Source organism: Nocardia sp. PE-7 (assembly GCF_030486425.1).
GTDB lineage: Bacteria > Actinomycetota > Actinomycetes > Mycobacteriales > Mycobacteriaceae > Nocardia > Nocardia salmonicida_A.
The window spans coordinates 1,607,410-1,665,080 of record NZ_CP129614.1 but is presented as its reverse complement, the minus strand read 5'-3'; the positions used below and the strand labels follow the sequence as shown (position 1 = coordinate 1,665,080).

Annotated in this window: 47 protein-coding genes and 2 rRNA genes (2 of these 49 only partly in view); 25 read left to right on the top strand and 24 right to left on the bottom strand. The window is 68.0% G+C overall.

What is annotated here, in order from left to right; all coding sequences use genetic code 11:
• From QX204_RS07775 to QX204_RS07755, 5 genes are all read right to left on the bottom strand, one after another.
• A 23S ribosomal RNA gene (locus QX204_RS07775) occupies nt 1-374 on the bottom strand; it reaches 2,764 nt to the left of the window's first position.
• A 333-nt stretch (nt 375-707) separates the two neighbouring features.
• Nucleotides 708-2,224 (bottom strand): 16S ribosomal RNA (locus tag QX204_RS07770).
• The 16S and 23S rRNA genes sit together here, the layout of an rRNA operon.
• A gap of 445 nt (nt 2,225-2,669) precedes the next feature.
• The gene (bioD, locus tag QX204_RS07765) at nt 2,670-3,350 is read right to left on the bottom strand and encodes a dethiobiotin synthase (protein ID WP_301905885.1); all 681 of its coding nucleotides are present in this window, start codon (nt 3,348-3,350) and stop codon (nt 2,670-2,672) included.
• Nucleotides 3,347-4,501: an 8-amino-7-oxononanoate synthase gene (locus QX204_RS07760; protein ID WP_301905884.1), complete on the bottom strand. Its 1,155-nt coding sequence runs from the start codon at nt 4,499-4,501 to the stop codon at nt 3,347-3,349. The genes bioD and QX204_RS07760 overlap by 4 nt, the downstream gene beginning before the upstream one ends.
• 142 nt (nt 4,502-4,643) lie before the next feature.
• Entirely contained in the window at nt 4,644-5,921 is a 1,278-nt protein-coding gene (locus QX204_RS07755; protein WP_301905882.1) for an adenosylmethionine--8-amino-7-oxononanoate transaminase, read from the bottom strand.
• Nucleotides 5,922-5,985: 64 nt separating this feature from the next.
• Here QX204_RS07755 and QX204_RS07750 point away from each other — a divergent pair, with 64 nt between their 5' ends.
• From QX204_RS07750 to treY, 3 genes are all read left to right on the top strand, one after another.
• Nucleotides 5,986-6,108 (top strand): hypothetical protein, encoded by a 123-nt coding sequence (locus QX204_RS07750; protein WP_301905881.1) that lies wholly within the window; start codon nt 5,986-5,988, stop codon nt 6,106-6,108.
• A gap of 67 nt (nt 6,109-6,175) precedes the next feature.
• Nucleotides 6,176-8,281 carry a glycogen debranching protein GlgX gene (glgX, locus tag QX204_RS07745; RefSeq protein ID WP_301905879.1) on the top strand — a complete coding sequence of 702 codons (2,106 nt, stop codon included), beginning with the start codon at nt 6,176-6,178 and terminating at the stop codon, nt 8,279-8,281.
• Between the two features lie 48 nt (nt 8,282-8,329).
• On the top strand, nt 8,330-10,717 hold the full coding sequence (treY, locus tag QX204_RS07740) for a malto-oligosyltrehalose synthase (protein ID WP_301907948.1): 2,388 nt from the start codon (nt 8,330-8,332) through the stop codon (nt 10,715-10,717).
• Nucleotides 10,718-10,786: 69 nt separating this feature from the next.
• Here the strand turns inward: treY and QX204_RS07735 are convergent, their stop codons facing one another.
• Together QX204_RS07735 and QX204_RS07730 are read right to left on the bottom strand one after the other, a co-directional pair.
• Entirely contained in the window at nt 10,787-11,206 is a 420-nt protein-coding gene (locus tag QX204_RS07735; RefSeq protein ID WP_301905878.1) for a hypothetical protein, read from the bottom strand.
• A 26-nt stretch (nt 11,207-11,232) separates the two neighbouring features.
• Nucleotides 11,233-11,589 (bottom strand): nuclear transport factor 2 family protein, encoded by a 357-nt coding sequence (locus QX204_RS07730; RefSeq protein ID WP_301905876.1) that lies wholly within the window; start codon nt 11,587-11,589, stop codon nt 11,233-11,235.
• A gap of 158 nt (nt 11,590-11,747) precedes the next feature.
• Here QX204_RS07730 and QX204_RS07725 point away from each other — a divergent pair, with 158 nt between their 5' ends.
• The gene (locus QX204_RS07725) at nt 11,748-14,516 is read left to right on the top strand and encodes a LuxR family transcriptional regulator (protein ID WP_301905875.1); all 2,769 of its coding nucleotides are present in this window, start codon (nt 11,748-11,750) and stop codon (nt 14,514-14,516) included.
• Between the two features lie 26 nt (nt 14,517-14,542).
• Here the strand turns inward: QX204_RS07725 and QX204_RS07720 are convergent, their stop codons facing one another.
• Nucleotides 14,543-14,758 carry a hypothetical protein gene (locus QX204_RS07720; protein WP_301905874.1) on the bottom strand — a complete coding sequence of 72 codons (216 nt, stop codon included), beginning with the start codon at nt 14,756-14,758 and terminating at the stop codon, nt 14,543-14,545.
• Between the two features lie 97 nt (nt 14,759-14,855).
• On the opposite strand from QX204_RS07720, the gene QX204_RS07715 reads away from it, so the two are divergent.
• Both QX204_RS07715 and ilvA read left to right on the top strand, forming a co-directional pair.
• Nucleotides 14,856-15,290 (top strand): nitroreductase family deazaflavin-dependent oxidoreductase, encoded by a 435-nt coding sequence (locus QX204_RS07715; RefSeq protein WP_301905873.1) that lies wholly within the window; start codon nt 14,856-14,858, stop codon nt 15,288-15,290.
• 87 nt (nt 15,291-15,377) lie between these two features.
• Nucleotides 15,378-16,730: a threonine ammonia-lyase IlvA gene (ilvA, locus tag QX204_RS07710; RefSeq protein ID WP_301905872.1), complete on the top strand. Its 1,353-nt coding sequence runs from the start codon at nt 15,378-15,380 to the stop codon at nt 16,728-16,730.
• 16 nt (nt 16,731-16,746) lie between these two features.
• Here the strand turns inward: ilvA and QX204_RS07705 are convergent, their stop codons facing one another.
• The 3 genes from QX204_RS07705 to QX204_RS07695 form a co-directional block, all read right to left on the bottom strand.
• Nucleotides 16,747-18,000: a serine hydrolase domain-containing protein gene (locus QX204_RS07705; RefSeq protein ID WP_301905871.1), complete on the bottom strand. Its 1,254-nt coding sequence runs from the start codon at nt 17,998-18,000 to the stop codon at nt 16,747-16,749.
• Between the two features lie 75 nt (nt 18,001-18,075).
• Entirely contained in the window at nt 18,076-19,827 is a 1,752-nt protein-coding gene (gene treZ, locus QX204_RS07700; protein WP_301905870.1) for a malto-oligosyltrehalose trehalohydrolase, read from the bottom strand.
• A 45-nt stretch (nt 19,828-19,872) separates the two neighbouring features.
• Nucleotides 19,873-21,786 (bottom strand): phosphatidylglycerol lysyltransferase domain-containing protein, encoded by a 1,914-nt coding sequence (locus QX204_RS07695; protein WP_301905869.1) that lies wholly within the window; start codon nt 21,784-21,786, stop codon nt 19,873-19,875.
• Between the two features lie 130 nt (nt 21,787-21,916).
• Between QX204_RS07695 and QX204_RS07690 the strand changes: the two genes are divergently transcribed.
• Both QX204_RS07690 and QX204_RS07685 read left to right on the top strand, forming a co-directional pair.
• The gene (locus QX204_RS07690) at nt 21,917-22,489 is read left to right on the top strand and encodes a TetR/AcrR family transcriptional regulator (RefSeq protein ID WP_301905868.1); all 573 of its coding nucleotides are present in this window, start codon (nt 21,917-21,919) and stop codon (nt 22,487-22,489) included.
• A gap of 85 nt (nt 22,490-22,574) precedes the next feature.
• Entirely contained in the window at nt 22,575-23,771 is a 1,197-nt protein-coding gene (locus tag QX204_RS07685) for a Cmx/CmrA family chloramphenicol efflux MFS transporter (RefSeq protein ID WP_301905867.1), read from the top strand.
• A 54-nt stretch (nt 23,772-23,825) separates the two neighbouring features.
• On the opposite strand, the gene dnaE is transcribed toward QX204_RS07685, so the two are convergent.
• Nucleotides 23,826-27,389 carry a DNA polymerase III subunit alpha gene (gene dnaE, locus QX204_RS07680; protein ID WP_301905866.1) on the bottom strand — a complete coding sequence of 1,188 codons (3,564 nt, stop codon included), beginning with the start codon at nt 27,387-27,389 and terminating at the stop codon, nt 23,826-23,828.
• Nucleotides 27,390-27,590: 201 nt separating this feature from the next.
• On the opposite strand from dnaE, the gene QX204_RS07675 reads away from it, so the two are divergent.
• The 8 genes from QX204_RS07675 (at nt 27,591) to QX204_RS07640 (ending at nt 36,573) form a co-directional block, all read left to right on the top strand.
• Nucleotides 27,591-28,724, top strand: coding sequence for a sensor histidine kinase (locus QX204_RS07675; RefSeq protein WP_301907947.1), 1,134 nt, complete (start codon nt 27,591-27,593; stop codon nt 28,722-28,724).
• 60 nt (nt 28,725-28,784) lie between these two features.
• A complete protein-coding gene (locus QX204_RS07670; RefSeq protein WP_301905865.1) occupies nt 28,785-29,582 on the top strand; it encodes a LytR/AlgR family response regulator transcription factor in 798 nt (265 codons plus the stop codon).
• Complete coding sequence (locus tag QX204_RS07665) at nt 29,579-29,944, top strand: hypothetical protein (protein ID WP_301905864.1); 366 nt, start codon at nt 29,579-29,581, stop codon at nt 29,942-29,944. Before QX204_RS07670 ends, QX204_RS07665 begins: the two co-directional genes overlap by 4 nt.
• Nucleotides 29,945-29,954: 10 nt before the next feature.
• The gene (locus tag QX204_RS07660) at nt 29,955-31,709 is read left to right on the top strand and encodes a sodium/solute symporter (protein WP_301905863.1); all 1,755 of its coding nucleotides are present in this window, start codon (nt 29,955-29,957) and stop codon (nt 31,707-31,709) included.
• 151 nt (nt 31,710-31,860) lie between these two features.
• On the top strand, nt 31,861-32,214 hold the full coding sequence (locus QX204_RS07655; protein WP_301905862.1) for a DUF485 domain-containing protein: 354 nt from the start codon (nt 31,861-31,863) through the stop codon (nt 32,212-32,214).
• Nucleotides 32,211-33,845 (top strand): monocarboxylic acid transporter, encoded by a 1,635-nt coding sequence (locus QX204_RS07650; RefSeq protein WP_301905861.1) that lies wholly within the window; start codon nt 32,211-32,213, stop codon nt 33,843-33,845. Before QX204_RS07655 ends, QX204_RS07650 begins: the two co-directional genes overlap by 4 nt.
• Before the next feature lie 76 nt (nt 33,846-33,921).
• The gene (gene acs, locus QX204_RS07645) at nt 33,922-35,826 is read left to right on the top strand and encodes an acetate--CoA ligase (protein ID WP_301905859.1); all 1,905 of its coding nucleotides are present in this window, start codon (nt 33,922-33,924) and stop codon (nt 35,824-35,826) included.
• A gap of 63 nt (nt 35,827-35,889) precedes the next feature.
• Nucleotides 35,890-36,573, top strand: coding sequence for an LON peptidase substrate-binding domain-containing protein (locus QX204_RS07640; RefSeq protein ID WP_367620165.1), 684 nt, complete (start codon nt 35,890-35,892; stop codon nt 36,571-36,573).
• A 2-nt stretch (nt 36,574-36,575) separates the two neighbouring features.
• Here QX204_RS07640 and QX204_RS07635 read toward each other — a convergent pair whose 3' ends face one another.
• Nucleotides 36,576-37,559 carry an NAD(P)-dependent alcohol dehydrogenase gene (locus QX204_RS07635; protein ID WP_301905858.1) on the bottom strand — a complete coding sequence of 328 codons (984 nt, stop codon included), beginning with the start codon at nt 37,557-37,559 and terminating at the stop codon, nt 36,576-36,578.
• 242 nt (nt 37,560-37,801) lie between these two features.
• Between QX204_RS07635 and QX204_RS07630 the strand changes: the two genes are divergently transcribed.
• Nucleotides 37,802-38,221: a QcrA and Rieske domain-containing protein gene (locus tag QX204_RS07630; RefSeq protein ID WP_301905857.1), complete on the top strand. Its 420-nt coding sequence runs from the start codon at nt 37,802-37,804 to the stop codon at nt 38,219-38,221.
• A gap of 8 nt (nt 38,222-38,229) precedes the next feature.
• Here QX204_RS07630 and QX204_RS07625 read toward each other — a convergent pair whose 3' ends face one another.
• Complete coding sequence (locus QX204_RS07625; protein ID WP_301905856.1) at nt 38,230-38,700, bottom strand: VOC family protein; 471 nt, start codon at nt 38,698-38,700, stop codon at nt 38,230-38,232.
• Between the two features lie 191 nt (nt 38,701-38,891).
• On the opposite strand from QX204_RS07625, the gene QX204_RS07620 reads away from it, so the two are divergent.
• Complete coding sequence (locus tag QX204_RS07620; protein WP_301905855.1) at nt 38,892-39,740, top strand: TIGR03619 family F420-dependent LLM class oxidoreductase; 849 nt, start codon at nt 38,892-38,894, stop codon at nt 39,738-39,740.
• A gap of 6 nt (nt 39,741-39,746) precedes the next feature.
• Here the strand turns inward: QX204_RS07620 and QX204_RS07615 are convergent, their stop codons facing one another.
• Together QX204_RS07615 and QX204_RS07610 are read right to left on the bottom strand one after the other, a co-directional pair.
• A complete protein-coding gene (locus QX204_RS07615; RefSeq protein WP_301905854.1) occupies nt 39,747-40,460 on the bottom strand; it encodes a hypothetical protein in 714 nt (237 codons plus the stop codon).
• Nucleotides 40,460-41,413: a hypothetical protein gene (locus QX204_RS07610; RefSeq protein ID WP_301905853.1), complete on the bottom strand. Its 954-nt coding sequence runs from the start codon at nt 41,411-41,413 to the stop codon at nt 40,460-40,462. The genes QX204_RS07615 and QX204_RS07610 overlap by 1 nt, the downstream gene beginning before the upstream one ends.
• 85 nt (nt 41,414-41,498) lie before the next feature.
• Between QX204_RS07610 and lspA the strand changes: the two genes are divergently transcribed.
• The 3 genes from lspA (at nt 41,499) to QX204_RS07595 (ending at nt 43,832) form a co-directional block, all read left to right on the top strand.
• Complete coding sequence (gene lspA, locus QX204_RS07605; protein ID WP_301905851.1) at nt 41,499-42,116, top strand: signal peptidase II; 618 nt, start codon at nt 41,499-41,501, stop codon at nt 42,114-42,116.
• Nucleotides 42,113-43,039 (top strand): RluA family pseudouridine synthase, encoded by a 927-nt coding sequence (locus QX204_RS07600; protein WP_056816398.1) that lies wholly within the window; start codon nt 42,113-42,115, stop codon nt 43,037-43,039. Before lspA ends, QX204_RS07600 begins: the two co-directional genes overlap by 4 nt.
• Nucleotides 43,040-43,124: 85 nt before the next feature.
• Nucleotides 43,125-43,832 carry a hypothetical protein gene (locus QX204_RS07595; RefSeq protein WP_301905850.1) on the top strand — a complete coding sequence of 236 codons (708 nt, stop codon included), beginning with the start codon at nt 43,125-43,127 and terminating at the stop codon, nt 43,830-43,832.
• Between the two features lie 16 nt (nt 43,833-43,848).
• Here the strand turns inward: QX204_RS07595 and QX204_RS07590 are convergent, their stop codons facing one another.
• On the bottom strand, nt 43,849-44,022 hold the full coding sequence (locus QX204_RS07590; protein WP_301905849.1) for a hypothetical protein: 174 nt from the start codon (nt 44,020-44,022) through the stop codon (nt 43,849-43,851).
• A 118-nt stretch (nt 44,023-44,140) separates the two neighbouring features.
• A complete protein-coding gene (locus QX204_RS07585) occupies nt 44,141-46,564 on the bottom strand; it encodes a cation-translocating P-type ATPase (protein ID WP_301905848.1) in 2,424 nt (807 codons plus the stop codon).
• A 34-nt stretch (nt 46,565-46,598) separates the two neighbouring features.
• On the opposite strand from QX204_RS07585, the gene rarD reads away from it, so the two are divergent.
• Together rarD and QX204_RS07575 are read left to right on the top strand one after the other, a co-directional pair.
• A complete protein-coding gene (gene rarD, locus QX204_RS07580) occupies nt 46,599-47,516 on the top strand; it encodes an EamA family transporter RarD (RefSeq protein WP_301905847.1) in 918 nt (305 codons plus the stop codon).
• Between the two features lie 123 nt (nt 47,517-47,639).
• Nucleotides 47,640-48,569, top strand: a complete 930-nt coding sequence (locus tag QX204_RS07575; protein ID WP_301905845.1) for an ADP-ribosylglycohydrolase family protein — start codon at nt 47,640-47,642, stop codon at nt 48,567-48,569.
• Nucleotides 48,570-48,652: 83 nt separating this feature from the next.
• On the opposite strand, the gene QX204_RS07570 is transcribed toward QX204_RS07575, so the two are convergent.
• The 3 genes from QX204_RS07570 to QX204_RS07560 form a co-directional block, all read right to left on the bottom strand.
• Nucleotides 48,653-51,892 (bottom strand): arabinosyltransferase domain-containing protein, encoded by a 3,240-nt coding sequence (locus QX204_RS07570; RefSeq protein WP_301905844.1) that lies wholly within the window; start codon nt 51,890-51,892, stop codon nt 48,653-48,655.
• A 104-nt stretch (nt 51,893-51,996) separates the two neighbouring features.
• On the bottom strand, nt 51,997-52,494 hold the full coding sequence (locus tag QX204_RS07565; protein ID WP_301905843.1) for a WKL family lipoprotein: 498 nt from the start codon (nt 52,492-52,494) through the stop codon (nt 51,997-51,999).
• A gap of 60 nt (nt 52,495-52,554) precedes the next feature.
• The gene (locus QX204_RS07560; RefSeq protein WP_301907945.1) at nt 52,555-53,856 is read right to left on the bottom strand and encodes a DNA polymerase IV; all 1,302 of its coding nucleotides are present in this window, start codon (nt 53,854-53,856) and stop codon (nt 52,555-52,557) included.
• Nucleotides 53,857-54,035: 179 nt separating this feature from the next.
• Here QX204_RS07560 and QX204_RS07555 point away from each other — a divergent pair, with 179 nt between their 5' ends.
• On the top strand, nt 54,036-54,917 hold the full coding sequence (locus QX204_RS07555) for a UTP--glucose-1-phosphate uridylyltransferase (protein WP_063005376.1): 882 nt from the start codon (nt 54,036-54,038) through the stop codon (nt 54,915-54,917).
• Here the strand turns inward: QX204_RS07555 and QX204_RS07550 are convergent.
• Both QX204_RS07550 and QX204_RS07545 read right to left on the bottom strand, forming a co-directional pair.
• Nucleotides 54,914-55,429, bottom strand: a complete 516-nt coding sequence (locus QX204_RS07550; protein ID WP_301905842.1) for an NlpC/P60 family protein — start codon at nt 55,427-55,429, stop codon at nt 54,914-54,916. The two genes, QX204_RS07555 and QX204_RS07550, sit on opposite strands and share 4 nt — an antisense overlap.
• 273 nt (nt 55,430-55,702) lie before the next feature.
• Nucleotides 55,703-56,236, bottom strand: a complete 534-nt coding sequence (locus QX204_RS07545) for a TetR/AcrR family transcriptional regulator (RefSeq protein WP_301905841.1) — start codon at nt 56,234-56,236, stop codon at nt 55,703-55,705.
• Nucleotides 56,237-56,347: 111 nt separating this feature from the next.
• Here QX204_RS07545 and QX204_RS07540 point away from each other — a divergent pair, with 111 nt between their 5' ends.
• A complete protein-coding gene (locus tag QX204_RS07540; protein ID WP_301905840.1) occupies nt 56,348-56,761 on the top strand; it encodes an organic hydroperoxide resistance protein in 414 nt (137 codons plus the stop codon).
• A 60-nt stretch (nt 56,762-56,821) separates the two neighbouring features.
• Here QX204_RS07540 and ileS read toward each other — a convergent pair whose 3' ends face one another.
• Nucleotides 56,822-57,671, bottom strand: partial view of an isoleucine--tRNA ligase gene (gene ileS / locus QX204_RS07535; protein WP_301905839.1) — the end only. 2,285 nt of this gene lie beyond the right edge of the window; 850 of the gene's 3,135 nt are visible here — the last part of the coding sequence; its start codon lies beyond the right edge, outside the window — the gene reads right to left on this strand; its stop codon occupies nt 56,822-56,824.

Genomic DNA, 57,671 nt, shown 5'->3' with positions numbered 1-57,671 from the left:
ACCACTTGGTTTCTTACTGTTGCCCTGATCGGCAGATCAGAGAAGAATGTTCCCACTACCCCAGCTAGACAACGACTGCCGTCTATCACATCTAACTGGTTTAGCCTCATCCGCTTTCGCTCGCCACTACTCACGGAATCACTGTTGTTTTCTCTTCCTGTGGGTACTGAGATGTTTCACTTCCCCACGTTCCCTCCACACACCCTATATATTCAGATGCGGGTAACACGACATCACTCGTGCTGGGTTTCCCCATTCGGAAATCCTCGGATCTCAGCTCGGTTGACAGCTCCCCGAGGCTTATCGCAGCCTCCTACGTCCTTCATCGGCTCCTGGTGCCAAGGCATCCACCGTACGCTCTTAAACACTTACTAACAAAGATGCTCGCGTCCACTGTGCAGTTCTCAAACAACACACCCCAGAAAGTTCCGTACCCAGACCTACCCAACCCTCGCGGGCCGGCGGTTTCGAGGAAAACTCTCTCGGATCGTTTGTTTTGCCATGAAAAAACACTTCGCGTGTTCTTTCAGGACCCAATAGTGTGTCGGTATACCCATCGCGGATGATCACTGAGGACCATCCGTATGCGATGAAAGTTGTCAGCGTTCCACCCATGAGCTCCAGCCGGACCACGAATGGGTCCGAAACTGTCTCTGCCAGCAGCGATCTCGACTCTTCGAGACACTCACTGGAGAATTGCTCCTTAGAAAGGAGGTGATCCAGCCGCACCTTCCGGTACGGCTACCTTGTTACGACTTCGTCCCAATCGCCGATCCCACCTTCGACGGCTCCCTCCACAAGGGTTAGGCCACCGGCTTCGGGTGTTACCGACTTTCATGACGTGACGGGCGGTGTGTACAAGGCCCGGGAACGTATTCACCGCAGCGTTGCTGATCTGCGATTACTAGCGACTCCAACTTCACGGGGTCGAGTTGCAGACCCCGATCCGAACTGAGACCGGCTTTAAGGGATTCGCTCCACCTCGCGGTATCGCAGCCCTCTGTACCGGCCATTGTAGCATGTGTGAAGCCCTGGACATAAGGGGCATGATGACTTGACGTCGTCCCCACCTTCCTCCGAGTTGACCCCGGCAGTCTCTCACGAGTCCCCGCCATTACGCGCTGGCAACATAAGATAAGGGTTGCGCTCGTTGCGGGACTTAACCCAACATCTCACGACACGAGCTGACGACAGCCATGCACCACCTGTACACCGACCACAAGGGGGCCTACATCTCTGCAGGTTTCCGGTGTATGTCAAACCCAGGTAAGGTTCTTCGCGTTGCATCGAATTAATCCACATGCTCCGCCGCTTGTGCGGGCCCCCGTCAATTTCTTTGAGTTTTAGCCTTGCGGCCGTACTCCCCAGGCGGGGTACTTAATGCGTTAGCTACGGCACGGAGTCCGTGGAAGGAGCCCCACACCTAGTACCCACCGTTTACGGCATGGACTACCAGGGTATCTAATCCTGTTTGCTACCCATGCTTTCGCTTCTCAGCGTCAGTTACTTCCCAGAGACCCGCCTTCGCCACCGGTGTTCCTCCTGATATCTGCGCATTTCACCGCTACACCAGGAATTCCAGTCTCCCCTGAAGTACTCTAGTCCGCCCGTATCGCCTGCAAGCTTAAGGTTGAGCCCCAAGTTTTCACAAACGACGCGACGAACCGCCTACAAGCTCTTTACGCCCAGTAATTCCGGACAACGCTCGGACCCTACGTATTACCGCGGCTGCTGGCACGTAGTTGGCCGGTCCTTATTCTACAGGTACAGTCACTTGCGCTTCGTCCCTGTCAAAAGCGGTTTACAACCCGAAGGCCGTCATCCCGCACGCGGCGTCGCTGCATCAGGCTTGCGCCCATTGTGCAATATTCCCCACTGCTGCCTCCCGTAGGAGTCTGGGCCGTGTCTCAGTCCCAGTGTGGCCGGTCACCCTCTCAGGTCGGCTACCCGTCGTCGCCTTGGTGAGCCGTTACCTCACCAACAAGCTGATAGGCCGCGGGCCCATCTCGCACCGATAAATCTTTCCACCCGAAGTCATGCAACCTCAGGTCATATCCGGTATTAGACCCAGTTTCCCAGGCTTATCCCGAAGTGCAAGGTAGATCACCCACGTGTTACTCACCCGTTCGCCGCTCGTGTACCCCGAAGGGCCTTACCGCTCGACTTGCATGTGTTAAGCACGCCGCTAGCGTTCGTCCTGAGCCAGAATCAAACTCTCCGTTGAAGACTCTCGAAACAACCCTCCCAAAGGGAGAGCGAATCAAAATTATCTAACTAGAGTCCGAAAACCTAGCAAATGCGAACACCAGCAAAAAAGATTTCGCTGTTGTTCAATGTCCAACCTCCCACGACCGGGGGGTACATGAAAGATTGGAACCAATAATAATTATTGGCACTGACATTCATCGACACACTATTGAGTTCTCAAAGAACACACGCACACACTTCTACCCACAACATGTCGTCGGGGTTTCGGTGAGGCAAGGGTTCAAACTTAGCTCAGACAACCAGCCGGAAGCAAATCCGATCCCAGTCGCACTGAACACGCAATCAGTCAGGCGCTCATCGTACTACCTCGTGTCCCGGCCGCTGGGCGGCTGAGTCGGTGTCCGTGTCGCTCTGACTCGAATAAAGTTACGTGCCGACAAACACGAAGTCAAATCGGGTGGTCAAGGGTGGTTTCCACGCAGCAGGTCGGCAGTGAACCAGCCGGGCGCGGCCGTGGTGAAGCGGTGGCGATCCCACTGCCCCGCGCCTGCGGGAATCGCGCCGACTATCGGAGTCTCGGTGACTCGCGGAAGGTCGTCCCGATTGCACTGAGCGGCAAGGTCGGGTTCGGTCGGCCACGAGCCGATGACCAAGCCGGCACAGGGAACACCGGCCGCGGCGAGCGTGCGGGTGGTGAGTTCGCTGTGGTTGAGGGTGCCGAGGCCGGCCGCGGCGACGACCATGACCGGAGCACCGATTTTCTGGGCGAGGTCGAGCAGGGTGAACTCCCCCATCCGCACCAGCAGTCCACCCGCGCCTTCGACCAGCACCACGTCGGCGTCGGCGAGCGAATCGACGGCGGCGACGGTCTCGCTCAGCGTCAGCAGGGGCATGGCCGCGCGGCGTGCGGCGGTGTCGGGGGCGAGCGGGTCCGGGTAGCGGGCGAGCTCGAGGGTCCGGGTCACCCCGGTCAGGCGGGTGACCTCGGCGAGGTCGCCGGGCTCGCCGGGCGCGATGCCGGTCTGCGCGGGCTTGCAGACCGCGACGGTGCGGCCCTCGGCCTGCGCGGCGGCGGCCAGTGCCGCGGTGACGACGGTCTTGCCGACGTCTGTCGAGGTGCCGCTGATCAGCAGGACGGTCATGCCGTCACCGTTTCCTTGCCGCGAGCCGACGCGAGGACATCGCCGAGGACCTCGGCGATCGTCTCGAGTTCGGCGGGTGTGAGGTCGGCACGAGCGGTGAGGCGCAGCCGCGAAGTGCCTTCGGGGACCGAGGGCGGGCGGAAGCAGCCGACGTCGAGACCGCGGGCACGACAGGCCTGGGCGGCGTCGAATGCGACTTGGGCTTCTCCGAGGACCACCGAGACCACTGCGGAATCCGGGTCGGACACTCCGGCGATCCGGGCGATGTCGGCGGCGCGGTCGAGCACGCGGGTGGCCATCGACGGGTCGCGGCGCAGCAGTGCCAGCGCGGCGCGGGCCGCGCCGACCGCGGCGGGAGCGAGACCGGTGTCGAAGATGAAGGTGCGGGCGGCGTCGATGAGGTGGGCGCGGATCCTGGCATCGGCCAGCACTGCCCCGCCCTGGGCGGCGAATGCCTTCGACAGGGTCGCGGTGACCACGAGGTCCGGTTCGCCTGCCAAGCCCAGTTCGTGCACGAGTCCACGGCCGCCCGCGCCGCGCACCCCGAGTCCGTGGGCCTCGTCGACGATCAGGATGGCGCCGTTCGCCCGGGTGACGCGATGGAGATCGGCCAGTGGCGCGAGGTCGCCGTCGGCGCTGAAGACCGAATCGGTGAGAACCAGCGCGCGCTCCTCGGCGCGGTCGGCGAGCAGTCGTTCGACCGCGTCGACATCGCGGTGCGGTGCGATCGCGACTCTGGCGCGGGAGAGCCTGCACGCGTCGACCAGTGAGGCGTGCGAGCCCGCGTCGGAGACCACGAGGGTGCCGCGTCCGGCGAGTGCGGTGACCACACCCAGGTTGGCGGCGTAGCCGGTGGCGAAAACCAATCCGGTTTCGGCGCCGACGAATTCGGCCAGTTCGGCTTCGAGGAGCGCGTGCTCGGTGGTGGTTCCGGTGACCAGGCGCGAACCCGTGGCTCCCGCTCCCCACCGGCGCACCGCCGCGATGGCACCCTCGACGACTTCGGGGTGCCGGTGCAGGCCGAGGTAGTCATTGGAGGCGAGGTCGATCGCGGGCGATTCCGCGGCACGCTCGCGCAAGTGCCTGCGTAGCCCGGCGTCGACCCGCTCGGCCGCGCGCTCGTCCAACCAGCTCAACGGATCCTTACTCACAGTTGAGCAGCATACTTGAACACCGTTCAGGACGGTTGCCCGCGCACTCATCGAAGCGCTGCCACAGCGGTCGGCGCGACGCTCGACCAGTCGGTCCTGCGAGCCGCACCGCGTCGGCCCCGGTGCCGATCCGCCGCGAGGTTCATGCGACCGAGGCCTTCACCGCCGCGCGCACGGCCTCGGTGATGGTGGCGATGTCGGCGGTGGTGCTGATGAACGGGGGCATCGTGTAGACGAGGTTGCGGAACGGGCGCAGCCAGGCGCCCGCGTCGACGGCGGCATCGGTCGCGGCGCGCATCTCGACGGGTTCGTCGAGTTCGACGACGCCGATCGCACCGAGCACGCGGACCTCGGCGACGCCGGGCAGCTCGGCGAGCGGCGCGAGGCCAGCCCGGAGTTCGGACTCGATCCTGGCCACCTCGCCGCGCCAGTCTCGCGAGCGCAGCAACTCGATCGAGGCGACCGCGACGGCACAGGCCAGGGGGTTGCCCATGAAGGTCGGCCCGTGCATCAGCCCGCCGTGCGCCGCACTGATCGTCTCCGCGATCCGCGCGGTGCACAGCGCCGCGGCGAGAGTGAGGTAGCCCCCGGTGAGCGCTTTACCGACGCACATCACGTCCGGCGCGACGCCCGCGTGGTCGGCGGCGAACAGCTCGCCGGTGCGGCCGAATCCGGTGGCGATCTCGTCGAAGACGAGCAGGACGTCGTTGTCGTCGCAGATCCGCCGAAGTTCGGTGAGGTAGCGAGGGTCGTGCCAGCGCATGCCGCCCGCGCCCTGCACGACCGGTTCGACGATCACCGCGGCGAGCTCGTCACGATGGGTGGCCACGGCGTGCTCGAGTTCGGCGACATAGTCGGGTTCGAAGTCGCGCGGGGGCGCGGGGACGAAGACCTGCTCGGTGAGGACGTCGGTCCACAGCGCGTGCATACCGCCGTCGGGGTCGCAGACGCTCATCGGGGTGAAGGTGTCGCCGTGGTATCCCCCACGCCAGGTGAGCAGGCGATTCTTCGCCGGGCGACCGACGCCGCGCCAGTACTGCAGGCACATCTTCATCGCGACCTCGACCGAGACCGAGCCCGAATCGCAGAGGAAGACCTTGTCCAGGCCCGCGGGCGTGAGTTCGACCAGCAATTGGGCCAGGCGGGTGGCCGGTTCGTGGGTGAGCCCGCCGAACATCACGTGACTCATCCGCTGCGATTGCGCGAGCAGCGCCGCGTCCAGGACCGGGTGGCAGTAGCCGTGGACGGCCGCCCACCACGAGCTCATCCCGTCGACGAGTTCGCGACCGTCGGCGAGGGTGAGCCGCGTGCCCGCCGCGCTCGCCACGACCAGCGGCTCGGTCGTGGCCGGAAATCCGCCGTAGGGATGCCAGACATGCTCGGCATCGAGGGCGGTGATCTGCTCGGGGCTCAGGTCCACAGGTTTCCTCGTCGTCGCCCGGGGCTGCCGAGACGACAGCCTTGAACGCCGTTCAAGTTATCACTTGTCGCCGGTCGCGGACCACGGTCAGCGATTCCGCGCCGAGCTCGGCAGCGATCACCCGCTCGATCGGCTGAATGTGCTGCCCGGCCGGTCCCGGCGGTTGCTCGCGTCCGACTCCACCTGAGCAGCGGTCGGAGAGCGGCCGGTCACATCGTGCGCGGTGGGACCAGAGGTTCCATTACTGTCGTAGCATGTCGAGCCCGAACGACCGATCCGATGAGGTGTGGCCGGGCACCGCGTATCCGCTCGGCGCCACCTATGACGGCGGGGGCACGAACTTCTCGGTGTTCTCCGAGGTCGCCACGAAGGTCGAGCTCTGCCTGATCGCCAAGGACGGCTCCGAGACGCGCGTCGATCTCGACGAAGTCGACGGTTATGTCTGGCACGCCTATCTCCCTTCCGTCATGCCGGGTCAGCGGTACGGCTTCCGCATCCACGGCCCGTACGAGCCGGAGCTCGGATTGCGCTGCGATCCCAGCAAACTGCTGCTCGACCCGTACGGGAAGGCGTTCGACGGCGAGTTCGTCAACGACCCCTCCCTCTACACCTACGGACTGGATTCGCTGGGCCACACGATGACCGGGGTGGTGATCAACCCGTTCTTCGATTGGGGTCCCGACCGGCCGCCGAACCGGCCCTACCACGAGACGGTGATCTACGAAGCGCACGTCAAGGGCCTGACGATGACGCACCCGGATATCCCGGAGGATCTGCGCGGCACCTATGCGGGCCTGGCGCATCCGGCGATCATCGGGCATCTGAAGTCGTTGGGCGTCACCGCGATCGAGCTCATGCCGGTGCACCAGTTCTTCCACGATCACGTGCTCACCGATCAGGGACTGCGGAACTACTGGGGCTACAACAGCATCGGGTATCTCGCACCGCACAACCAGTATTCGGCCCGGCCGCGCGGCGACGGTGCGGTCGCCGAGTTCAAGGCGATGGTGCGTGCGATGCACGCCGAGGGCATCGAGGTGATTCTCGACGTCGTCTACAACCACACCGGCGAGGGCAATCACAACGGCCCGACACTGAGCCTGCGCGGGATCGACAATGCCGCCTACTACCGGCTCGACGACACCACTCCCGAGCACTACAAGGACTACACCGGCACCGGCAACAGCCTCAATGTCCGCCACCCGCACACGCTGCAGCTGATCATGGACTCGCTGCGGTACTGGATTCTGGACATGCACGTCGACGGTTTCCGCTTCGACCTCGCCGCGACGCTGGCGCGCGAATTGCACGATGTCGACCGGCTTTCCGCGTTCTTCGACCTGGTGCACCAGGATCCGGTGGTGAGTCAGGTCAAGCTCATCGCCGAACCGTGGGACGTCGGCGAGGGCGGCTATCAGGTCGGCAACTTCCCCAGTCTGTGGACCGAGTGGAACGGCAAATACCGCGACACGGTGCGTGATTACTGGCGTGGGGAGCCCGCGACGTTGGGCGAGTTCGCCTCCCGGCTCACCGGGTCGTCGGATCTGTACGAGTCGACGGGCCGCCGGCCGGGCGCCAGCATCAACTTCGTCACCGCGCACGACGGCTTCACGCTGCGAGACCTGGTGTCCTACAACGAGAAACACAACGATGCCAACGGCGAGGGCAATCGCGACGGCGAAAGCCACAATCGATCGTGGAACTGTGGCGTCGAAGGCGAGACCGACGATCCGCGGATCCTGGCGTTGCGTGCTCGTCAGCAACGCAATCTGCTGGCCACACTGATCCTGAGTCAGGGCACGCCGATGCTCGCCCACGGTGACGAGATCGGACGCACGCAGCTCGGCAACAACAATGTGTACTGCCAGGATGCGCCGCTGGCGTGGATGGACTGGTCGCTGGCGCAGACCAATGCCGACCTGCTCGAGTTCACCCGCACGGTGATCGCCCTGCGCACCGAGCATCCGATCTTTCGGCGGCGCCGTTTCCTGGCCGCCGGTCCGAGTGACGACCAGGGACACCGGCGGGAGATCGCCTGGTTCACGCCCGCGGGCAGCGAGATGACCGACGACGACTGGGACAGCGGTTTCGGGAAGTCGCTGGCGGTGCTGCTCGACGGCGACGGCATCGCCGAACCGGGTCCGCGGGGTGAGCGCATCACCGACGACTCGTTCCTGCTGTGCTTCAATGCGCACGACGAAGCGATCGATTTCGTACTGCCAGGCCCGGACTTCGGTGCGCAATGGTCGCTCGCCCTGGATTGTTCGACCCCTACCGGCGCGGCCGACGCGGTGCACGCCGCGGCGGCGACGCTGCCGGTTGCCAGCCGCTGCCTGCTCGTATTGCGCCGAACCGCCTAGCCGCCGAGCGAGATCATGACCGAGACCTATGTGACCGACCCGCTGACCATGCTGCATCGCGCGCCCGTGCGGGCGGGCACGGTGCGCAGCACCTACCGGTTGCAGCTGCGCCCCGACGCGCTCACGTTCGCCGATGCCCGCGCGATCGCCGAATACCTCCAGCAGCTGGGCATCTCGCACCTGTACCTGTCGCCGATCCTGACCGCGGCGCACGGGTCGACGCACGGTTACGACGTCACCGATCCGACCACCGTCTCGGCCGCTCTCGGCGGGCCGACGGGACTCAAGGTCCTCTCCGACGAAGTACGCAGTCGCGGCATGGGATTGATCGTCGACATGGTGCCCAACCATGTGGGCGTCGGCGATCCGCGACAGAATCCGTGGTGGTGGGATGTGCTGCGCAACGGGCAGAAGTCGAAGTACGCCAAGTATTTCGACATCGACTGGAGCTCGGGCAACGGCGCGGGCGGGCGGCTGGCGCTGCCGGTCCTGCAGAACGAGAACGACCCGGCCGCGCTGACCGTGGACCGGTCGGGGGCCGAGCCGATGCTGGCACTGCACGATCTGCGGTTCCCGATCGCGGCGGGCACCGACGGCGACAACGCGCTGCGCATCCACGACCGCCAGCACTACCGGCTGGTGAGCTGGAAGGCGGGGGTGTGTACCTATCGGCGGTTCTTCGCGGTGAGCAGTCTGGCGGCGATCCGGCAGGAAGACCCGGAGGTGTTCGAGGCGACGCATCGCGAGCTGGCAGCGTGGTGCGAACACGATCTGATCGACGGCGTCCGGGTCGACCATCCGGACGGATTGTCGTATCCGAGTGCCTATCTGACCCGGTTGCGCAGGCTGATCGGACCGCAGCGGTTGCTGCTGGTCGAGAAGATCCTCGCTAATCGCGAACCCCTCGACGCGACGCTGCCGATCGACGGAACCACCGGCTATGACGCGCTGGCCGATCTCGGTGGGGTGCTCATCGATCCCGCGGGTGAGACGACGCTGACCGAACTGTCCCAGCACGTCGCGGGACACGGTAGCGATCGGTCGTGGTTCGGCGAGACCGAGCATCGGATCAAACGGGCCGTCGCCGAGACCATTCTGGCGCCCGAGATCCGGCGGTTGGTGGCCGCGATCAAGCGCGACGGCAACGCGGGCAGTTTCGACACCCTGGCGGTGAGCAACGCGACCATCGAGGTACTGGCCTTCATGCCGGTGTACCGGGTGGACTACGCGCCGCTGGCCGGGATGACGGCCGCGGTCGTGGCGGAGGTGGAGAAGCGCAATGCCGAACTGACGGTGCCGCTGTCGGTGCTGGTGACCGCACTGTCGGTGGGTGGCGAAGCGGCGAGGAGGTTCTCGCAGGTGTGTGGGGCGATCACCGCCAAGTCGGTCGAGGACACCATGTTCTATCAGGGCGCGCGGCTGGTCTCGTTGCAGGAGGTGGGCGGCAATCCGGCGCGATTCGGCCACACCGTCAACGACTTCCACCTGTCCAACAGTGAACGCGCGCAACGCTGGCCCGCGACCATGACGACGATCTCGACCCACGACACCAAACGTGGCGAGGATGTGCGCGCCCGGATCGGGGTGCTGTCGCAGGTGGCCGATGTCTGGTCGCAGCGGGTTCGCGGCTGGCTCGAGACCACCCCCGCGCCCGACGGCGCCACGGCGCTGTTCCTGTTGCAGAACATGTTCGGGGTGTGGCCTGCCGACGGACGGCCCGCCTCCTCGGTGCCGGGGCTGCGCGATCGGCTGCACATGTTCGCGGAGAAGTCGATTCGCGAGGCCGGGACCAAGACGTCGTGGGAGGAGCCCGACGCGGAGTTCGAATCGGCCGTACACGGTTGGCTCGACGCGGTGATCGACGGGCCGGTCGGTACCGGCATCGGCGACCTGGCGCACGAGCTCGCACCGCACGCGTGGTCGGACGCGGTGGCGCAGAAGCTCCTGCAGCTGGGCGCGCCGGGGATTCCCGATATCTACCAGGGCACCGAATTGTGGGAGGACTCCCTCGTCGACCCCGACAATCGGCGGCCGGTCAACTTCGCCACCCGCGTGGGAATGCTCCAATCACTCACCGACACACCGACTCTGGACACCACCGGGGCGGCGAAGATGTGGGTGGTGGCCTATGCGCTGTGGTTGCGCAGAGAGCGGCCGGAGTGCTTCGTCGGTGGGATGTACCGGCCGCTGTATGCCATCGGTGAGCACGCGCATCGGTTCATCGCCTACGGGCGAGGGCCCGCGGGCGAGGCGCCGGAGGTGATCGTGGCAGCGACCCGGCATTCGGTGGGGCTGACCACGACGGGTTGGCTCGACACCACGTTGCCGCTGCCGCAGGGCAATTGGACCGATCGACTCACCGGGAACACCTTCGCGGGGAGCGCGCGGGTGGACAAACTGTTCGCCCGCCTGCCTGTCGCGTTGCTGGTGCGCTGAAGCGCGAGGCGACACGCATCACGTACAGGCGAAGGACCGACGCGTGTGCGTCGGTCCTTCGGGTCCGGCTCAGTGGCCGCGGCGGAGGCCGAGGTACTGCAGGGCGGCGAAGCCACCGACGGTCACCGACTGCAGCACCGCCCACACCGCGCCCACCGTGGTGAGACCGAGCGCGCCGGTCGCCAGCGCGGCAAGGCCGGCCACGACCCAGGCGGTGTTGCCGATCGCCACCGCCGACGCCGCGGCCCGGTTGACGGGCGACGAGCGGCCGACGAACGCGACGGCGAGGCCGTAGGCGGTGAGGAACGCGCCGATCGCGAGGCCGACGTCGGCATCGAGTCCGAGTAGCCGTTCCAGCGGTCGCGCCAGCGCCAGGTAGGCGATGCCGTTGACGGTGGTGACGACCGCGTCGAGGCGCAGCGACACCCGCAGCAGGTTCTCACCGGAGGCGAACAGTGCGGACAGGCGGGACGGGGCGGTGGTGGTCATGGCGAATCTCCTTGGCTGAGAATGGGTTACGTGGTGGCGGGGACCTGGTCGAGGAAGCCGTAGACGCTGTCGATACGGCCGTCGGCGAGGACGGCGACGTCGAAACCGATCACGACAGCGGGAGCGTCGACGGGGCCGAGACCCCAGGTGAAGCGGACCTGGTCGTGATGAGCGTCGACGGGGCCGGCCAGGGTGAAGGTCCAGTCGGGGAACTGCGACTGCACTCCCGCGATGGCGGCTTCGAGTTCGGCGTGACCGGTGACCGCGACCAACGGGTCGACGTAGCGGGCGTCCGGGGTGAACAGCCGGGCGACCGCGGAGCGGCGGGCGGCGGGCTCTCGGGTGTTCCAGGCTTCCAGGTACTGTGCGACGACGGTGTTCATCTCGACCTCCGAAATAGGCGTTGAGCTGGTATTTCGCGGGTTGTTCCTGCGATGACACCAACGTTATGGCGCGAGGGGGGTCGGTCGAATCAGTCGCCTATAGGTACTTTTCCCGTCGCGCCTACTGGCGATACCGGTACGGCGATACGGTGGAGCCCATGCTGCACGGACGCGACACCGAACAGGCCATGATCGATGACCTGCTCGACGGGGCGCGCGCGGGCCGGAGCGGGGCCATGGTGCTGCGCGGCGAAGCCGGGATCGGGAAGACCGCGCTGCTGGATTACGCAGCGGCGCAAGGTATCCCGACGGTGCGCAGTGCGGGCATCGAGTCCGAGGCCGAATTGCCCTTCGCGGCTCTACATCTGCTGGTCCGCCCCGGCATGGAGCTGGTGGGGCAACTGCCGCCGCGGCAGCGCGAGGCACTCGAGGCGGCTTTCGGATTGGGCGAGGGCGCCCCCGCCGATCGGATGCTGATCGGGCTGGCGGTGCTGACCCTGCTCGCCGAGGAGGCGGCGCAGGGGCCGCTGCTGTGTGTGATCGACGATGCGCACTGGCTGGACCGGGCCACCGCGGAGGCGCTGCTGTTCGCGGCCCGCAGACTCGATGCCGAGGGGGTGGTGATGCTGTTCGCGACACGCTCGGGACCGCAGGACTTTCCCGCTCCCGGACTGACGGAACTCGTACTGGCGGGGTTGCGTCCCGATGCCGCGGCGGCACTGCTCGACGCCGGTACCACTGCGTTGAGTCCGGCCATGCGGTATCGGCTGCTCACCGAGTCGGGCGGTAATCCGCTCGCGCTGCTGGAACTTCCGGCGGTGGTCGGTGAGACCACGGTCGACGAGGGCAATCCGCTGCCGCTGACCCAGCGGTTGCAACTGGCCTTCCACGGGCGGGTCACCCGCCTGCCCGCGGCGACCAGAACCGTGCTCCTGATCGCCGCGGCGGCAGGCGCGGCGGACCTCGCCCCGGTGCTGCGTGCCGCGTCCACACTCGGCGCGTCACTACCGGATCTGCAACCCGCGCAGGACGCGGGCATGGTGGCCACCGACGGTCGGGTGCTCAGCTGGCGCCATCCACTGTTGCGCTCGGCGGTGTACCAGGGCTCGGCGCTCACCGACCGCCTCGCCGCCCATCGCGCCCTCGCCGACGCACTGGTCGACGACGACGCCGCCGACCTGCGCGCATGGCACCTCGCCTGCGCGGCAACAGGTCCCGACGAAAACACCGCGACCACGCTGGAGCGAACCGCCGATCGTGCCCGGCGTCGTCACGGCTTCCACGGCGCGGTGGCCGCCTACGATCGCGCGGCGGCGTTGAGTACCGACGCCGGTGCGCGGGTGCGCAGGCTCGTCCTCGCCGCCGAGACCGCGACCGAGGCCGGTCTCACCGACCGAGCGGAGCGACTGGCCGAGCGAGCCGAATCGCTGTCCCACCGGGCCGAATTCGATACCGGCGGGGTCGGACGTGTCGACCGAGCGGAGACGGACCCGACGGGCCGGTCGCCCGCCGCCGGTTCCGATGCGTCCACGTTCGCGCTGCGGCTGGACCTGGTGCGCGCGCAGGCCGATTTCGCCGGTGGCAAACCGGGTTCCGCGCATCGACGGCTGATGTCGGCGGCCGTCGCGGCGCGCGAAACCGATCCCCGTGGCGCTGCCCGGATTCTGACCAAGGCCGTACACACCGCGTGGTACCTCGGACCCGATGAGCTCGACGAAGTCGCCGCCGTCCTGGCGACGCTGCGGCTGGTGGAGGACGATCCCGCGACGCCGATCGTGCGATATCTGACCGGATCGGTGACCGGCCACCGGGTCGCCGACCTGCGCGACGCGGCGGCCGCCGCTCGGGTCGGCGGAGCGGACAGTCCAGCCGACCTCGTGCAGCTGTGTGGCAGCGGCTTGGTCGTCGGCCAGGACACACAGGTCGAAGAGCTCGCCGGTGAGTTGGTCAGGGAATGCCGGGAGCAGGGGCGGATCGGTTTGCTGGCACCGCTGTTGTTCTTCCGGTCCGAGGGGTTGTCGTTCGGCGGGCGGCCACGGGAGAGCCGGATCGCGGCCGAGGAAGGATTGCGAATCGCCCAGGACATCGGGCAGACGCAATGGGTCAGTCAGATCCACGCGTTCCTGGCGTATCTGGCTGCCCTACAAGGTGATTCGACAGCCTGTCGCGACCACGCCGATCGTGCGGTGGCCGAGGAATTCGGTGGGGCGAGCGCGGTGGGCGCGTCGTGGGCGCACGCGGCCGTGGCGCTGCTGGCGCTCGGCGAAGGCAGGCTGGAACAGGCGCGGACCGAGCTCGCGCATATGACGATCGAGCCGGCTCGCCACCACGTCATCGGGCTGCGCACGCTCCCGGATCAGATCGAAGTGGCGGTTCGCCTCGGCGCGACGGACCGGGCGACCGAAGCACTGGATCGACTCACCCACTGGGCACAGCGTGCCGGACAGGCGTGGATCGCGGCGCTGGCGGCCCGCGGACGCGCGCTGCTGGCCGACGGATCCGACGCCGAGCAGCACTTCGTGGCCGCGCTCGCCGCGAACCGCCCGTTCGACGAAGCCCGCACCCGGCTGCTCTACGGCGAGTGGCTGCGCCGCGACAAACGCAAGGTCGACGCGCGGACTCAGCTGGAACTGGCCATGGACCTGTTCGATCGGCTCGACGCGACGCCGTGGAGCGAACGCGCCCGCACCGAATTGGGCGCGCTCGGCGTCGGCACGGGCACCAGAGCGAGCGGCGGCCCGCTGAGCTCGCTCACCCCGCAGGAATCCCAGATCGTGCGCCTGGCGGCGCAGGGCTTGTCGAACCGGGAGATCGCCGCGCGGTTGTTCCTGAGCCACCGTACGGTCGGCCATCACCTGTACAAGGCGTATCCGAAGCTGGGTGTGCTGTCGCGCGGTGAGCTGAGCGCGCTCGACCTGACGGAATGAATCGCGTCAGGGCTGGACGGGTCGAATCAATCGCGCGAGGCGGTGCGGGTCGCGCCCACGGTCCAGCGGACGGCGGCGACCGCTGCCGCGGCGAGCACCGCGACCTGCGGCGACCCGACGACCAGCAGCAACAGCGCACCGACCACGAGCGCGGCGACCAGCGCCTCAAGCTTGTAGACCGGCCAAGCGCTACCCGCGATGTCGACGGTCGCGGATGCTGCCGATGAGGTGAGCACTGCCATGCAAACCAGGATAGGCGCACATCGAAGTTCGGGCCACCGAACTTATCCGCTTCACTCTGTCGGGAACATCACACAGCGATGATTCGTTGTGCAGGTCATGCCACTGACAGGAGAGTACGCACCGAGCACTTCGGACTGGGCACGCGAACAGGCCGAGACCTACGAGAACTCCGGCGGTGCCGAGGGCACTTCGCTGCAAGGCAAACCCGTCATCCTGCTCACCACCAAGGGCGCCAAGTCCGGCAAGCTGCGCAAGACGCCGCTGATGCGGGTCGAGCACGACGGCGAGTACGCCGTCGTCGCCTCGCTGGGCGGGGCGCCGAAGAACCCCGTCTGGTACTACAACATCAAGGCCGATCCACACGTCGAACTGCGCGACGGCACCACCACCAAGGACTACACCGCGCGCGAGGTCTTCGACGACGAGCGAGCGCAGTGGTGGGAGCGCGCGGTCGCCGTGTGGCCCGACTACGACGAGTACACCAAGAAGACCGATCGCGTGATCCCGGTCTTCGTCCTCACCCCGCGCTGAACCGCAGGTCGGAACCACCCGCCGTGTCGAGCACGGCGGGTGGTTCCGCCGACGGAGCGTGCGAGGAGCCTCGGTAGCATGGTCGGGGTGTCCCACATCGCTGACGTCGCCGAAGTGCCCGTAACCCGTCCGCCGCTCACCGCGGACGAGATCGACGCCGCCGCGAAGCGAATTTCCGGGATCATCGAGCCGACGCCGCTGCAGTACAGCGCGCGACTATCGGCAAGCACCGGTGCACAGGTGTATCTCAAGCGCGAAGACCTGACCGCGGTCCGCTCCTACAAGCTGCGCGGCGCCTACAACCTGATGGTGCAACTCACCGCCGCCGAGCGCGCGGCCGGTGTGGTGGCCGCCAGCGCCGGCAATCACGCGCAGGGTGTGGCCTTCGCCTGTCGAACGATGGGCGTGCGCGGGCGCATCTACGTGCCGACCACCACCCCCAAGCAGAAGCGTGACCGCATCCGCGTGCACGGCGGCGAGTTCGTCGAACTGATCGCCGTCGGCGAGACCTACGACGCCGCGGCCGCGGCCGCCGCCGACGATGTGGCCCGCACCGGCGCCACCATGGTTCCGCCGTTCGACGACTCACGCACCGCCGCGGGCCAGGGCACCATCGCCGCGGAATTCCTCGAGCAGCTCGGCACCGCGCCCGATCTGGTGGTCGTGCCGGTCGGCGGCGGCGGCTGCCTCGCCGGCATCGGCACCTACCTGCGCGAACGCGCACCGCACACCGGCCTGCTCGGCGTGGAACCCGCGGGCGCGGCCTCGCTCACCGCCGCACTGGTCGCCGGTGCTCCGGTGACGCTGCCCGAGATCGACCCGTTCGTCGACGGCGCCGCCGTGCGCCGCATCGGCGAACTGCCCTACCGGGCGGCCGCCTCGTTCGGCGGGCGGATGGTCTCGCACGCCTCGCTGCCCCTGCTCACGACGCCCGAAGACCACACCGGCACAGCACCTTTCCGGGTGATGCTGGTCGACGAGGGGGCCATCTGCACCGCGATGCTCGACCTCTACCAGAGCGAAGGCATCATCGCCGAACCCGCGGGCGCGCTGGCCACCGCGGCACTGGCCGAGATCGACATCGAGCCCGGCAGCACGGTCGTGGTACTGGTCTCGGGCGGCAACAACGATGTCTCGCGCTACGGCGAGATCATCGAACGCTCACTGGTGCACCGCGGTCTCAAGCACTACTTCCTGGTGGACTTCCCGCAGGAGCCCGGCGCGCTGCGCCGCTTCCTCGACGATGTCCTCGGCCCCGACGACGACATCACGATGTTCGAGTACGTCAAGCGCAACAACCGGGACACCGGGGCGGCGCTGGTCGGAATCGAACTCGGCGCCACCGACAACCTGGCCTCGCTGATGCACCGCATCGAGGAGTCCCCGATCCAGGCCGAACGCCTGGAACCGGGTTCCCCGGCCTACCGCTACCTCACCTAGGGTGCCCGCGCGGCGGTTATGCCGCCGCGCGGTCCTCGCGATGTCCGGCCTCGCGGCCCGCCGCGCGCACGCCCGACAGCACCAGCGGCAGCAGCCAGCCCATGGCGACCTGGTCGTAGGGCAGCAGGATCTGGTCGAGCCGGTTGTGGACGTAGGCCACCGAGAGCCCCGACTGCGGGTCGACCCAGCCGAAGGAACCACCGAGGCCGATGTGGCCGAACCCGTTGCGCGCACCGGGCGCGGGCATCGAGTGGTAGCCCAGGTGCCACATCATCGGCAGGTAGAACAAGGCGTGATCGAGCCGGTAGGTCTGGACCTTGCGGATCGCGGCGTGGGTGCTCGGCTGCAGGAAAGGCGAGCCGTCGACGGTGACGCCGTCGGCCAGCGCGGCGTACATCTTCGCGAGGCCGGTAGCGGTGGCGACCCCGTTGCCCGCGGGCATCTCGGTGCTCAGGATCGGCGGGTGGTCGCCGTCGAGAATGCCGTCGAGGCCGGGCACGAACAGGCAGCGGGCGGCCGCGCCGAGCGGGCCGGGTAGCCGGAAGCCGACCTTGCCGAGGAACGCGGCGGCGAGCGGATGCGCGGCGAAGCTCAGGTGCGCGCCCGCCAGCCGGGCGTACTCGGTCGAGGAGCCGGCGCCCGGATGGCCGAGGTGGATTCCGTCGATGCCGAGCGGGTCGGTGACCTCGGTGCGGATCAGCTCGCTCATGCTCTTGCCGGTGACGCCCCTGGCCAGGCCCGCGAGCAGCCAACCGTAGGTCAGGGCGTGATAGGTGGGCACGCCGAGCATCCGGTCGGGAGCGGCCATCGCCAGCCGGTCCTCCATCAGCTCGTGATCGAGGGATTCTTGGGCGCTGTTGGCGACCGCCGACAGCGACGAGAGTCCGGCGCGGTGGGTGAGCACGTCGGCGACGGTGATCGAACCCTTGCCGTGCGCGGCGAAACGCGGCCAGTATTCGGCGATCGGCGCCTGATAGTCGATGAGTCCACGGTCGGCGAGCCGGTGGATGACGGTGGCGGTGACGCCCTTGGTCGCGGAGAACACGATGGAGCCGGTGTTCGCGGTCCACGCGGTGTCACCGGCACTGCCGATCCAGAAATGGGCGAGTGGTTCACCGTGCCGATATACCGCGAGGGCGCCACCCGCGCCGCGGCGGTGGCCGATCAAGCCGGCGAAAGCCCGCACCAGCGGGCCGAACCCGGCAGGGGCGAAGCCCCCCACACCGGCCGGGAGGGCAGCGCTATCCTGCCCGTAAGCGTCGTTGCTCATCATCCAACTATACGGCGTTAGGCCTATTCGGCAATGGCGCGTTTCGGACTGTGGCCGACCCGTGCCCTGTCGTCATCACTCGGTGACCACCGTGCTCGCGTGGTCGCCTTCTTCGAGCACGGCGAAACTGTGACCCGAAATGAGTGTTCCCGCACCACTTTCGGTGGCAGGCGACCAGGCGAGCAGCACACGACCGTGCACCGGGATGACCACTTCGTCCTCGGCGAGGTTGCACACCACCGAGATTCGACCACGACGCAGGATGAACCAACGCTGTGCTTCGTCATAGTCGGCCCACACTCGTTGCAGCCATGGGTCGGTGAACTCCGGCCTCGACTTGCGCAGCGCGAGCAGGCCGCGATAGCAGGCGAGCAACCGCGCGTGCGGTTCGCGACCGACCTCGGTCCAGTCGAGCTTGGAGCGGGTGAATGTGGCCGGGTCCTGCGGGTCCGGCACCTCCTCGCTGGCCCACCCGTGCTGGGCGAATTCGGCGCGGCGCCCCGTGGCGGTGGCCGCGGCGACGACGGGGTCGGTGTGGGAGGTGAAGAACTGGAACGGGGTGCGCGCGCCCCACTCCTCCCCCATGAACAGCATCGGGGTGCTCGCCGAAAGCAGCACCAGCGCCGCCTTCACCGCGAGTTGGCCGGGGGTGAGGTAGTCGCTGGGGCGGTCGCCGAGCGCGCGATTGCCGATTTGATCGTGGTTGCAGGTGTAGCCGAGCAGGGCGCTGCCGGGGACGAGGTCGCGCGGGATGGGCGCCCCGTGGGTGCGACCGCGGAAGCTGGAATAGGTAGCGGCGTGGAAGAACCCGTGGGTGAGGGTGTGCATGAGACAGGCCAGTGAGCCGAAATCGGCGTAGTAGCCCTGTCTTTCGCCGGAGACAGCGGTGTGGACGGCGTGGTGCAGGTCGTCGTTCCACTGGCCGGTCAGTCCGTAGCCGCCCGCCGCGCGCGGGGTGATCAGGCGGGGGTCGTTGAGGTCGCTCTCGGCGATCAGGCTGAGCGGTCGGCCCAGATGCGCTGCAAGCGCGGTCGTTTCGACGGTGAGCTCGTCGAGCAGGTGGGTGGCGGTGCGGTCGACCAGCGCGTGGACGGCGTCGATGCGCAGCGCGTCGATATGGAACTCGCGCAGCCAGCGCAGGGCGTTGTCGATGATGTAGGCGCGGACGCCGTCCGAGCCGGGACCATCGAGGTTGAGGCTCTGCCCCCAGGTGTTGCGGCCGGAGGCGAGGTAGGGGCCGAAGCGCGGCAGATAGTTGCCGCAGGGGCCGAGGTGGTTGTAGACCACGTCGAGGCAGACGGCCAGGCCACGAGCATGGCAGGCGTCGACGAAGCGTTGCAGGCCGTCGGGACCGCCGTAGCTCTCCTGCACCGCGTACCAGAGGACGCCGTCGTAGCCCCAGTTGTGGGTGCCGTCGAAGGCGTTGACCGGCATGAGCTCGACGGTGGTGACGCCGAGGGTGACGAGGTGGTCGAGATGGGCGATCGCCGCGTCGAAGGTGCCGTCGGGGGTGAAGGTGCCGATGTGGAGTTCGTAGAACACCGAGCCGGCCAGGGGTCTGCCGGTCCAGTTCCGGTCGGTCCAGGCCGTCGGGTCGAGGTCGTGGACCGCGGAGGTTTCGTGCACCCCGTCGGGTTGACGGGCCGAGCGCGGGTCGGGCAGCACCGTCGGATCGTCATCGACCAGGAACCCGTATCGGGCACCCTGACCTGCGTCGACGCGCACCGACCAGTTGCCGCCGCCGTTTCGGCGCATCGGGTGCTCCACCCCGTCCAGTTGCAGCCGCACCGCTCCCGCCTCCGGCGCCCACACCCGAAACTGCCTCATCGGCCCAGCATCGCATGCCCCGCGCCGGTGTGCTCGATCAACGAATCACCGCGGGTACGCGGCGACCCCGACCGGTCCGGCGCCGACGCACAGCGACTGCCGCTCGTCGAGGGACCTGATGCGCAGGGTGTCGCCGCCCCCGAGCAACCGGACGTACACGGTGTTCAGGCCCGCGCGCACGTCGGCGATCGTTTCGGTCTCGCCTTCGAAGGACAGGGCGATCCGGCCGTCACGGTCGGCGTTGTAGTTCAACTGGGCGGTCCAGTCGCGGATCTGCATGGGTCCGTCGAGTGGGAGGTTGGCGCCCGCGGTGCCGCGCACGCGGTGGCCGCAGCGGGGTTCGGGGCCCTCGACGATGGCGCGGTTCCACCAGACCTGGGCGTCGACGATGTCGCCTTCGTCGGTGATCATGCGCAGGCGTGGGGTCGACAGGGCGAAGGTGGTGGGTGTCGCGATCGGGGCGAAGACGCGGTCGGTCATGTTCTCGGGGAAAGCCAACGGGTTCAAGACATTCCACGGAACCTCCTGCGGCAGCAGCGGCGCGTCGGCGGCTCCGGGAAGAGCAGCGCGCACTCCGGTGACATAGGTGCGAGCCGGGCTCGGTTCCCACGATCTGGTGAAGGTGATCGTCGAGTACACGCTGCTCGCGAGGAACAGCATGATCGCCACGACACCAAGTACTTGCCGCGCTCGACCGTCACTGCTCTCGATCGAAGCCGACCCGCCGACGATGCGACGACGGGCGCTCGACAGAACCCATTGTCGTGCAGGCTTGTTCGGTCCGGGCGCTGCACTCGACCGTGACCGACCGGGCGCCGCGGCGATCAGCGCGAGCGCGACAGTGGCGATGACGGCGAAGTCGGCGAAGTAGCGCAGGGACTGGAGCAGCAGGCCCGCGGTACTCGGGCCGTCGCGCAGGAGGACGACGGGCGCGATGGTCAGGACCGCGTACGCGACGATGCAGGCCCAGACCGCGACCACTCGGCGACGGGTGCGAATCGTCCACGCCGCGAACAGGATCAGCAGCAACCAGCTCAGCGCGACCAGCAGGCCAGGCGGATCGGCCCACGGCGTGGCGGGTTGCCAGCGTTCCCAGCGCCACGGACCGCCGAGCAGGGCGGGCACCAGCCCGTCCGACAGCGCCCGGCTCCACAGGGATCCAGGGTGTTCGGGAGCCGAGAGTCCGCGCGGGCGTTGGATCACGAGCAGGAAGCCCGCCGACCACACCAGCAAGACCGCACCGGCCGCCGTCCACAGTGCGGCGCTACGGCGGGCGGCGTCGCGCACCGACCCTCCCGAAACGTGAGCCGCGAGCACGGTCACCGCGAAAGCCACCGGTAGCACGACCACCGATTTCTCGAAGAACAGCAACGCCACCGCGAACACCACCGCCCCCGACACCGCGTACCGGCGCCGCCCGGTCCGCACCAGCCGCACAGCGTCCGCGCTCACCCAGGCCAGCGCGATCTGCAACGGCAGCGCGTTCACCGCCGCCGCCCACCAGGCGAACGCGGGCACCGTCAACGGCACGAACAGGGCGAACGCCAACGGTCCCAGCATCCGTGCCCGAACTCCGAGCAGCACGACGACCAGGCGCAACACCGCCAACGACGCGAGCAACTGCAACGCCACCACCACGAGGACCGCCGCCGTCCACTGCAGCGGCGCCACTTCGGTGACCAGCCAGGTCAGCACGAAGGCCAGCGGCATCACGTGCCCGTCGTGACTGGTGAACAGCAATTCCGTCGAGAACACCGGCTGGCTGCTCACCCGTCCGATCAGCAGGAAATCGTCCCAGTAGAAGAACCCGGAACCGGCCACCCACCCGCGCAGTAGCAACTGCGCCACGATCAGACAGGCCGCGGCGATGAGCACCGCCCGCCCCGACAACGCGAGCCGCCCCGGCCGAGACGACATCTCGGCGGGCGATGGCGAGTCGAGCAGCGGCACTGACGTCACGTCTCACGACGCTAGCTCGTAGTTCGCGGGGCGGCCATCACGACCCACCACAGGCATGCCACCGATGGCCTGTGCCCGCACACAGCCTAGTTTTGTACCGACCTGTTCAAAACATGCTACGGTCGTCGCCATGGCCAGACCCAAGGAATTCGACGAGGACCGTGCGGTGGATGCCGCGATGCGTGCGTTCTGGTCCGCGGGTTACGAGGCGACCTCCACCCAGGACCTGTGCGCCGCAACAGGTTTGGGTCGCAGCAGCATCTACAACACCTTCGCCAGCAAACGCGACCTGTTCGATCGCGCACTGCGGCACTACATCACCATGAAGAACACACCCCTGTTCGACCTCCTCGACAGCGACGCACCGGCCAGGGAGCGGATCAGCGCCGCCCTGCACCGGGCCGCCGACGCACCCGACACCGAACCGACGGGCTGCCTCGTCGTCAACTCGATCGTCGAACTCGCACCCCACGACGCCGACATCAGTGCCACGCTGCGCGCCGATCAGGAGCGCCGCCTCGACGCGCTCATCGCGACCATCGTCAGCGGCCAGCGTGCGGGCGAGTTCGCCGACGATCGCGATCCCCGCGCCATCGCCGAGTTCCTGACCGCCACGATCAGCGGCATCCGGGTCGCGGCGCGAGGCGGTGCGGACCACGCCACCCTCACCTCGATCGCCGACACCGCGATGCGCTGCCTCTGAGCTCACCGAACCCGAGCCGTCTTTCGCTATGCCCTCATTTTGGACTGATTGATTCAAAACTGTTCGACGTCAGAAAGGGTTTGTCATGCCGACCGCTGTCTACATCCTCGGCCTGTCCATCTTCGCGCAGGGGACCTCCGAGCTGATGCTCGCCGGTCTCCTCCCCGAAATGGCCGCCGACCTGGATGTCTCCATTCCCAGTGCCGGACTGTTCATCTCGGCCTTCGCGCTGGGCATGCTGGTCGGCGCGCCGCTGCTGGCCGTGGTGACGCTGCGCTGGCCGCGCCGCGACGCACTGCTCGCCTTCCTCGCGATCTTCGTCGCCGCCCATGTCGTCGGCGCGCTGAGCGAGAACTACTGGGTGATCTTCGGGACCAGGGTGGTGAGTGCCTTCGTCTACGCCGGGTTCTGGGCGCTGGCGGCGGCGACCGCGATGAGCCTGGTGGCACCGCGATTGCGTGGACGGGCGATGAGCATCGTCGCGGGCGGACTCACCATCGCCACGATCGTCGGCGTGCCCGCGGGCACCGTGATCGGCCAGCACTGGGGCTGGCGCGCGGCCTTCTGGGCCGTCGCCGGACTGTCCGCGCTGACCATGATCGGAGTGTTCGCGAAGATTCCCGGCGGTCGGCCGAGCACGGTCGCGGCGCTGCGCGGCGAATTGCGGGTGATGGCGAACCCGCGACTGTGGGTGTCCTACGGCGCCACCGCGCTGTCGACGGGTTCGGCGTTCGTCACCTTCGCCTATCTCGGTGCGTTGCTGGCCGACACCACCGGGATCGCGGCGGCGTGGATCCCGGCGGTGCTGGGTCTGTACGGGGTCGGCGGATTGATCGGCATCACGATCGGTGGGCGCTTCGCCGACGCGCACCCGTTCCGCACGCTGTACGTGGGAGCCACCGGGATGACAGTGGCCGCGGCCGCGATCGCCGTCACCGCGCACTCCCCCGCGGCGATGATCGTGCTCGTCGCGCTGCTCGGCGCTTTCGGATTCGCCACGAACCCGGCATTGAACACCCGCGTCTTCACGCTCGCCGACGGCGCGCCGACACTGGCCGCGGCGACCAACTATTCGGCGTTCAACATCGGGATCACGGTCGGCCCGTGGCTCGGTGGACTGGCCATCGGCGCCGGGCTCGGCTTCACCTCGGTGGGTTGGATCGGCGCCGGGCTCGGCCTGGCCATGCTCGCCACCGTGGCACTGTCCCACAGGCTCGAGCGTGAACCCGGTACCGCCACCGCATCTTCCACGACTCGCGTACCCGAGTTCATCCCGCAGTAGACCCTCGACGACGACACGATCCGCAGGGCAGCGGGTCGCGTCGTCGTTGCTCGCTCAGCCCAGGCAGCCTGGTCCGAGCAGTGCTTTCAGATCGCCCATCAAGGCCGAGGACGGGGAGACCCGCCAGGCGTCGTCGAGTTTGAGCATCGTGGTCTTCTCGCGGGCGCCGACGTGGCGGATGAAGACATCCGAGGTGCCCTGGTGGCGGGAGAGGACCTTCTTGAGTTCGCCGAGCTTGTCGGGCGTGCACATGCGAGTGGTCATCACGACCGCCACCGGCTTGGCCACGCCGATGGCCGAGAGATCGGGCACGACAAGGTCGTTGGCGATCAGCGAGATGCGGTCGTCACGCACGGAGACGCGGGCCTTCACCAGCACCACGGCGTCTTCGACCACATCCATGCCGTACACCGAGTACGACTGCGGGAAGAACAGCACCTCCACCCCACCGGTGAGGTCCTCGAGCTGGGCCGAAGCCCAGGCCAGGCCGTTCTTGTTGATGCGGCGGTTCACCGAGGCGAGAATGCCGCCGATGGTCACCTGCGCGCCGTCCTTGACGTCGCCTTCCAGAATCGCCGGAATGGGGGTGTCGACCTGGGCGGCCAGCACGTGCTCGACGCCGTTGAGCGGATGCCCGGACACGTACAGGCCGAGCATCTCTCGTTCGAGGGCGAGCTTGTGCTTGGTCTCCCATTCGTCTTCCGGCACTTTGACGTTGAACACCGACGCCATCGAATCGTCGCCGTCACCGAGGCCGCCGAACAGGTCGAACTGGCCGATCGCCTCGGCCTTCTTGGTCGACATCACCGCGTCGATCGCATCGGAATGGATCAGCAGCAGGCCCTTGCGCGGATGCCCGAGTGAGTCGAAACCGCCTGCCTTGATGAGGGATTCGGTGACCTTCTTGGAGCAGGCGATCGCGTCGATCTTGTTCAGGTAGTCGGAGAAGTCGGTGAACTTCGACTTCTCCTTGCGCGCGTTGATGATCGAGCCGACCACGTTGGTGCCGACGTTGCGGACCGCGCCGAGGCCGAACCGGATATCGGTGCCGACGGAGGCGAAGTTCAGCTCCGATTCGTTGACATCGGGCGGCAGCACCGTGATGCCCATCTTGCGGCAGTCCGAGAGGTAGATGGCGGCCTTGTCCTTGTCGTCACCGACGGAGGTGAGCAGACCTGCCATGTACTCGGCCGGGTAGTTGGCCTTGAGGTAGGCGGTCCAGAAGGAGACGAGGCCGTAGCCGGCGGCGTGCGATTTGTTGAACGCGTACCCGGCGAACGGGAGAATCGTGTCCCACAGCGCTTTGATGGCGGGCTCGGAGAAGTCGTTGGCCAGCATGCCGTCGCGGAAGCCCGCATAGGCCTCTTCCAGCACCGACAGCTTCTTCTTACCCATGGCGCGGCGCAGGATATCGGCTTGGCCGAGCGAGTACCCGGCCACCTTCTGCGCGATCTGCATGATCTGTTCCTGATAGACGATCAGGCCGAAGGTGTCGGCGAGGATCTCTTTCAGCGGCTCTTCGAGCTCGGGGTGGATCGGTTTGACTTCTTGCCGGTTGTTCTTGCGGTCGGCGTAGTCGTTGTGGGCGTTCATGCCCATCGGGCCGGGGCGGTACAGCGCGAGGACGGCGACGATATCGCCGAAGCCGGTGGGCTGCATGCGGCGCAGCAGGTCGCGCATGGCGCTGCCGTCGAGCTGGAACACGCCGAGAGTGTCGCCGCGAGCGAGCAGTTCGTAGGTGGCCGGGTCGTCGAGCGGCAGGTTGTCCATGTCCAGATCGATGCCACGGTTGGCCTTGATGTTCTCCAGGGCATCACCGATCACGGTGAGGTTGCGCAGACCCAGGAAGTCCATCTTCAACAGGCCGATGGCCTCACACGACGGGTAGTCCCAACCGGTGATGATCGCGCCGTCCTGAGCGCGCTTCCACACCGGGATCGCGTCGGTGAGCGGCTCCGAGGACATGATGACCGCGCAGGCGTGCACACCCGCGTTGCGGATCAGGCCTTCCAGGCCTTTCGCGGTCTCGTAGATCTTGGCGATATCAGGGTTGGAGCCGATGAGCTCCCGCACCTCGGCGGCTTCCTTGTACCGCTCGTGGTCGGGATCGGTGATCCCCGAGACCGAGATGTCCTTGGCCATGATCGGCGGCGGCAACGCCTTGGAGATCTGATCGGCGATAGCGAAACCGGGCTGGCCGAACAACACTCGCGCCGAGTCCTTGATCGCGGCCTTGGTCTTGATGGTGCCGAAGGTGATCACCTGCGCCACACGGTCGCTGCCCCACTTCTCAGTGGCGTAGCGGACCATCTCACCGCGGCGACGATCATCGAAGTCGATATCGATATCGGGCATCGACACGCGCTCGGGATTGAGGAATCGCTCGAAGAGCAGACCGTGCGGGATGGGGTCGATATTGGTGATGCCCATCGCGTAGGCGACCAGCGAACCCGCGGCCGAACCACGGCCCGGGCCGACCCGGATGCCGACCTCGAGCGCGTGCTTGATCAAGTCACCGACGACGAGAAAGTAGGCCGGGAAACCCATCTCGCAGATGACTTTGAGTTCGAAGTCGGCACGGTCGAGATATTCGCGGGAAGGACCGTCCGGGAAGCGACGATCGAGACCGTCGAGGACTTCCTTACGCAACCAGCTGGCCTGGTCGTGACCTTCTGGCACCGGGAAGATCGGCATCCGGTCGCGGTGTGCCCAGACATCGTCGTAGGGCTGAACACGCTCGCCGATGAGCTCGGTGTTGTCACAGGCGCCGGGGACTTCGGCATCCCAGATGGCGCGCATCTCCGCGGCCGACTTGAGGTAGTAGCCGTCACCATCGAACTTGAACCGGGTCGGGTCCGACAGCGTCTTACCGGTCTGAATGCACAGCAGCGCTTCGTGGTTGACCGACTGGTCCTTGGTGACGTAATGGCAGTCGTTGGTCGCGATCGGCGGGATACCGAGCTGCTTACTGATATCGATCAGGCCCTCACGGACCCGGCGCTCGATGGACAGACCGTGGTCCATCACCTCGAGAAAGAAGTTCTCGGCGCCGAAGATCTCCTGCCACTTCGCGGCGGCTTCGAGCGCTTCACGCTCGTGACCGAGGCGAAGACGCGTCTGCACCTCACCCGACGGGCAACCCGTCGTCGCGATGATGCCCTCGGCATGCTGGGCGATGATCTCCTCGTCCATGCGCGCCCACTTGCCCAGCTGACCCTCGATCGAGGCCAGACTCGACAACTTGAACAGGTTACGCAGACCGGTCGCGTTCTCGGCGACCATCGTCATGTGCGTGTAGGCGCCCGAGCCGGAGACATCGTCACCCTTCTGACCCGGGTCACCCCACTTCACGCGCTTGGTGTCGAACCGCGAGCCCGGTGCGATGTAGGCCTCGATGCCGATGATCGGCTTGATGCCCGCCTTCTTGGCCGAGTTGTAGAACTCCGAGGCGCCGTACATGTTGCCGTGGTCGGTCATGCCGACCGCGGTCATGCCCAACCGATCCGCCTCCGCGAACAGTGGCGAGATCTTCGCCGCTCCATCGAGCATCGAGTACTCGGTGTGGTTGTGCAGGTGAACGAACGATCCGGACGGAGCCAAGACGGTCCTTCCTCCCATTGAGTCGGCGGGGGTTGGCCCTGGCATTCTATGCACGGGGGTCCGACAGAATTCGCACTCGGCGCGCGCGCCTCGAACGGCACCTCGGCATGGACCGGCGTGTCGTGGTGAACGTCACCGGCATACTCGGTGGGTGCACTCCGATCGGCCCACTCGTTGACCACCGTCATCGTGGTCGTTGTGATCGCCGCCCTGCTGGTCATGGCATTGCTGGTCTGGCGGCGGACCCAGCGCGTCGTCACCACACCCGCCCAGCGCGCCGTCCATCAGGCGCTGCACACCGCGTCGCTGGCCGCGGTGCCGTTGCGGCGCGGATTGACCGAGGAGTCCGCGAGCGAGGCGGCGCCGCACCTGCGTGCTCTCGCCGGGGCGGAGGCGCTGGGCGTGGCCGACGCCGACGCGACGCTGCTCGCTTGGGACGGTCCGCGGACGGGGATGCTCGCGCTGTTCGCCGACGCGGCGCAGCGGGCCGTCGCCGATGAGCGGCCGGTGTTGGTGACCGGTGACGAGCACACGTTGATCGCGCAACCGTTGCTGATCGATACGGGAGCGGCGGTCGGTGTGCTCGCCATGGTGACAACCGGGAACCCGGGGCCGGGCATGCTCGGGGCGGCCGCCGAGGTCGCGCGCTACGCGTGCGGGCAGTTGGAACTCGCCGAGTTGGATGCCTCGAGGGCTCGGGTCGACAGGGCCGAATTACGTGCGCTGCGAGCCCAGATCAGCCCACACTTCATTTATAACGCGCTCAACACCATCGCCTCGTTCGTTCGCACCGACCCCGATCGGGCCCGCGAACTGATCCTCGAATTCGCCGACTTCACCCGCTATTCCTTCCGTGCCGCAGGCGAATTCACCGTGCTGGCCGACGAATTGCGCAATATCGAGCGATACCTGGCCTTGGAACAGGCCCGCTTCGGCGACGCCCTCGATGTGCGCCTGCGCATCGCGCCGGAAGTCCTCGGCGTCGTGCTGCCCTTCCTCGCCTTGCAGCCACTGGTCGAGAACGCGGTCCGACACGGCCTCGCCGGCGGCGGCCGCGGCGGCCAGCTGAGCATCGTCGCCACCGACGCGGGCACCGACTGCCTGATCAGCGTCGAAGACGACGGCATCGGCATGGACCCCGATCTCTTGCGCTCGGGTGCCCTCGACGCCGTCGACACCGAGTCCGGCCCGGCCCGTACCGGTGAGGCCGCACATGTCGGCTTGGCCAACGTCGACGACCGCCTGCGCGCCGCCTTCGGCAACGACTACGGCCTGGTCGTGGAAACCGCGCCCGGCGCCGGGACGAAGGTCAGCATGCGCGTCCCGAAATTCCGCGCCGGAATTCGCGCCTGATTCCCCTCGCGGGGCATTGTTCGACACCGCGCCAACAGGGCCGGTTACGATGGATGGGTTGTGACCTGGAACACCGATGAACCCTCGACCGCTCTGCGGGTGCTCGCCGTCGATGACGAGAAACCGGCGCTGGACGAGCTCGTGTACCTGCTGAGCACCCAGGCGGGAGTCGGTGAGATCTATCGGGCGAGCGAGGCGACCGGGGCGTTGCGATTGTTGCGGGCGCATCCGATCGACGCGGTGTTTCTCGATATCGATATGCCGGGGCTCACCGGAATGGAGTTGGCGGGAATTCTGTCGGAGTTCGCGGAGCCGCCCTCGGTGGTTTTCGTGACCGCCCACGATGACCACGCGGTGGCCGCCTTCGATTTGGGTGCGGTGGATTATCTGCTCAAACCGTTGCGGGGCGCGCGATTGGGCGAGGCGGTGCGCCGGATTCTGGCGGGGCGGGTTTCGGTGCCCGCGACGGTGGTCACGGAGTCAGCCCATCCCAGTGAGGTGATTCCGGTAGAGCTCGGTGGGGTCACCACGCTGGTGAATCGGGCCGATGTGGCATGGGTCGAGGCGGATGGGGACTACGCGCGACTGCATACCGGGAGTGGGTCGCACCTGGTACGGATTCCGTTGTCGGCCTTGGAATCACGATGGGAGGACGCCGGTTTCCTTCGGGTGCACCGGTCGTATCTGGTGGCTTTGCGATTGGTGACCGGATTGCGGAGTGCGGGCAATGCGACGGTGGTGTGTTTGCGGGCCGAGGGGGCGGCCGGGGCGGTGGAGTTGCCGGTGAGTCGACGGCAGGTGCGCGAGCTCAAACAGCGGCTGGTGCACGGACCTCGGCAGAACTGGTCGCAGCGGTGACGGGTCCGCAGCGACCGCCGCGCGAACGGGTGGTGTTGGCACGACGGCGCGGGGCGCGTCAGGTGCGCACCCGCACGGAAGTGGTCGAGCAGACCGATCTGGGCGCGGCGTTGATCGGGGGGTTGATCCGGGCGCAACTGGGCTTGGCCTTGCGCCTGGGACTGGTGGTGGCGGTCGGTTTCGGCGCGCTGCCGGTGCTGTTCCGCGTCGACGCGATCGCCGAGGCCACAGTGGTCGGCATCCGACTGCCCTGGCTGATTCTCGGCGTGCTCGCGTTCCCGACGCTGTACGCGGTGGGGTGGTCGTATGTTCGCCTCGCCCAACGCAACGAAGACGATTTCCTGGAACTGGCCGGGGACTGACGCCGAGCTCATGAGCCCCGACAATCCCGCGCTCACGGTCGCCGCGCTGCTGCTGGCGGCGCTTGCCACCGTCGGCATCGGGTTTTACGGCGTGCGCCTTTCCCGCACGACTTCGGACTTCCTCGTCGCGTCGCGCACGGTGGGTTCACGGTGGAACGCGGCGGCGATTTCCGGTGAATACCTTTCCGCGGCTTCGTTTCTCGGCGTCGCCGGACTGATCGCCAAATACGGCGCCGATGCCCTCTGGTATCCGGTGGGATTCACCGCGGGATATCTGGGCCTGTTGATGTTCGTGGCCGCGCCGCTGCGCCGCTCCGGTGCGTACACCGTGCCGGACTTCGCCGAATTCCGGTTGGGGTCGATTCGGTTGCGGCGCATGGCTGCCGGTCTCGTCGTCTTGGTGTGCGCGGTGTATCTGATCCCGCAATTCCAAGGGGCCGGACTCACGCTGCACATTCTGCTCGGAGTGCCCCCCTGGGTGGGCGCGGTCGCGGTGGGCGCGATCGTGCTGGCGAATGTGATCGGCGGCGGAATGCGGTCGGTGACCCTGGTGCAGGCATTCCAGTACTGGCTGAAATTGACCGCGGTGGCGGTGCCCGCGCTGGTGCTGGGAATGCATTTCCTCGCCGACGAACGACCGGTCGACACCCCTGTGCCGCCGACCGTCGACGAGCGCACCACCGTCGACATCTCCACCGATGTCGTCGTCCACCTCGACGTTTCGCAGCAGGTCATGATCACCGGAACGCTCGACGGTCGCCCCGTCGCAGGTCCGGTCGTGCTGGCGCCGGGCAATCACACGCTGGCCGAGGGGACCGAGTTGATCCTCGCGCCGGGTTCGGCCGTTCCGGTGGTGGCCGGCGCACCGGCCGACGGCGCGAGCTGGGTGGCCGCCGGCGGCGGATTCGGCAGCGAACACCCGCAGTACCAGGTGTTTTCGCTGATCGTGGCGACCTTCCTCGGCACCATGGGCCTGCCACACGTACTCGTGCGCTTCTACACCAACCGCGACGGCCCGTCGGCTCGCCGTACCGCGCTGACGGTGATCGGGCTGGTCGGCGTCTTCTACCTGTTCCCGATCCTGCTCGGCGTCTTCGCTCGCCTCTACGTGCCACAACTGTTGATCACCGGCGCCTCCGACGCGGCGGTCGTACTGCTGCCCGGTGCGGTACTCGGCGGACTCGGTGGACAACTGCTGGCCGCGCTGGCGGCGGCCGGGGCGATCGCGGCGTTCCTGTCCACCTCGTCGGGACTGCTGGTCAGCCTGGCGGGCGTGCTCAGTACCGACGTGCTGCGCGGTCGCATCCGCGACTTCCGGCTCGCCGCGCTGGTCGCGGGCCTCGTCCCGCTGACGCTCGCGGTGACCGTCGCGTCCCTCGATCTGTCGCGCACTGTCGCACTGGCCTTCTCGGTGGCCGCGTCGACCCTGTGTCCCCTGCTGGTCCTCGGTATCTGGTGGCGCGGACTCACCGCGACCGGCGCGGCAGCGGGCATGCTCACCGGCGGCGTCACCGCGGGGGGAGCGACCGTGCTCGCGGTGCTCGGCGGCGTCTCCCCCGATCTGGCGAACGGCTGGCCCGCCGCGATCGTCGACTATCCCGGCGCGGTCAGCGTGCCTCTGGCCTTCGCGGTGACGATCCTGGTGAGCCTGGCCACCACGGGTCAGGATCCCCGGGCGGTCGCTGGGGTCTTCCTGCGCATGCACGCGCCCGAACGGTTCGGCATGAGCGCCGACCGCGACCCCGAGACAGCCGCCCGTCGGTGATCTCGCGACGACCGTTCGTCGCACCACACCGACCGCTCACCGCACGGGCGCCCACCTTCACCGAGTGACCCACACCACACCATCATGCGCCCACGTCCGGGGACCTACCGTCATCTCCACGCACGACCCCCTCCACGCTAGGACGACCGGCATGACCCAAACCGACACCGAGGCGCCAGATCCGCGCACGCCGAGTGCCGACGAATGGCTCGCGGTACAAGCGAGTCCACAATTCCAAGATCTGCGCAATCGACTGCGCCGCTTCGTTTTCCCGATGACCGCCCTGTTTCTGACGTGGTACCTGAGCTATGTGCTGCTCGGCGCCTACGCGCACGACTTCATGGCGCAGAAGGTCTTCGGCAACGTCAATGTGGGTCTGCTGCTCGGCCTCGGGCAGTTCGTCTCCACATTCCTGATCACCGGGCTCTACGTCCGTTTCGCCAACCGTGAGCTGGATCCGCGCGCCGCGGCCATCCGCGAAGAACTCGAGGGGGGCCGGGCGTGAGTACCCTTGCCGCATCGTCGACGGTGGGCAACCCCGTCGCCAATATCGCCATTTTCCTGCTGTTCGTCGCGGTCACGATGGTCGTGGTGATCCGGGCCAGCCGCAACAATGCCAGTGCCGCCGACTATTTCACCGGTGGACGCGGCTTCTCGGGTCCGCAGAACGGCATCGCCATCGCCGGTGACTACCTGTCGGCCGCGAGCTTCCTCGGCATCGCGGGCGCGATCGCCGTCTACGGCTACGACGGGTTCCTGTATTCGATCGGGTTCCTCGTCGCCTGGCTCGTCGCGCTGCTGCTGGTCGCCGAAATGCTGCGCAACACCGGCAAATTCACCATGGCCGACGTGCTCAGCTTCCGGCTGAAGGAAGGCCCGGTGCGCACCGCGGCCGCGCTGACCACCCTCACCGTCTCGCTGTTCTACCTGCTCGCGCAGATGGCGGGCGCCGGTGGCCTGGTCGCGCTGCTGCTCGATATCTCCAGTCGCGCCGGACAATCCGTCGTGATCGCGGCCGTCGGCGTGCTGATGATCGTGTACGTGCTGGTCGGCGGGATGAAGGGCACCACCTGGGTGCAGATCATCAAGGCGGTGCTGCTGATCGCGGGCGCCGGGCTGATGACGGTGCTGGTGCTGGCCAAGTTCGGCTTCAACTTCTCCGACATCCTCGGCGCCGCACAGGAATCGGTGAGCGAATCCACCAGCAAGGCGGTCGCCGCCCGCGACGTGCTCGCTCCCGGCGCGCAATACGGCGGCAGCGAGACATCCAAGCTGAACTTCCTCTCGCTCGGACTTGCCCTGGTGCTGGGCACCGCGGGTCTGCCGCACGTACTGATGCGCTTCTACACGGTCCCGACCGCGAAAGAGGCTCGGCGCTCGGTGGTGTGGGCGATCGGCCTGATCGGCGCCTTCTACCTGTTCACCCTGGTGCTCGGTTACGGCGCGGCGGCCATCGTCGGCCCGGACCGGATCCTCGCCGCGGCGGGTGGCCAGAACTCGGCGGCTCCGCTGCTGGCCTTCGAACTGGGCGGGGTGATCCTGCTCGGGGTGATCTCGGCGGTCGCGTTCGCCACGATCCTCGCGGTCGTGGCCGGACTCACCATCACCGCGTCGGCCTCGTTCGCCCACGACATCTACGCCAGTGTCATCAAGAAGGGCAAGGTCGACGAGGTCAAGCAGGTGCGGGTCTCGCGGATCACCGCGGTGGTGATCGGCGTGCTCGCGATCGGTCTCGGCATCCTCGCCAACGGCCAGAACATCGCGTTCCTGGTTGCGCTGGCGTTCGCGGTGGCGGCGGCGGCGAACCTGCCGACGATCCTGTACTCGCTGTTCTGGAAGCGCTTCAACACCTCCGGCGCGCTGTGGTCGATGTACGGCGGCCTGATCTCGACCATCGTGCTCATCGTGTTCTCGCCCGCGGTGTCGGGCAGCAAGACCGCGATGATCAGCGGTGCGGATTTCGACTGGTTCCCGCTGTCCAACCCGGGCATCGTGTCCATTCCGCTGGCGTTCGCGCTCGGCGTGCTCGGTACGTTCCTCGGTGGGCGTGGCGAGCAGGTCGATCAGGCCAAGGCCGCGGAGATGGAAGTCCGGTCACTGACCGGCGTCGGTGCGGAGAAGGCGATCTCGCACTGACGCCAACCCTGCCCGTGCCGGTGGTTCGCCCCACCGGCACGGGTTCTACCCCATGCTTTTCGAAGGAGAATTTCTTGTGACCAGTTACCCGCCTGCCCCGGAGTTCGTCGCGACGGCCGAGGCCGATGCCTCGCTGTACGAGCGGGCGCGCGCCGATCGCGACGGTTTCTGGGCCGAGCAGGCCAACCGGTTGCACTGGCACAAGCCCTTCACCGAGGTGCTCGACTGGACCGACGCGCCGGTCGCGCGCTGGTTCGGCGACGGCGAGCTCAACGTCTCCTACAACTGCGTCGACCGCCACGTCATCGACGGACACGGCGACCAGGTCGCCATCCACTGGGAGGGCGAACCGGGCGACTCGCGCGCGATCACCTACGCGGAGCTCCTCGATGACGTGTGCAGGGCCGCCAATACTTTCACCGCGCTCGGTCTGGTCGCCGGTGATCGGGTCGCGATCTACATGCCGATGGTGCCCGAAGCCATCGTGACGATGCTGGCGTGCGCGCGACTCGGGCTCACCCACTCGGTGGTGTTCGCCGGGTTCTCCCCCACGGCCTTGCGCCAGCGGGTCGACGATGCCGAGGCCAAGCTCATCGTGACCACCGACGGACAGTGGCGTCGCGGGAAGCCCGCCGCGCTGAAATACGCCGTCGACGAGGCGCTGGGTTCGGACCCGTCGAGCGTCGAGCATGTGCTGGTGGTGCGCCGGGTCGGACTCGACGTGCCGTGGACCGAGGTCCGCGACCTGTGGTGGGACGAAACCGTCGCGGTCGCTTCGCCTTCGCACGAGGCACAACCCTTCCCCGCCGAACACCCACTGTTCATCCTCTACACCTCCGGCACCACCGGAAAGCCCAAGGGAATCCTGCACACCACCGGCGGCTACCTCACCCAAGCCGCCTACACCCACCACAACGTCTTCGACCACAAAGCCGGACACGACGTCTACTGGTGCACCGCCGACATCGGCTGGGTCACCGGCCACAGCTACATCGTCTACGGACCACTCGCCAACCGCGCCACCCAGGTCGTCTACGAAGGCACCCCCAACTCCCCCGACGAACACCGACACTTCCAGATCATCGAAAAATACGGCGTCACCATCTACTACACCGCACCCACCCTGATCCGCACCTTCATGAAATGGGGCCGCGAAATCCCCGACGCACACGACCTGAGCACCCTGCGCGTACTCGGCTCCGTCGGCGAACCGATCAACCCCGAAGCATGGCGCTGGTACCGAGAAGTGATCGGCGCGAACAAGACCCCGATCGTCGATACCTGGTGGCAGACCGAGACCGGCGCCATCATGATCTCCCCGCTGCCGGGCGTCACCGCGACCAAGCCCGGCGCGGCGATGGGCCCCCTACCGGGCATCTCCGCCGCGGTCGTCGACGACGACGGCACCCCACTGGGTGCCGACGGATCCGGTCTGCTCGTCCTGGATCAGCCGTGGCCGTCGATGCTGCGCGGCATCTGGAACGACATGGACCGCTACCGCGAAACCTATTGGCAGCGTTTCGCTTCCGAGGGCTGGTACTTCGCCGGAGACGGCGCCAAGCTCGACGCCGACGGCGATCTGTGGATTCTGGGGCGCGTCGACGACGTCATGAATGTGTCCGGTCACCGTATCTCCACCGCCGAGGTGGAATCCGCGCTCGTCGGGCACCCGGCCGTCGCCGAGGCCGCCGTGGTCGGCGCGTCCGACGAGACCACCGGTCAGGGGATCGTGGCCTTCGTCATTCTCACCGGCGCGGCCGGTGCGGCCGAGTCGCTCGTGGCCGAGCTGAAGGCGGCGGTCTCGCTGGAGATCAGCCCGATCGCCAGGCCGCGCGAGATCCATCTCGTGCCGGAGTTGCCCAAGACGCGCAGCGGCAAGATCATGCGCAGACTGCTGCGCGATGTCGCCGAGGGTCGCGAGCTCGGCGACACCTCGACACTGGTCGACCCGACGGTGTTCGAGTCGATCGCCACCGCGTGAGCGGTCGGCGACGCAGGTCCTCGTCACCATGATCAGTGCCCGACCCTGCCGAAAGGACACAGCGTGAGCGCGCCGGATGGACGTAGTCCGCGCGACACCGGGCATGCTGGAACGGTGGAGATGCCAATATTCCCGCTGGGCGCGGTGATGCTACCCGGTGAGTCGCTGTCGTTGCAGATCTTCGAGCCGCGGTACGTGGCGCTGGTCGAGGACTGCACGGATGGGCGGCGGGAGCCGGAATTCGGTGTCGTGCTGATCGCGCGCGGGCACGAGGTGGGAGGTGGTGAGGTGCGCACGGAGGTGGGCACCGTCGCCAGGATCACCGAGGTGATCGAACTGCCCGGTTCGCGATACCGGTTGCGCTGCAAGGGAACCGACCGCATCCGCGTCGAGAAGTGGCTCGACGACGCCCCCTATCCCCGGGCGGAAGCCGAGCTCTGGCCGGACGGCGACGGTGCCGACGACGGCGAGTTGCTGGCGGGCTTGCGTGAACGTGCGGACCGTCTGCACGCGCTGACGGCCCAGTTCGCGCGGCGCAACGGCATCCGCAGGCCGCCGCCGTCGGCATGGCTGGACGATCTGTCCGACGATCCGACCACCCGCTCCTACGAGCTCGCCGCTCGCCTGCCGATCGGCCCGACCGACCGCCAGTCGGCCCTGGCCGCCCCGGATCCGCTCAGCCGGCTCGCCGCCCTGTCCACCTCCGTCGACGACGCGATCGCGATGATGGAGTTCCGCCTGCTGTGAGGTCAGTCCGTCGACGCGACGGTGATCACGATTTTCGCGCGCGCGTGTTCGGTCTCCATGTACTCGATCGCGGCGGGCGTTTCGGCCAGCGGATAGGTCCGGTCGATGGCCGGGCGGACCATGCCCGACTCGATCAGTTCCCGCAGTTCGGTCAGTGCCTCCGGAGTCTGCGCGGCCGTGGGAACCCGGATGGCGGGTTTCACGAACGGTCGAGCCAGCTGACCGCGCGCGAGCAGGCCGACCGGGCCGAACCAGCTGCCGCCGTCGAAGTTGCCGCCACCGGACAGCACCAGCGTGCCGGTGGGTTCGACCAGGCGCAGCAGTGCCCGCAGGGTTCGTGTTCCGGCCAGGTCGAGGACGGTGTCGTAGCGGCCGGTCACGATGTCGCGGGTGTAGTCGACGACGTGCTCCGCGCCGAGCGAGCGCGCCGCCTCGACATTGCGGGTGCTGCACACCCCCGTGACCTGCGCGCCCCGCGCCCGGGCGATCTGGACCGCGAAGGTGCCGACCCCACCGGACGCGCCGATGATCAGCACCCGCTCGTCCTCGCCGACGTGACGCAGGCAGGTCAGGGCGGTATTGGCGGCCAACGGCACCGCCGCGGCTTCCGCGAAGCTCAGATTCGCCGGTTTCCGGTCGAGCAACGCCCGCGGCACCGCGAGGTACTCCGCGAACGCACCGCTGACCGCCTCCCCGAACACCTCCTCGCCCACGGCCAGGTCCGTGACACCGTCCCCCACCGCCTCGACGGTCCCGGCGAAGTCCCCACCCTGCACCGGGTTCGCCGGCCCACGGCGACCGAACACCGACCGATCCATCCACCGCGCGATCTTCGGATCCCCCCGCATCACATGCCAATCCCGCGCGTTCACCGACGCGGCACGCACCCGAACCAGCACCTCGCCCGCACCCGCCGACGGCCGCCCGACCTCCTCGGCCGCCAACATCGCCGCTGACCCGTATACCTGCTGCACAATCGCCCTCACATCGAGAACGCTAGGCTCCCCGACCGCCGACCACATCAGGGAATCCCCTGATCCACGCGGAGATTTCGCGCAGGGTGCGGACCGGCCCTCGAAGCACCGGAGCCACGCGGCGAATCGAGTACCTACGCGTCGGACAGCGCCTGTGATCGAGTTCGGTCGAACCGGGAGGGGAGGTGGGACGTTGACAGGGAAGGAGCCGGTCCGCGGACCGGCAGGGTACCGAGTGAACCGGAGAACGAGCGATGACCATCAACGATTTCTCGCTGAACCGCCGCGCTGTTGTCGTCGGCACGGGGGTGTTGGCCGCCGCGGCGACGCTGACCGCGTGCGGCGCAACCGAGACGGGCGACTCGGCGCCTGTGGCGCCCGGGCCCGGGGCACCCGCCGGTGCGCTGGTCAGGGTGGCGGATGTCCCGGTGGGCGGCGGGGTGATCGTCGGCGACACAGTGGTCACCCAGCCGACCCCGGGTAACTTCGTCGGACTGTCGTCGACCTGCACGCATGCCGGGTGCAAGGTCACGACCGTGGCCAAGGGCACGATCAACTGCCCGTGCCACGGCAGCCGCTTCGAGCTCGACGGCGCCGTGCGTGGCGGGCCTGCCACGAAGCCGCTGGCCGCCGAACCCGTTCGCGTCGAAGGGGACTCGATCGTTCCCGCGTGAACCGACGATCAGCCGGCGGCGTCCATCATCTCGGACATGCGCCGTTCCATTTCCTCCGGCGAGACGTCTTCGATGTGGGTGGCCACCGTCCAGCGGTGACCCCACGGATCTTCGAAGGCGCCGCTACGGTCGCCGTAGAACTGGTCGGTCATGGGGGTGGTCGCGGTGGCGCCGGCCGTGAGCGCCGCGGCGAAGGCGGCGTCGGCGTCGGCGACGTAGACCATCAGGTTCACCGGGGAGCCACCGACGGACTTCGGGTCGACGAAGCCGATCTCGGGGACCGGGTCGCCGACCATGAGCACCGAATCGCCGACGAGCAGTTCACTGTGGACGACGGTGCCGCCGGGCCCGTCCATCTTCATGCGCACGGTCGCGCCGAAGATCGCGGTATAGAAGTCGATCGCGGCGGCCGCTCCCGCGCACGCCAGCCCCGGACAGATCCGCGGATAACCGTCAGGAAAGGGGGAAACATCAGACATCGGATACCTCCGTGTCGAGAGTGATGCTCGGACCGAACCAGCGTATTCCCCTCGCCCGATCGGGGAAAGGCCATCACGCGCTGGGCCGACCATTGAGATCAGGACTAGTAGAACTGGTTCTACTCATGTAGAACTGGGTTCAGGTTGTAGAACCTGTTTCAGTTTTGCTGTCGAAGTCGGAGGGCCGGGACGTGCGCTACGGGGTTGTGTTGTTCACCAGTGACCGGGGCATCACGCCCGCCGATGCGGCCAAGGCCGCCGAGGACGCCGGATTCGACGCGTTCTACGTCCCCGAGCACACCCATATCCCGGTCGTGCGCGCCGCGGCCCATCCGCAGACCGGGGACTCCTCGCTCCCCGACGACCGGTACCTGCGCACCCTCGACCCGTGGGTCGCGTTGGCCACCGCCGCCGCGGTCACCGAGCGGATCACCCTGTCGACGGCGGTGGCACTGCCCGCCGAGCACCATCCGATCACCCTCGCCAAGACCATCGCCTCCCTCGATCACCTGTCCGGCGGCCGGGTGGAGCTGGGTGTCGGATTCGGCTGGAACACCGACGAACTCGCCCATCACGGCGTTCCCGCGAACAAACGACGCACGGTGCTGCGCGAGAACCTCGACGCGATGCGGGCACTGTGGTCGCAGGAGGAAGCCGAATTCTCCGGCGACTTCGTGAAGTTCGGAGCGAGCTGGTCCTGGCCGAAGCCGGTGCGCGCGGGAGTACCGGTGCTGCTCGGCGCGGGTGGTACCGAGAAATCGTTCGGTTGGCTCGCGGCCAACGCCGACGGCTGGATCACCACCCCGACCGAAGGTGACCTGGGCGCCAAAGTCGAACTCCTGCACCGCGTCTGGAAGGACGCGGGTCGCGACGGCACCCCGAGGGTGATCGCGCTGGCGGGTCGTCACAATGCCGAGCAACTCGCTCGCTGGGCCGACCTCGGCGTCACCGAGGTCGTCTTCGGTCTTCCCGACAAGAGCGCCGACGACGTCCGTGGCTATCTCGGCCACCTCGGCGGGAAACTCGCCGTCTCGGCGTAACCGGTTTCAGCCGCGGAGCTTGCGCACCTGCGCCGCGGTGAGATCGGAGAGCACGCCGGGGTCGACGACTTCCGGCGCGGTGACAACCACCTGAACCAGCGTGTTGCCCACCTGGACCAGCGATGTCGCCGAGGTGAGGGTGAGCCCGTCACTCGTCGCGGTCAGGGTGAACGCCGAGCCCGCGTCGCCCGCGGGCGGCTGCGCGAGCGCGCTGGTTCGATATTCGATCCGCACGCCCGCGTCGTCGCCGGAGTAGCTGGTACAGCGCCGGGGCTGGGCCTGGAGCGCGTCGAAGGCCGGGGCCAGCGCCGCGTCCGGGTAGCTCGCGGCGTCGATGTCGATGGTGGCGAAGCTGGGCCCCGCGAACTGCACCGACGCGGCGGCGGCCGACCCCGGCCACTGCTGCGCGATCGGCGAGAGCAGACGCCCACAGTCCGGCGGATCCGTCAGCGCCGCGGGCGGTACGGCGGGCTCGGCGGAGTCACCGCGCGGCGGCACCACCGCGAAATCACCGGGCAGATCCGGAGCGGCGAGCAGACCCGCCGACAACTGCGCCGCATCGCGAATGACAGCGCCGGTTCCCGGTGCGGCCGTGACGGCGGCGGAGAACGGACCCGATCCCGGCGAATCCACCGCGTCGTCGGACCCACAGCCCGCGACCGCGGCCAACCCGACACAGGCCGATACAGCCGCGCCGACGCGCAGCGCACCTGCTCGCATCACTCCGTCCAGGAAACGCGGGTCGACTGCGTCTGCACCAGGGTGCTCACGCTGCGCGCGTCCCGATAGGTCTGCTGGCCACCGATCTCGATGGAACCCGAAACCGGCAGCGGCATACCGAGATCGATGGTGATCGATCCGACGCCTTCCATCACGTAACCGTCGATGTCGAGCTCACCCGCGTCGTTGGGCAGCTCCCAGACAGTGTCGGTGGGCGTCTGATTCACCTGCAGATCGATGGTGAGCCGGTCGCCCTCCCGGCTGGTGAGCGTGGCCGTGGTGATCTGGTCCAGGGTGACCCCGCCGGTGATCGTCTGGTGCACCGTCCACACCGCACCGACCCCGACGGGCTGGTCCGGGAACGCGATCGACTGATACACAGCCTGGTAGAAGGCCTGTTCGAGCGCGGCTCGCGCGGTATTCGGGGTATCCGGCGACGGGGCCATGCGCAGCTCGGTGATCGCGCCGAAGTCGCTCATCCCCAAACCGGCGTGTGAACCGTCGGCGGAAGTGAACGCCTTGTTGAGCGCGGGGTCGGGGGTGGTGACCGCGCCGACGGTGAGGTCGACGCCGTCGCTGCCCGCGCGCGCGGTCATCGGGATGGTCAGCGCGGCGGGCGAGAAGTCTCGGGCGGGCTGATCGTTGACCTGCTGCTGGATCCGGTAGTCGGTGCGCAGCGTCACTTCCTGGGTGGTGCCCGCCGCATAGCGCGGCCGCAGCAGATCGCGCGGCTCTTCGCCGGGCGAGACCATCGTGGTGACCGCGGCCGAGATCGGCACGGTGACTTCCTTACCGATGCCGAGCGGCTCGGTGCCGTCGACCTCCGCGGCAGGGGCCGATTGATCGGCGCACCCGGCGCCGAAGGTCGCGAACCCGAGCACGAGCGCCACCAGTAACACCCCGGGGCGCGCGATGCGGGGTACGCGAGATCTAGACAACACCGTCACAGCCATCAGGGTACGACCGCTTCCTGAGTAACACCTGGGACTCCTCGGCACCGCGGCGCAGGCCGGATCACCACTAGGGAATGATGGACGCGTGAGTGAAGACCGGCCCACCGACAACGCTGCCGTCCCCGAGACCGGCGACGACTCAGCCACCCCCTCGGCCGCTGCCACACCCGAGGCTACCGAGACGGAGAAACCCGCTGGTCGCCGCCGTTTGACGACGCTGCTGATCATCGCCGTCGTCCTGTTCGGGCTCGACCTGCTGACCAAATGCCTCGCGGTCGCCTTCATCGACCCGGGCGAATCGGTGCCGATCATCGGCGATTTCGCGCGGTTCACCCTGGTGCGCAACCCGGGCGCGGCGTTCTCGATGGCGACCGGCATGACCTGGCTGCTCACCCTGATCGCCGCCGCGGTGGTGATCGGCGTGATCCGGATCGGGCGCACCCTGCGTTCGCTGTGGTGGGCCATCGGCCTCGGCATGGTGCTGGGTGGGGCGCTGGGCAATCTGGTCGACCGGCTCTTCCGATACCCAGGCCCGCTGCAGGGCCATGTGGTCGACTTCGTCGCCGTCGGCTGGTGGCCGGTCTTCAACGTCGCCGACTCGGCCATCGTGTGCGGGGCGATCCTGCTGGTCGCGCTCACCGTGTTCGGTTTCGAACCGGACGGCACCCGCAGCGGTCGCAAACACACCGAGGAGACCGTATGAGAGAAACCAGAACCATGCCCGTCCCCGACGGCCTCGACGGGATGCGGGTGGACGCGGGACTCGCCCGCCTGCTCGGCCTCTCGCGGACCGCGGTCGTGGCACTGACCGAGGACGGCTCGGTGCAGATCGACGGGGTCGCCGCGGGTAAGTCCGATCGACTCACCGCGGGTGCGTGGCTGGAAGTGATCTTCCCCGAACCCAAGCGCGCACTGACGGTCGAGGCCGCCCCGGTCGACGGGATGAACATTCTCTACGCCGACGACGACATCGTCGCCGTGGACAAGCCGATCGGCGTCGCCGCGCACTCCGGCGTCGGCTGGACCGGACCGACCGTGGTCGGCGGCCTGGCGGCGATGGGCTATCGCATCTCCACCTCGGGCGCGCACGAACGCCAGGGCATCGTGCACCGGCTCGACGTGGGCACCTCCGGTGTGATGGTGGTGGCACAATCCGAACACGCCTACACGATGCTCAAGCGCGCCTTCAAGGAACGCACGGTCGACAAGCAATACCATGCACTCGTGCAGGGACACCCCGATCCGAGCAGCGGCACCATCGACGCGCCGATCGGGCGCGCGCGGGGCAATGCCTGGAAGTTCGCGGTGACCGGCGACGGCAGGCCCAGCGTCACCCACTACGACACCATCGAGGCGTTCCAGGCGGCCAGCCTGCTCGACGTCCACCTCGAAACCGGCCGCACGCACCAGATCCGGGTGCACTTCTCGGCGGTGCGCCACCCCTGCGCGGGTGACCTCACCTACGGCGCGGACCCGACGCTGGCCAAACGCCTCGGCTTGGAACGGCAGTGGCTGCACGCGCGTCAGCTCGGCTTCCACCATCCCGCCGACGGTCGCTGGCTCGAGATCACCAGCGAGTACCCCGCCGACCTAGCGGGCGCCTTGGACGTATTACGCAATGCCTGACGACCCGCGGTCGTCCGAACCGGCGCCGGACACGGCGCCGGACGACCGCGGGGAACCGCCCGCCGAACCGGCAACACTCGGGAACATGCCCGCCGAGCCGGGATCGGGGGCCGACGACGGCGATTCCGACGACCGACGACTCTCCCTCCGCAATGCCGCCGTCTACGCGGTCGCGGCGATCGGCGCGGTGATCCTGCTGGTCGTCGCCTTCCGCGAGCCGCCGCCCGCGTCGGCGGTGGCGACCGACCGGCTCGGGCCCGCACCCGGCGAGCAGGTTCAGCGCTACCTCGACGACGCGCGGGCCACGCTCGACGGTGACGATGCCGACCAGCACTGGGCGCTAGTCTCGCTCGCCGAATACCTGACGCCCCAACAGATTCCGGCTACGGCCGAAGGGTTGCGGGTCTCCGGGGTGATCCAGCACGTGCCGGTCGATCGGGTGCAGACACCGGTGATCACGGTCGCCACTCCGGCGGGCGACGAGCCCGTGGTGAAATCCGCCGCGGCGGCAGCGGGTCTGGTCGCGGCACAACAGTTCCGCGATCAGCGCAGCGCCGAGATCGCCCGTCTCACCGAGTCGCGCCTGCGCGCGGGCTGCGCGTGCACGGCGGGCATCGTCGTGCGCGGCACGCTGCCCCAATTGCGTGACCTCGCAACACGATCCGGAGTCCGGGCGGTGCAGGCGCTCCCGGCCGACGCCGTCGCGGGCAGGTTCGCGGTGAGCCCGTTGCTGCCGGGCAGCGCCGATACCGTCGCCCCGACCCCCGATGACGGCCCGGTGCCGACCGAGTAGCACTCCGGCCGGCTACTCACGGCCGATCGTCGGCACGACGCGACTCGGCCAGTTCCCACAGCGTGCGTGCCCGGTCCACATCGCCTGCCTGGTCGTAGGCATCCGCCATCACTTCGAGCGCACCGGCGTCGAGCCGGTCGATCGCCACGATGAGATCGGAAAAGAGATCGTCCAGTTCGTCGGGGGTCACCGGGTGGTCCCGAGACGGCGCGACAGCGTTACCTCCATAACCGGCAAAGGTACTCCAACACCGAATGCCGGTCCGGCACAAGGGTTCTGGAATCGGTTACGGCAGGGTCAGCGACTCCTCACGCCCCCTGCGCGCCCACCGGAGGAAAGAGCTTGCCCGCACCGCCGGAGCGCCGGGACTGCACCCACCAGGCCAGCTCGACCAGCACGATGCCGATCGCACCGCACACCACCGCGGCCAGCGTCAGCCGCGGGTTGGACGGGTCGAGTTTGAAGAACTCGCGGGTGAACGGGATCGTGAACAGCGCGACGTAGGCGAGTACGGAGACCGCGATCAGCACGACCTTCCACCACACATACGGCCGCGCTACCAGCACGAGCACCCACACCGCGATCATGATCAGCGTGATCAGCGCGGTGGTGCCCGCCTGCACCTTCTGCGTCTCCGAGGCTTCCGGTCCGGCGTAGGCGATGAGGTAGGACACGAACGTCGCGATGCCGATCACCACACCCGAGGGCACGGCCAGGCGCATCACCCGGCCGACGAAGCCGGTGCGGGCGCGCTCGTTGTTGGGCGCCAGCGAGAGCACGAACGCCGGGATGCCGATGGTGAACCAGGCCGCGATGGTGACGTGGCGCGGCAGGAACGGATACCCGATGGGGTCGTAGCCGAAGATCTGCGAACCGACGCCCGCGATGCCGACGAGGAAGGCCAGCAGCACCGAGTACACGGTCTTGGTGAGGAACAGGTTCGAGACACGCTCGATATTGCCGATCACCCGACGGCCCTCCCCCACCACGTACGGCAGGGTCGCGAACTTGTTGTCCAGCAACACGATCTGCGCCACCGCGCGGGTGGCCGGGCTACCGGCTCCCATCGCGACGCCGATATCGGCGTCCTTGAGCGCCAGCACGTCGTTGACGCCGTCTCCGGTCATGGCGACGGTGTGCCCACGCGACTGCAGGGCGCCGACCATGGCGCGCTTCTGGTCGGGACGGACCCGGCCGAAGGTGGTTTCGTGATCGAGGATGTCGGCGAGCGCGGCCGGATCTTCGGGCAGGGTGCGCGCGTCGACAGCGTGATCGCCGCCGGGCAGGTCGAGCGAGGAGGCGACCGCGCCGACGGACACGGCGTTGTCGCCGGAGATCACCTTGATCGAGACCTGCTGGCTCGCAAAGTATTCCAGGGTCTCCTTGGCGTCGGGCCGCACCTTCTGTTCGAGCACCACCAGGGCGGCGGGCTCGACCCGGCCGGGCGCGTCGTCGGCGTCGACCGGGCGATCGCTGCGCGCCAGCAGCAGCACACGCAGACCCGACGAGCCCAGCTCCTCGGCATGGGCGGCGTCGACGGAGCCGGAGTCGAGCAGCACGTCGGCGGCGCCGAGCAGCCAATCCCCTTGGGCGCCATAGGAAATGCCGCTCCACTTCTTGGCCGAGGAGAACGGCGCGATGGCGGTCTGCGCCCAGCCGGGCGAGTCGGGCAATGCTTCGGCGATGGCCTGCACGCTGGCATTGGGGCGCGGGTCGTCGCCGGCGAGCGCGGCCAGTGCGGTCTTCACCTGTGCCTCGTCGAACGCGCCGAGCGGTTCGACCTGGGCCAGGCGCATGCCGTTCTCGGTGAGGGTGCCGGTCTTGTCCGCGCACACCACGTCGACGCGGGCCAGGCCCTCGATCGCGGGCAGTTCCTGGACCAGGCACTTGCGTTTGCCCAGGCGCACCACACCGACCGCGAAGGCGATCGAGGTCATCAGCACCAGGCCCTCGGGGACCATCGGCACCAGCGCCGCGACCATCCCGGTCACGGCGGGTCGCCACGATTCCCCGCTGGAGACCAGCTGGTTGTAGATGCTGAGCAGACCGGCCGGAATCAGCAGGTAGGTGATGAACTTCAGGATCTTGTCGATACCCGAACGCAATTCGGAGTGCACCAGCGTGAACTTGCTGGCCTCCTCGGCCAATTTCGCCGCGTAGGCGTCCTTGCCGACCTTGGTCGCGCGGTAGGCGCCCGAACCCGACACCACGAAGCTGCCCGACATCACCGGCGCGCCGACACCCTTGTCGATCGGGTCGGCCTCACCGGTCAGCAGCGACTCGTCGATCTCGAGCGCGGCGGCCTCTTCGACCTCGCCGTCGACCACGATCTGATCGCCGGGGCCGAGCTCGATCAGATCGTCCAGGACCACCTCGCCGGGCGCGACCTGCTCGGCGACGCCGTCGCGGCGCACCGTCGGCTTGGCCTGGCTGACGATCGCCAGCTCGTCCAGGGTCCGCTTGGCCCTGACCTCCTGGATGATGCCGACCGCGCTGTTGGCCACGATGAGCAGCCCGAACATGCCGTCGATGATCGAGCCCGTCGACAGGACGAGCAGGAACAGCACGCCGAGAATCGCGTTGATACGGGTGAAGACATTCGCGCGAACGATCTCGCCGACCGACCGACTCGCCCTGGCGGGGACGTCGTTGGTGCGCCCGTCACGGCGGCGCTCATCGACCTGTGCTGCGGTGAGCCCGGCGGCCGCGGGTTCCTGCACGGATAGGGACATGCTCGCCAGATTAGCCGGTCGTAACATGGGATGAATGCAGCGCAGCTCCTCCCCACCCGGTGTCGTTTTCGGTGCGGGGGCCTACCTCATCTGGGGTTCGTTCGCCGCTTTCTTCGGGCTGCTGTCGTTCGCCTCGCCTGCCGAAGTGGTGGCGCAGCGGATCGTCTGGACGCTGGTCGTGGTGCTGCTCGTGCTCACGCTGACGGGGCGACTGGGGAACTTGCGCGGGATCGATGCCAGGACCTGGCGTCTGGCGGCCGCGGCGTCGGCTGCCTTGTCGCTGAACTGGGGCGTGTACGTCTTCGGCGTCACCACCGGGCACATCGTCGAATGCGCGCTCGGTTACTTCATCAATCCGCTGGTCACCGTCGCCATCGGCGTGTTGCTGTTCCGGGAGCGGCTCACCCGGGCGCAATGGGTGGCATTGGGGCTGGGCGCGCTGGCGGTGGTGGTGCTGACCGTCGACTACGGCAGACCGCCGGTGATCGCGCTGATCCTGGCCTGCTCGTTCGCCGCCTACGGGCTGGTGAAGAAAGTGATCCGGCTCGACGCGCTGCCCGGGATCGCGGCCGAGGGCATTGTGGCCGTGCCTTTCGCATTGGCCTTCCTGATCGTCTTGATGGCCACCGGCCGCAGTGAGATGACCTCCAGCCCCGCGCATTTCGGCCTCATGCTCGCCACCGGGCCGGTCACGTTGCTACCGCTGCTGCTGTTCGCCGTCGCGGCCAAGCGGGTCCCGCTCTCGACCATGGGCATCCTGCAGTACCTCACCCCCGCCCTGCAGATGGCCTGGGGCGTGGCGGTCATGCACGAACCCATGCCCGTGTCGCGCTGGGCTGGATTCGCCTTGATCTGGACGGCGCTGGCGGTGTTCACCACCGACGCCCTGCTGCGGGCGCGCCGCACCCGGCAGCTCTCGGTGAGCGAGACGGCGGCCGCGACCACCCACTAGCCCGAATCGGTGTCACACCGGAAGCTCGATTCGGTGTCACCCCGGCGTGAATCGCCGGTGGATCACAAGCCGACCGGTAGGCTTGCCAAGCGGATAATCGGATAGCGGACACACCCGAGAGGGGTGGATTCTGTGCACGATGCGGGGTACTCGGATCGGGTCGCCGGCGTGCTGGTCGGTACCGCCGCCGGTGATGCGCTGGGGGCAGGCTACGAGTTCACGCACCCGGGGCCGGACACGGTGATCGACATGATCGGCGGCGGGATCTTCGACTGGGCGCCGGGCGAGTGGACCGACGATACGTCGATGGCCGTCGCCGTGGCGGTAGCCGCGACCAGTGGGCCGGGAATCGATCTCGACGCGGTCGCGGCCGGGTTCGTCTCCTGGTACGACTCGAAGCCGCCCGATATCGGCAACCAGACGCGAAACGTGTTGTCCGCGAGGCCTTCCTCCGCGCTGGACATGCAGGCCGTAGCGATGTCGCTCACCGGCCGAACCGGCGGAAACGGCTCGCTGATGCGGACCGCGCCGGTCGCGCTGGCCTATCTCGACGATGCCGCCGAATGCGTCGCGGCGGCGGGCCGGGTCGGGCTGCTCACGCACTACGACGAGAACGCTGTCGAGGCGTGCAAGCTGTGGACCTACGCGATCCGGCATGCCGTCCTGAACGCCGATTTCGACGGGGTTCGCGAATACGTCAGCGGCTCATCGCAATCCGCGTATTGGACCGACCGTCTCGACGAGGCGGAGAAGGGCACGCCCGCCGACTTCCCGAACAACGGCTGGGTGGTGCACGCCCTGCAGACCGCGTGGTGGGCGATCACGAGCACCGATCAGTCGACGCCCGAACACCTTCCGCTCGCCTTGGAGATGTGTGTCCGCGCCGGAAACGACACCGACACCACCGCGGCCATCGCGGGCGGCCTCCTCGGCGCCCGCTGGGGCGCCTCGGCCGTCCCCGCCCGCTGGCGCGGCCTCCTCCACGGGTACCCCGGCCTCACCGGCGCCGACCTTCCCGATCTGGCCCTGCGGATCGCCACCAACTCCCGCTGACGCGGGGCAGCCGATCACCGCCGTGGTGGCGGCCCGCATTCGGCGATGCTCACCTGACAGCGTGGTTGTCGAACGTCCTCCGGCTACCAGGCGGTGATCGTCGGACCGGGGGTCCAGGTGCCCCAACGGTTTTCGGAGTCGACGGTGACCTTCGCGGGGCCTGCGGTGGTGTCGAGGGGCAGATACTGCTCGAGGGAGCCCCAGTCCCTGTCCCAGTCGTTGTTCAAGTACGTCGGCAGGGTGCGGGCGGTGAACAGGAGTTGGGTCCAGCCGAGCGGGCCACCACCGTCGTGGCCCTGCCACAGGTTGGTGATGGTGGCGCCGTTGCGGTCGGGCAGGATGCGGTATTCGGGCAGTTCGGCGATGCCGTTGTAGGTCGGCATCTGGTTCTGGCACGGGAAGTGCAGTCCCACAGCCCAATCCAGCAGGACCGGGGCCGTGCGGCCGACGACCGCGCTGAGCGTGGTGGTCTGCGGCATGCGCGGCGGGGTGAGCGCCAGCCACTGGTCGGCGCCGAGATCCTTGTCGGCGGCGACCAGCCGCACGACGCTGGTGTCCGAGGGCAGCTGATCCATCGGGACCCGCAGATTGCGCCACATCGGCGCCGGGCCGATATCGGTCGGCGCGATCTGGCCGGTCACGGTGACGGTGCCGTCGGCCGCGGCGGTGCCGTATTCGACGGCCAGTTCCTGGCCGGGGTGGACGATGCCGTCGGCGTCGACCGAGCGGATCCGGCCTGCCACCGACATCGCCAGCAGCGGGCCGCGCGGGCCGTCCGGCAGGCGGAACCAGCCCGTTGTCAGCGCGGCGGGTTCCTGGGCGCCGGAGCGGTAGCTACCGAGGACGGGGGTGGTCGCGGGGTCGAGACCGAACGGCAGTTGCAACGAGCCCTGCCGCGATTCCGAACCCGCCGAGGTCGAGGCGTCGCGCAGCTTGTCGGGATCGTCGGACACCGAATTCGCTTGGCCGGTGGTCGATTCCACCTCGTCGGAGGTGAGCACCGGCGCGACGCCGTCGGCCCGGAAGCCGGTGGAGTCGGTGCCGTTCATCGTGGTGGTCAGGTCACCGGACAGCGGCGCGAGCATCGAGGCGTTCGGGTCGGTTTCGACCAGAACCTCGTCGGCCATCCCACACCCGCCGGAGAAGGCCGCGGACAGGTTGGAACCGGCGAGGGAGTACGCGGGGTACTGGGAGACGGTGGCCTTGGCGAAGGAGGCCACTTCGAACAGCACCATCACCGCGGCGGCGACGGCAAGGACGGGCGTCCCGGCGAACCGTCCCACCTCGGTCTTCGGATTCGGGTTCGGATGGACGTGGAACCACGCCGCCACCGCGAGCGCCAGCAGGGTCAGACCGACGAACACGGTCGAGACGCCGTAGCCCGCGACGGTCGGCGGCTTGTCCCACCAGGGGATTCCCCACGAGGAGACGTACCAGTACCCGTTGGCGCCGACCCAGGTCATGGCGAGGGTGAAGAAGATGCCCGCGGCGAACAGCGCGCGATTGCGCAACGGCCGCAGCACATCCGAACTCACCGCGACGGCCGTGACCGCGGCGACACAGGTGGCCAGACCCGCGAACACACCGAACTGGTGGGTCCACTTCGTCGGCGAGAACATCATCAGCACCATGGCGGCGAGGGTGATGCCCAGCATGCGCCGGACCGGGCCGACCGCGGTGCCGGGGATGTGGCCGCCGCGGCGCAGCATGACGGCGGTGCAGACGATCAGGCCGATCAGCATCACGAAGACACCGAATCGCCTGGTCAGCCAGCCGTCGGCGTTGAGCTGCAGCAGATACTGGTAGCGCAGGAATTCGAAGAACCAGGATTCCCCCGGCCCGATCACGCTGTGCACGGCGAACATCTCCCGCACGCCGGCGAAAGTCCGGTCGGCGAAGACGACGGTGAGCACCACCGCGCCCGCGGCCAGGATCGGCAACAACTGCGCCGCGTAGCCCACCGACTTCGACCGCCGCACGATGATCGCGGTGACCACGCGCGCACCGGCCACCAGCGCGCCGAGGCAGATCAGGCCCGACGGTGCGCCCGTGAGGGTGAACGCGGCCACGATCACCGCGACGGCGAACGGCACGAGTCGCCGGGTCGCGATCGCGCGTTCGACCGAGACCCAGGTGACCAGAACACCCAGCGCGACAACGAATTCCGCCCGCAGACCATTGTTGTAGGGCAACCAGAAGGCGAGGAAGACGAAGGCTGCGGTCCAGGTGGCGACGCGTTCGCGACGCACGGCCACGCCGAGGCGCGGCAGCACTTCGCGGCTGATCAACCACCAGGTGAGCACGCCCGCGCCGAGGGCGGGCAGCCGAACCAGCGGGCTGACTGCGGAGATGTGGGTGAGCCAACCGATGATGTCGACGTAGGGGGTGTAGAACGGGCCCTCGTCCACGCTGAACCAGCGGTAGTAGTTGGACATGTTGCCCGAGCTGCGCGCACCCCTGGCCATGCCGAGGATGTAGCCGTCGTCGGAGGTGTTGGCGCCGATGAAGTGCCAGACGACCAGCACCGAGAACACCAGCCAGTCGACCGGGCGCAGCCGCCACCAGCGCTGCGGCAGGAATCGGCGCGCGGAGCGACCGTCGAGGGCGTCGAGGCGGTGGAGGGCGAACAGCGAAATGGCCGTGGCCAGCAGGCACAGCACGATCGCGGCCAGTTTGGGCCAGGTCGGGGACGACGTGTAGCGGGCGTCGACGTCGACGCGCACCGCGAGGTCCGCGGGTGCGGCGCCGGTCAGCTCACTGAACACGCCGACGACTTGCGGACGCAGATCGGCTGCCACGGCGGCGCCGTCACCGAGACCTGTTGTGGTGACCGTGGATTCCTGCGGAGTGATCGCGATCGTCAGCGCGCAGGATCGGTCCAGCACGTCGGCGAGCGGAGCCGTCCATATCAGGGTCGAGCGGGAGACCACATCCACGCGGCCGGGGCGTTCGGCGGTATCGGCGACCACCTTCACGACAAAGCCGTACTTCTCCATGTCCGCCGACTGACGCGGCACGGTGGAGACAGCGACACCGCCGGTTGCGGCCAGCGAGCTCAACGAGGCACACGGCACCGTCGCCGACAGCGCGGCGGGCGCGTAGGCGACGAGCGGGGATTCGACCGCGGCGGGCGAACCCTGCTGGGGCCACGACACCGTCGCGGCGTCGACCCGCACGGGCAGGAACGGGATCACCGCGGCACTGAGAATGCCGATCAGACCCGCGACGATCGCGACGATGCGCGCCCACCCCGGGCGAGCTCGTCGCGCGGGCCCCGAAACATCCTTGGGCGGATGCCCCTGCCGCACGATCGTCTCTACCACGGGGCCCGATAGTAGCCGCGCCACCGACAGCAGGCGAAACACCGTCTCGTCTCGCACGCGAAAGCCCCGTCCGGAAACATCCGAACGGGGCTGGAGCGGGAGGATCAGGGGCAGGCGACCGAGGTCTGACCCAGGTTGGTCATCATGCCGCAGGCCCACGACTTCTGGACCTTCCACTTGCCGTCCTCGGCCACGAACGGCACGTCGACGACATTGGTCTGACCGTTGACGGTGAAGTTGGCCTTGGCGTTGACGCTGTCGCCGAAGGAGGTCACCTCGGTGACCTGCACCTGAACATTGGCGTCCGAAGCGGCCTGGGCCAAGCGGTTCGGCAGCTCGGGATCGGCCTCGCCACCCTGCACGAAGTCCAGCTTCTGATCGTTGGGGACCGCCGGATCCAACGCGGTGGTGAGCTGCTCGTTCAGCTGCTCCACGGTCGGCACGGGGGGCAGGTTCGCCGCCGCCGAGGCCGAAGCCTTCGCGCTGCTGGTGACCTTGGCGGCGGGCTTGTCACCCTTGTCGTCGCTGCACGCGCTCAGGCCGAGGGCGGCGACCACGGCCAGTCCGGCGATCGCTACACGTCCGGTCGTACGAAGCTTCAACTGCTCGTCCTTTGCGTTCGAGGTGGGAGTGGTTCCATCGCGGTAGCCGAGGCTACTCGCTCACGTGAGACTGGCGAGCGGATCAGCCCGTGTCAGCCCCGTGTCGTCGGCTGGAAAGGTACGCGCCGCGCCGGGACCTGTCGAACTGGTCTCGAAACGCACGGTCACCACGCCGTACCCCGCACCCTGCACCCAGCCGTGCCCGAACTCCGGGTGACTCACGTCCATACCCGGAAACCACAGTCCCACAGGCAGATTCGGCTGATCCTCCGGCGACGGCGGTGGCGGGTCCTCGACTGTGCCGACATCGGCGGGTACCGCCTGATCCAGTTCGGGGAACAGCGATTCCTGGCGCACCAGCGACAGTCCGCCGTACCCCACACCGACGAGGCGGATCGGGCCGAGCTCAGCGGGATCGATCGCCGAGCGTTGCGCGGCCGCGGCCAGGGTGGTCAAGTCGGCGGTGGCGTAGGGCAGCGTGAACGACCTGGTCACGATGGCCATGTCCGACTTCTTGAGTTTGAGGACCACGGTGCGGGCGGCGCGGCCGTCGCGTTCGAGCCTGCGATGCGCCGACGCGGCCATCGCCGTGACAGCGGCACGCAGGTCGGCCATGGTGACGATGTCGCGCTCGTAGGTGTTCTCGGCGCTGATCTGCTTGGCCTCGGCGCGTTCGGTGACCGGGCGGTCGTCGATCCCGCGCGCGAGCCGGTGCAGGGCCGCGCCCATGCTGCCACCGAGGGTCGAGACGGCCTCCGACTCCGGCAGTGCGGCGAACGCGCCGACCGTCTCGATACCGAGGCTGCGCAGCCTCGCCTCGGCCACCGGACCGATTCCCCACAGTTTGCGCACCGGCAGCGCGGCGAGCAGCTCGCCCTGTTCCGAGGGTGAAATGACCCGCATCCCATCGGGTTTGGCCAGGCCGGAGCCGATCTTGGCGAGTTGTTTCCCGGTCGCCGCCCCGATCGAGGCGGTGAGCCCGGTCTGCGCCCGCACCAGCGCGCGCAGCATCGCGCAGTAGTCCTCGACCTGCGCGACACTCGCGCCCGCCAATTCGGCCGGTTCGGCGAAGGCCTCGTCGAACGACAGCGTCTCGAGCACCGGAACACAGCTGCGCAACGCGTCGAACACCTGCGCGCTCAACACCGAGTACAACGCGCCACGCGGCGGCACGACCACCGCCGACACGCCGATCAGGCGCCGGGCTTGATGCATCGGCATGGCCGAGCGCGCGCCGTAGACCCGGGCCTCGTAGCTGGCCCCCGCGACGACACCGCGCTGCGTCGCGCCGCCGACGAGGACCGGGCGCCCGCGCAGGGTGGGTCTGGTCAATTGCTCTACCGAGGCGAAGAAGGCGTCCATATCGATGTGCAGCACCCAGCGACGGGCGGTGACCGCCGCATCGGGCCTGGCCGGAGCCCCGGCGGCAGGGGTGTGGGTGCTCACGAGGCGCAATCTACGCCGGGCGACCGACAAATTCCTCGAGCACATTGCCAGCCGTCGCACACAGATCACACAGCCGAATATGTGATGATCGGGAGATGAAGATCCGCAAGGCTGTCATTCCGGCGGCGGGCATCGGCTCCCGGCTGCTCCCGCTGACCAAGGCGACGCCGAAGGAGATGCTGCCGGTCGGGGACAAACCGGTGATCGAGCACACGGTGCGTGAGCTGGTGGCCTCCGGGATCACCGACATCACCATCGTCGTGAGCAGCGGCAAGTCGCTGATCCAGGATCACTTCCGGCCGAATCCGGCGCTGGTGGCGCAGCTGCGCGCCGACGGCAAGTCCGCCTACGCCGATGCCGTGGAGGAGGTGGGCGAGCTCTCCCGCGAGGGTCACATCACCTACCTCGACCAGCACGGCCCGTACGGCAACGGCACGCCGGTGCTCAACGCGGCGCGCCACCTCGGCGACGAACCGATGCTGGTGCTGTGGCCCGACGACGTGTTCGTCGCCGAGGTACCGCGCGCCCAGCAGCTGATCACCGCCTACGAATCGACGGGGTGCCCGGTGTTGGCACTGCTGCCGATGTCGCCGGGCGAGTCGCAGCGCTACGGCGTGCCGGTGGTGCGCGAGGACCTCGACGACGGACTGCTGCGCATCTCCGGCCTGATGGAGAAGCCCAAGCCCGAAGACGCGCCGTCGGCCTTCGCGGCGATCGGTGGGTATGTCGTGACGCCGGGCATCATCGATGAGCTGCGTACCCAGACCGAGAACTGGTACACCCACCAGACCGGCGAGGTGTACCTGACCGACGCGATCAACAACTACGCCGCCGAGCACGCGGTGTACGGCCAGGTGATCCAGGGCCGCTGGTACGACACCGGCAACCCGGCCGACTACCTGGTGGCCCAGTTCGCCTCGGCCCTCGCCCATCCCGAATACGGCCCGCTCTTGCGTCAGCTGGTGGACGAGAACTAGAACCTTCTGATCGCGTAGATGTCGAATTCGCGCAGCGGGCGCAGGCCGACCGGGACGCCCCAGTCGTGGGCGTCGAGGAGTTGGCCCATGCCCGCGTAGATACCGACATGGGAGCCGTCGCCGTTGAGGATGACGACGTCGCCGGGTGCCAGACCGCCGAAAGTCACCGGGAGGCCGACCTTGGCCTGCTCCCAAGTGGTGCGCGGCAAATTGACCCCGACCTGCCGGAACGCCCACTGGACCAGCGCCGAGCAGTCCCAGGAGTGCGGGCCCATGGCGCCCCACTCGTAGGGTTTGCCGAGCTGGGTCATGGCGGCGGTGAGTGCGCCGATACCGGTGGCGCTGGGAAACGGAATCATGCCGGAGCCGCTGGAACTCCCCGACGATGATCCCGACGAGCCCGAGCCCGACGAGCTACCCGGCTGCGAGAGAGCGGGACCGGCGAGGGTTGCTGTCGTGGTGACGGTGGCGACGAAGCCGAAGGCCAACCGTCTCAGGATTTTTCGCTTCATGTGCGCGCCCTTCCTCACGGCCGGGAGCTGGGCTTCCGGCTGGTCGGCTATCGGGCGGCATCGCCTGATCCTCGGGTGAGCCACCCACTGATCCGGTGTCGCGCCGGGATGTCACCATCACCGGCGCGGCACCGTTTCCACAGGACAATCATCACGAGCAGTCACTGTCGCCTCAGCGGTTCCATGCGCATCAGCAGCAACATCACGATTGTGCCGGACGGGCTCGCGGATGTCATCAACTTCAGCAACTTTCCAGCATATATTTGAGAACGCTCAGGCGATGTGAACCAATGCCGCCCGGATGCCGGCGCGCACCGTGTCGCTGTCACCGACACCGCCGCTGATGGTGACGCCGTCGCGGGTGAGCAGCAGGGCGCGGGCCGCGTCGTCGGGGGCGGGATGGCCGCCCGCACGCAGGTGCTCAGCCATCAGTTCGCGAAACCAGGCGCGATACTCGTCGACGACGCGACGCACCGGGTGTTGCGGGTCGGGGAATTCGACGGCGGCATTGAGAAAGGGGCAGCCACGGAAGCCCGGGCCGCAGCTGATGTCACGGAGAGTGTCGAAGATGGTGGTGATGGTGGTGAAACCTTCACCCGGCACCGACTCCAGCGCGTCGCGCTGACGGGCGTATTCGCGCTGCAAATAGGCGACCACCAGATCTTCTTTGGTCTTGAAGTGCCGGTAGAACGTGGCCTTGGCGATACCCGCCTCGGCGATGATCCGGTCGATGCCCACCGTGTGGACACCCTCGGTATAGAACAACCGGGTTGCCGTGTCGAGTAGCCGTTCACGAGCCGCACTCATCGCCTGACCTGTGTCCTTTCCGGGATTCAGCGCTTCCTCTTGACGATACCAGACAGGTCTGTCTACTCTGGGGAACACAAGCGAACAGACAAGTCTGTCTAGGAGGACAACATGGCACCCCTCTACACCGCGGTCGCAACCTCGGTCGGCCGCGACGGCCGTTCCTACACCGATGACGGCGTCCTCGATCTGACGCTCGCCCGCCCCAAGGAGATGGGCGGCGACGGCGCGGGCACCAACCCGGAGCAGCTCTTCGCGGCGGGCTACTCGGCCTGTTTCGCCAGTGCGCTGCAGTTGGTCGCCAAGCGGATGAAGCTCGACGCCGACGATGCCTCGGTGACCGCCGAAGTCGGCCTGAACGCACTCGAGGGCGGCCGGTTCGGACTCTCGGTCGTGCTGCGCGTGGAACTGCCCGAGCACCTGCACAACGAGCAGGGGCAGCAACTCATCGAGGCCACCCACCAGGTGTGCCCGTACTCCAACGCCACTCGGGGCAATATCCCGGTGGAACTGGTTGTCGAGTAACCGCATCGACGCGAAAAAGGGCGGGACCAGCTGGTCCCGCCCTTTCGCTGTCGCGAAGTCCTAGGCCTTCGCGACCGACACCTTCACACCGCCTGTGATCTCGGCGGCATCGGCACCGGCGTCACCGAAGGTGAGTGCGGTGGCGAGGATTTCCCCGGCGATCAGGTCGCGGTGGGTCGCGGCCCACTCCGCCCGTTCGGCGGGCACATCCAGGACCACACTGATCCGGTCGGACACCTCCAGACCTTGCGACTTGCGGGTTTCCTGCAGGTCGCGGATCAGGTCTCGGGCCCAGCCCTCGGCCTCGAGCTCCTCGGTGACCACCGAGTTCAGCACCACCAGGCCGGCATTGCCGGGCAGGGCGGCGGTGGACTCGGGTTCGGCGGCCACCAGACGCTGGGTGTACTCCTCCGGCAGCAGGGTGATTCCGGCGGCGGTGACGACGCCGTCGGCGGATTCGCTCCACTCCCCCGCCTTGACGGCCTTGATCACCGTCTGGACCTGCTTGCCGATGCGCGGGCCCGCGGCACGCGCGTTGACGACCAGCTCGAACCGGCCGTGCGCGGAGACGTCGGTGGTCAGGTCGACCAACTTGACGTTGACCTCGTCGGCGATCAGCTCGGTGAACGGCGCGAGCCGCTCGGCATCGGCCGCGGCGATGGTGACCTCGGCCAAGGGCAACCGCACCCGCAGGTTCTGCGCCTTACGCAGACTCAGCACGGTGGAGCAGACCACCCGCACCTCGTCCATCGCGGCGACGAGTTCGGCATCGTGCGGCAGCTCGGACTCCGCCGGCCAGTCGGTGAGGTGCACCGAGCGCTCGCCGGTGAGCCCACGCCAGATGACCTCGGTGAGGAGCGGCAGCAGCGGCGCCGCGAGGCGGGTGACCACTTCCAGCACCGTGTGCAGG

What these genes read in the sequence shown, in the direction of transcription:
- bioD (WP_301905885.1), bottom strand. Translation starts at nt 3,350, where the DNA reads ATGACCGTCCTGCTGATCAGCGGCACCTCGACAGACGTCGGCAAGACC.
- glgX (WP_301905879.1), top strand. Translation starts at nt 6,176, where the DNA reads ATGTCGAGCCCGAACGACCGATCCGATGAGGTGTGGCCGGGCACCGCG.
- treY (WP_301907948.1), top strand. Translation starts at nt 8,330, where the DNA reads ATGCTGCATCGCGCGCCCGTGCGGGCGGGCACGGTGCGCAGCACCTAC.
- QX204_RS07735 (WP_301905878.1), bottom strand. Translation starts at nt 11,206, where the DNA reads ATGACCACCACCGCCCCGTCCCGCCTGTCCGCACTGTTCGCCTCCGGT.
- QX204_RS07730 (WP_301905876.1), bottom strand. Translation starts at nt 11,589, where the DNA reads ATGAACACCGTCGTCGCACAGTACCTGGAAGCCTGGAACACCCGAGAG.
- QX204_RS07725 (WP_301905875.1), top strand. Translation starts at nt 11,748, where the DNA reads ATGCTGCACGGACGCGACACCGAACAGGCCATGATCGATGACCTGCTC.
- QX204_RS07720 (WP_301905874.1), bottom strand. Translation starts at nt 14,758, where the DNA reads ATGGCAGTGCTCACCTCATCGGCAGCATCCGCGACCGTCGACATCGCG.
- QX204_RS07715 (WP_301905873.1), top strand. Translation starts at nt 14,856, where the DNA reads ATGCCACTGACAGGAGAGTACGCACCGAGCACTTCGGACTGGGCACGC.
- QX204_RS07705 (WP_301905871.1), bottom strand. Translation starts at nt 18,000, where the DNA reads ATGAGCAACGACGCTTACGGGCAGGATAGCGCTGCCCTCCCGGCCGGT.
- treZ (WP_301905870.1), bottom strand. Translation starts at nt 19,827, where the DNA reads ATGAGGCAGTTTCGGGTGTGGGCGCCGGAGGCGGGAGCGGTGCGGCTG.
- QX204_RS07690 (WP_301905868.1), top strand. Translation starts at nt 21,917, where the DNA reads ATGGCCAGACCCAAGGAATTCGACGAGGACCGTGCGGTGGATGCCGCG.
- QX204_RS07685 (WP_301905867.1), top strand. Translation starts at nt 22,575, where the DNA reads ATGCCGACCGCTGTCTACATCCTCGGCCTGTCCATCTTCGCGCAGGGG.
- dnaE (WP_301905866.1), bottom strand. Translation starts at nt 27,389, where the DNA reads ATGGGAGGAAGGACCGTCTTGGCTCCGTCCGGATCGTTCGTTCACCTG.
- QX204_RS07675 (WP_301907947.1), top strand. Translation starts at nt 27,591, where the DNA reads ATGGCATTGCTGGTCTGGCGGCGGACCCAGCGCGTCGTCACCACACCC.
- QX204_RS07660 (WP_301905863.1), top strand. Translation starts at nt 29,955, where the DNA reads ATGAGCCCCGACAATCCCGCGCTCACGGTCGCCGCGCTGCTGCTGGCG.
- QX204_RS07655 (WP_301905862.1), top strand. Translation starts at nt 31,861, where the DNA reads ATGACCCAAACCGACACCGAGGCGCCAGATCCGCGCACGCCGAGTGCC.
- QX204_RS07630 (WP_301905857.1), top strand. Translation starts at nt 37,802, where the DNA reads ATGACCATCAACGATTTCTCGCTGAACCGCCGCGCTGTTGTCGTCGGC.
- QX204_RS07625 (WP_301905856.1), bottom strand. Translation starts at nt 38,700, where the DNA reads ATGTCTGATGTTTCCCCCTTTCCTGACGGTTATCCGCGGATCTGTCCG.
- QX204_RS07615 (WP_301905854.1), bottom strand. Translation starts at nt 40,460, where the DNA reads ATGCGAGCAGGTGCGCTGCGCGTCGGCGCGGCTGTATCGGCCTGTGTC.
- QX204_RS07610 (WP_301905853.1), bottom strand. Translation starts at nt 41,413, where the DNA reads ATGGCTGTGACGGTGTTGTCTAGATCTCGCGTACCCCGCATCGCGCGC.
- QX204_RS07600 (WP_056816398.1), top strand. Translation starts at nt 42,113, where the DNA reads ATGAGAGAAACCAGAACCATGCCCGTCCCCGACGGCCTCGACGGGATG.
- QX204_RS07595 (WP_301905850.1), top strand. Translation starts at nt 43,125, where the DNA reads ATGCCCGCCGAGCCGGGATCGGGGGCCGACGACGGCGATTCCGACGAC.
- QX204_RS07585 (WP_301905848.1), bottom strand. Translation starts at nt 46,564, where the DNA reads ATGTCCCTATCCGTGCAGGAACCCGCGGCCGCCGGGCTCACCGCAGCA.
- rarD (WP_301905847.1), top strand. Translation starts at nt 46,599, where the DNA reads ATGCAGCGCAGCTCCTCCCCACCCGGTGTCGTTTTCGGTGCGGGGGCC.
- QX204_RS07560 (WP_301907945.1), bottom strand. Translation starts at nt 53,856, where the DNA reads ATGGACGCCTTCTTCGCCTCGGTAGAGCAATTGACCAGACCCACCCTG.
- QX204_RS07555 (WP_063005376.1), top strand. Translation starts at nt 54,036, where the DNA reads ATGAAGATCCGCAAGGCTGTCATTCCGGCGGCGGGCATCGGCTCCCGG.
- QX204_RS07550 (WP_301905842.1), bottom strand. Translation starts at nt 55,429, where the DNA reads ATGAAGCGAAAAATCCTGAGACGGTTGGCCTTCGGCTTCGTCGCCACC.
- QX204_RS07545 (WP_301905841.1), bottom strand. Translation starts at nt 56,236, where the DNA reads ATGAGTGCGGCTCGTGAACGGCTACTCGACACGGCAACCCGGTTGTTC.
- QX204_RS07540 (WP_301905840.1), top strand. Translation starts at nt 56,348, where the DNA reads ATGGCACCCCTCTACACCGCGGTCGCAACCTCGGTCGGCCGCGACGGC.